Below are 56,667 nucleotides of genomic sequence, written 5' to 3'. Positions count from 1 at the left end.
TAGAGTGCCAATAACTATAAAAATTTCGAAAACAAAACATGGCGTAGATGGAATTTCATTTTGTGCTGAAGATCAAAGTCCTGGACGTAAAATGCGTATTCACAAACATCTGAATAATGATGAACTTATTTTTATTCAAAAAGGTGAAGGTACACTTACTTTGGATGAGCAGACTATTCAAGTAAAGACTGGTNATGTTGCATTCGTTCCAAGAGGGACATGGCACGGTCTTGACAATACCGGGAAAGAAAATCTGCTGATGATTTTTCAGTATTCACCGGCGGGATTTGAAGAATATTTTATAGAGAATGGCACGTTAGTAGGAATGCCTGTAAAAGAAAAAACTGAGGAAGAATATGCAATTACTGAAAAAAAATATGGAATGGTTTATAAAGAACCGAATACCAGCAAATAGCACGAACGCACAACAGGGAGTTATTTGCTATGCTGGTTGAAGAATATATACTCATCGACTTATCGATAATCAGTTACAGTTCGGGCTGAATTAAAAAAGTCTAGGCATTCAGACGCAAAGCCTGCTATCAATAATGATTTAAGCGAGTCGAGGCAACACTTAAACAAAGTCAGAGTAAAATTTTTTACCTAGTTAAACCAAACCGCATAACCTTGCCTTCGCAAATCCCAGGCAAGCTTTTCCTCCATTGCCAAAGCTTCCTCGCGGTTCATGGGTTTTACATTCAGATGTTCATACAAACTTGGACGAAGATATATTCCGTACTTCTGAACTACGTAAGCCGATAGCTTGTGTCCTTTCTGGTTTATGTATCCGGTTTTGTGTTGTTGCAATCGTTCCGCAGGTTTCTTACTGGTCATGCCTACATAAAGACATTCCAGTGTGCCATTAAATTGTGGGTTAGCCGCTCTAAACTTCCAGTTTTCGGTAAATACTCTTTTTGATAGTTCTACCACATATACTCTGTATGTAACTCTCGGCATTTATTGTAGCTTTACTTCTTCAAAGTAAGCATTATCAATCCTTCTAAACAAGGTTTCCCGATTCAAATATATTCCTGCAACCGTACATGTTGCCGTTTACTCCAGTCCGATTGCCTCATGTTCCTACATCAATGTCCAGCCTAACGTGGAGTTGAACATCGAGGACGCGAAGGATACCAGCATGTCTTGGGTAGCATAGCAGCTACTAAAAAACTATCACGCTAAAACGAAAGCGACATTAGAATTATAACCTGCCCTATTCTATTGCGTGACGCAATCGTGCTATCATCATTAATTTAAATCGTCCCCCTGAACAATACTATTAAGGCGCATGTTGTAAGTGAATAACATGATGGAAATGAAAACAAGAAACGTAGTTGGTCTGCCAATGCTCGGCCTGGTTACCCTGGTACTTTTAAACTCGTGCAAGACCATACCTAAAAATGCAGTGGCGGTAAAGCCGTTCGACATAAAAAAATATTTAGGAAAATGGTATGAGATCGCACGGTTCGATTTTCGCTTTGAAAGGAATTTGAATAACACTACCGCTGATTACTCGCTGAACAAAGATGGAAGCATTAAAGTAGTGAACCGTGGCTATAATTATAAAACGGGAAAATGGAAAGAGGCTACAGGCAAAGCCAAATTTGTTTCCTCGCCCAACGAAGCCAAATTAAAAGTATCTTTCTTCGGACCTTTTTATTCCGGCTACAATGTAATCGAGCTGGATGACAACTATACTTACGCATTGATTGCGGGGAAGAACCTCGATTATCTCTGGTTGCTCTCAAGAGAGAAAACGATGCCGGAAAACATTAAACAACGCTTTTTGCAGAAGGCAACAGCCCTTGGGTACGATGTGAAGAAATTAATATGGGTGAAGCAGGAGTAAGGGATTTTTTATGCAAAGTTGTAATGACTATAACTACTTCGGTAACTTTTTGTTTTGATATGCCTGGCAATATCGACGGAATTAATTGTAGTTGTGGACTGAATATTCCTCTGTTCATATATTTGGTTACGTTTATTAATTAAATAACCACTAATAATTATGGCAAATGACTATCAATTGAAATTGATTAAAAAAGGAGTAGAAGTTTGGAATAATTGGAGAATAAGTAATTCAGAAATTATTGATCTCACTAGTGCTGATCTTAGTCAGATTAATCTTAGTGGAGCTGATTTTAAAGGTGCCAATTTAAGTCGATGTTTTTTCAATGATGCCGATCTTGTTAACGCTTCTTTAGACCGTGCAAATCTCTTTGAAACTGATTTTACAAATGCAAATTTGACGGGTGCAACACTTACAGGAGTTAGATTAACAGGATCAGATTGAAGTAAAGCAAATTTTAGCAAAACTAATTTATCTAACGCAAATTTTTTCGGGTCAGATTTTTTTAGAACAGACCTATCTTATGCTAATCTTACTGAAGCAAATCTTCAACGGGCAAGTTTTGTAGAAACAAATATTGAAAATGCAATATTAAATGGTTGCAAAATTTATGGACTTTCTGCGTGGAATACGAAAGGAAACCCAAGAGAGCAAGCGAACCTTATTATCACGCCAGACGAAGAAGCAGGTATAACTGTAGACGATTTTCAAGTCGGCCAATTCATATATCTGCTTTTAAATAATGAAAATATTAGAAATGCTATTGACACAATTTCTTCAAAGGTGGTATTAATTTTAGGCCGATTTACTGAAGAACGAAAGCTAATCTTGGATATTTTGCGGGACGAATTAAGAAAGAGAAATTATTTGGCTGTACTTTTTGATTTTAGCAAGCCCTCTAATCGTGACATTACAGAAACAGTTTCAACACTTGCACACCTTGCTAAATTTATCATAGCTGACGTCACAGATGCAAAAAGTATCCCACAAGAGCTTCTTGCGATTGTACCGGCCTTGCCCTCCGTTCCTGTTCAACCTTTACTATTGAATAGCCAAAGGGAGTATGGAATGTTTGAGCATTTTAGAAGATTTCCATGGGTTTTGCAAACTTATTTATATGAAGATATCAATGACGTCGTTTCTGCACTTTCTTCAGAGATATTACCGGCATTAGAAAAGATAGCTGCAGGTAAGTAAAACGGGCAGTTACAGCTATACCAGTATACACGAGCGACACCATACAATCTTTTTGCCTTTGCATCTTTTTCAAGTTTTCTCACTTTTTCACCGGTCCTTTCCCTGCAAATAAACTCGTACAAAGCGGTTGGTGAAGAATACAATAGCAACGGAAATTATCGTTCGTTCCGGATGACGCCTATTTTCTTTGCGACTTTTTTGTAGTATATTTGATACACTTTACTCTTGTTTTTTAACTACACCGGTTTCTGATTCTTCATTTTTAAATTTACAACGATGAAATCCTTAACCCTTAGTTCAAGATTTTCGCTGGCTGTAGCTCTTTTTTGTATTGCCTCCTGTGGAGGGAAGAAAGGTACGGACACTACCGCAAATGACAGCACAGCTAAAAACGCTACAGCCGCTGCAAATTCCAAGCCTTCCACTATCATTAATACACCTCAAAACATGATGATTGTAACACATAAGGTTGCGAATTTCAACAAATGGCAAGCCTCTTATGATGCCCACGATTCCATGCGGGTGGCCAGTGGTACTCATAACTATGTCATTGGCCGTGGCCTAAAAGATTCGAACACTCTCCTGGTGGCAGTAAAAGTAGATGACCTAAACAAAGCAAAAGCGTTTGCTAAAGACCCGGGGTTAAAGCAGGCTATGCAAAAAGGAGGTGTTGTAGGTAAGCCCCTTATTGATTTTACAACTATGACATTCCAGGACACAGCTACTATTAGTTCTGACCTGCGCTCAAGAACAACTTTCACTGTAAAAGATTGGGATAAGTGGCAAAGATCGTTTGACAGTTCCCGCCAGATGAGGGCAGACAACGGCTTGATGGATCGCGCTTACGGACATAATGCAGATGATAACCATAAAGTAACAGTGGTGGTAGCGTTGCTGGACACAGCCAAAGCGTACGCTTTCTGGAAGTCGGACCAGCTGAAAAAATTGCAGCAAGCATCAGGAGTAACAAGCAAGCCCGAACGATTTATTTACAGGGTAGTAAAGAGGTACTAAAGGCTTTTGTTTGTCGGTTATTAAAGGATGAGGCTTGTGCTTCATCTTTTTCGTTTATAATTTTAAATATCGTTTTTGCAGTGTACTTCACCTGCAAATAAACTCTAGTTGAGATTTGGTGAAGCTCCTACATCAGTGGAGGAAATATCAGCAGTCGGGCCATTTGAATTATGAAAGGAAGGAATTATTTTTATCCGTGATTCAGAATTTAAAATAATACTATGACCACCAAAACTGCTAAACTGCTCTATTGGATATCTACTATTGTTTTTGCTGCCTCAATGATCTTCTCCGCTGTCGGGGGACTAAAGCCTTCTCAAAAATCTATTCAACTGATACATGATGCACTGGGCTATCCAGTCTACTTTATACGATATATCAGCATTGCAAAATTGATCGGCTCGATTGCAATCCTGGTTCCCGGCTTGAACCGCAGCGTAAAGGAATGGGCTTATGCTGGTTTGTTCTTCGATCTGGCCGGTGCTATTTATTCAGGCGTAGCATCATCAGGTCAGTTCGACCCTATGATGTTGTTTATGTTATTATGGATAATTCCCGGCATTATATCTTATTATTACTGGCATAAGAAAAATAAAGGAAGCCTGAGCACACAATAAGGACGCAATAAAAAATTTATTTTATGTAAAAGAAATTTGTATTTTGCCTTGAATTTTGAAAAAACTTGCTTCCATATTTTTAATTTCTTTATTCCTGATCAATCTCGTGGGATACAGAGTAATGATTTGCTATGAGCAACAGCAATCAGACAAACAATTGGAAGCTTCGCTTAATGAAGATTTGTACAATGAAGCTGACTTGCTTACTATAAAAGTTCCTTTATCACTTCCGTATTTACCTAATAACTCTTCCTTTGAACGCGTCGATGGGGAAATAAAAATCAATGGCAAGATTTATAAGTACGTGAAAAGAAGAATTCTAGAAGGTCAGCTTGTACTATTGTGCCTGCCTGATTACAATAAAATGCGTCTGCAATCAGAAGCAAATGATTCTTACAAAAATATAAGTGACGCAACTGCTAATTCAAATTCAAAAAAATCTTCAGATTCTAAATCTGTTTCTTTAAAAAATATTTTTAGTGAATTTGATAAAAGTGAGCTTAACTATACTTCCCGCATATTTAGCGTTCAATCATGTTACTCGTCTTTCAGCAAACCGTGGGAATTAGCTACATTTCCTCACGCCACTCCTGAACAACCTCCCGAAAAGCTTAAAGCACTTCTTTAAATTTATTGACACAAGCAATGCAGACCCTACAACTGCCTGTGTGCTTTTACATTAGCATTTAGTATGCTACTGGACTATTAGCTTTAATATTTACCCAACAACTAACTTAATTATTATGAAGAATAATTTACAAAGGCGCGTGCTTTTGTGTTTACTGATTATTTCCTTGGCTTTTTCTTATTCGAAACTTTTTGCTCAAACTGAGCATGATGCCATCATGCTTAATAAAGCACAATGGTGTAACGGCTTTTCTTATATGAATTCAAAATGGACAGACTACTGGGAAGGCTCTTATAAAAGAAATAACGACAACATAGGGAGCGTAAGTACCCAGTCAGTGATGTATATGACTAACTATGGCATTTCCGATAAACTTAATGTTTTAGCCGGGCTTCCTTACGTTTGGACAAGTGCTTCAAAAGGTACTTTGCACGGGATGAAAGGTTTACAGGATGCAAGCCTTTTCTTAAAATGGAAACCAATTACTATACGATCAGCTAAAGAAAAATTTTCTCTTTTTGCTGTCGCAGGAGTTAGTACACCCGTTAGTAATTATGTAATTGACTTCCTTCCTCTCTCGATAGGATTAGGTTCAACAAATGTTTCAGGAAGACTTTTAGCTGATTACCAAAAGGGAATTTTCTTTACAACAATTTCAGGAGCCTATGTGCGCAGAAGCAACGTAAAACTTGACAGAGACGCTTACTACACTACCGAGCTTCATAATACAACGGAGGTAAAAATGCCTGATATGGCTTTGTATAATTTTAGCGTAGGAATCAGAAAAAAATATCTTGTTGCAGAAGCGCTGTTAAATAACATGACGACGCTCGGAGGTTTTGATATCAGAAAAAATGATATGCCTTTTCCAAGCAACAGGATGAATAGCACTTCTGTTGGCGTTCACGCGAAGTATACGCTACCGCGTTTCACCCATATTGAGCTGACTGGCGAAGCTGATTATGTACTATCTGGCCGTAATGTAGGACGTGCCACTTCTTATGGCGCCGGCCTGTATTATATTTTCAGCCTACATCCCAACAAATCTTCCAAGTAACCTTATTTTGAAAAATTGATTGAAAATGAAAAAAATATCTATACTATCTCTGATTACAGGTCTTTTAATTATCATACAATTTGCCTGTTCTAAAAGTATTATTGAACATACTGAAAATCTTCCTGCGCTTAATCAAACTAATATTGACATGGAAGCAGGAAGCTGGAAAACCGTTCTGCTATCACGCCCTGATACTTTTGCAGTAGCAACACCTGCCGCAACAAATACTTCGGGGTATATAGGTGAGTTAAACGAAATAAAAGGATTACAACAGAACCTTACCGAAGGTCAAAAAGCAGTAGTTAAATATTGGAGCGCGGGTACAGTGCTTCGCTGGAATGAAATTATGAGAGGGTTAGTGGCAAAACACAATCTGCCACCTTACCAGGCAGAAGATGGTACTTATCCCATTCCGAATGCTGCGAATCCGTTTAACTATCCGCAATTTCCTTTTTCAAATCCACCTTATGCGGCAAGAGCTTATGCTTATATAAGCGCTGCGCAATACGATGCATTAGTTGCTGCATGGCATTATAAAAAAATCTATAATAGAGCGGCACCATATAAAGTAGATTCGACATTGAAAGCAAACCTTTTGGTACCTCAAAGCAATTTGCCATCTTACCCTTCAGAAGATGCGGTGGTGGCCGGCGTTACTGCAGAAATGATGAAATTATTATTTCCGACTGAAATAGCTTTTATAGAGCAAAAGGCCGCAGAAGCAGAACAGGCCAGACTAATGGCAGGCGCTAATGTGCGTAGTGATATTGCGGCCGGAGAAATTTTAGGAAGGTCTGTTGCACAGGTTTTTATTGCACGTGCCAAAACCGATGGTGCAGGCAAAGCAGGAGGCACCGCAGTCGATTGGTCGAAGTTTGAAACAGACTGTATAGCAAAAAATGAAACGCCGTGGTACACTTTTGAATCACCCAAACGACCTCCCATGCTTCCTTTGTACGGTAAAGTAAAAGCATTTCTTTTTGACTCGGCTACATGTGCTTCTTTGCGTCCCGGCCCTCCTCCATCTACGGGTAGCGAAGAAATGAAAAAAGAAACTGAAGAGATATATAATTACGTCAAAAATCCTTCGCGCGAACAAATAAGAATCGTTCATTTCTGGGCTGACGGCGCTGGTACATCTACTCCTGCCGGTCATTGGAATGCAATTGCGGCTGACGACTTCCTTAAAAAAGATTATAGCGAAATTAGATGGGCGCGCAATCTCGCCCTCCTTAATATGTCACTAATGGATGCGGCAATTGTTTGTTGGAATACCAAATATTATTATTTCAATCCCAGGCCTTCTCAAATGAACCCGGCTATTAAAACATTAACGGGCATTCCTAATTTTCCTTCATACATATCCGGTCATTCAACTTTTAGTGGTGCTGCAGCAGAAGTGCTATCGCATATTGTTCCTGAAAGGGCCTCTGACTACAACGCAATGGCACAGGAAGCATCTAACTCCAGAATGTATGGAGGAATACATCACAGAAGCGATTGCCAGGCTGGTTTGACTGTCGGAAAAAAAATTGGCGCTTACGCGGTAGCGAAAGCCATGGCGGACGGAGCAGAATAAACGCCTTTTTCCTTTATCGGTTTTTTTTATAACAAAAACTACAAATCATGCCTTACATACCTCTGGAAGAACATTTGCCCGGAATAACCGGCTTACTTGAGTATCGAAAAGATTCCGCGCAGCCTATTCGGGAATTAACCCAAATTTTATTACGAGGCCAATCAACATTTACAGAAGGAGAACGCGAGCTGATAGCCACCGTTGTATCAAGTGGTAACAATTGCACCTTTTGTACAACAGCACATACCGCTGCTGCCGACCTTTTAATCGGCAATACTGAAACAGCGAAAAAGGTAAAAGAAGACATTAACACCGCACCTGTAAGTGGTAAAATGAAAGCGCTACTAACCATTGCCTCAATGGTAAGAGAAAGTGGTAAAAGTGTAACGCCAGAAGCTATACAAAAAGCGAAAGATGAAGGAGCGACTGATGTAGAAATTCACGATACGGTATTAATTGCTGCATTGTTTTGTCTCTATAATCGTTATGTAGATGGACTGGCAACAGCACTGCCTGATGACTCTGGTTACTTTAATGTGCTGGCAAACCGATTAGTCCGCCACGGTTACACCCGTCTGCCGCAGGGATACGATCATTTGAAAAAAGAGAAAATCTAAATTGTTTTTATGTCTCACACAATTTTATCGGCTGCACTTCCCCTTAAAGAGGAAGGTGTAGTTACGAAAGTAAAAACAACAAAGCATCTATTACTGTTTGCGATTTGTTTCACCAGTACTATGTTTGGCGGTACGGTATCTACGCTAATGTCTGTTTATTTGCCGGTTGCAGTTAAGGATTTATTAGGAGATGTATCGGTAGAAAAATTTAATAATGTCAGCGCTTACATAAGCTCAGTCTTTATTTTTGGATGGATGTTTGGTGGCATCGCATGGGGATTAATATGCGATAAGATTGGGCGGTCTAAAACCGTTATTTTAGCTACAGCTTTTTATGCTTTATTCACCGTGTTGACAGGTTTTTCACCATCATGGTTTTTGGTAGCTGTCTGCCGTTTTTTATCAGGCTTTGGCATTGGTGGCGTGTTGGTCACTACAAATATTCTTGTTGCAGAAGCATGGTCTCCCAAGAAGCGGGCAGTAGCATTAGGTATCTTATCCATTTCAATTCCTGTCGGCATTTTTTCTGCAGGCTTTATAGAATTGTTTGTATCAACGTGGAGGCAGGCTTTTTTGATTGGATTGATCCCTATGTTGGTTGCAGTAACGGCGATGTTTACATTAGAAGAACCTGAAAGCAGGAAAGATGGTTCACCGGAAAAAGATGGCCAAATCGTTCTTTCCCAAAAACTTTTTAATATATCTTACAGAAAAGATCTGCTTCTCGGTTCTGTAATCTTTGGAACTATGTTAATCGGGTTATGGGCGATTTTCTCCTGGCTGCCGACATGGGTACAAAGTATCTCGCCATCCAATGAGCAACACAATCGGGGACTGAGTATGATGATACTTGGAGCCGGCGGTTTAACGGGAGGTTTTATTTCAGGATGGATCGCAAACGCAATAGGATTGAGAAGAACGATGCTCATGTGTTTTTTAGTCAGTTTCATTTTCTCATTACTGCTTTTTAAAATTAATACAGCATTTAACACAACAGCTTTTATAGAACTTTCGGTGCTGGCACTTTTCTTTGGTATCAGTCAAGGCGTTCTTTCAGTTTATATTCCTCTGTTATTTCCACGAATTGTTCGTGCTTCTGCAACCGGTTTTTGTTTTAGTGCAGGGAGGCTGTTTACAGCCACCGTAGTTTTCTTTGTTGGCGCTTTGGTTAGTTTTCTTGGCGGTTATGGCAATGCTATATTTATTTTTTCATTTGTATTTGTTATCGGTTTTATCACCACACTATTTGGAAAACAAAACTCTATCAATTATCAGGATTAAGCCCAGCCCCTAAAGGGGTTTAAAGGCTTAAAAGATGAACATAGCGCTTTTTGCGGTTTAAAACGCAACATAATAGGGGGCGGAATTGAATTTTTTCGACGCGGCTATTTATACAAGATGTTGATCTATGCAAGATCTTAATAGATGTTATTTTCTATAGTTTACAAAATGTTTTTAAAAATTATAAGGCTTATTTATGGCATACATTAATGTTCCAGAAGGAGTTCCCGGCATTAGGGCATTAGTAATGTTCAGGCCAGAAACGGGCAAACCATTGTATGATTTAGCTCAGGTTTTATTAAGAGGCGAATCGCCGTTAAGCGAAGCTGAAAGAGAACTGATAGCTACCTATGTTTCTTATCTAAATGACTGTACGTTTTGTATGAGCAGTCACGCTGCAGCCGCGCGATGTCTTTTTAGTGACAATAAAGATACAGTCGATGCTGTCCTAAAAGATATGCAACACGCCAACGTAAGCGAAAAGCTAAAAACATTGCTGCATATAGCAGGTAAAGTACAAATATTAGGGAAAGAAGTATTGCCCGAAGACATAGAAGCTGCAAGAAAACTTGGCGCTAACGACAGGGAAATACATGATACGGTTTTGATTGCTGCGACTTTTTGCATGTTTAACCGCTATGTAGATGGTCTTGCAAGCTTAACCCCAACAGACCCTGCCGAGTACGACGCAATGGGCAAAAGAATGACGGAAAAGGGATACCAGTTGCCAACGACAGGTTAGCAGTAACTGGCCAAATTAAAATTCAATTACAATTTTTCAAATAACAAATATGGCTTTCATCGATTTACAAAAAGACTTACCAGGCATTAGAGGTCCAATGGCTTTTAGGCCTGAAACGGCTAAACCTTTAAATGAATTGGCAGAAGTTCTATTACATGATGATAACAACACGTTGTCACGCGGCGAAAGGGAAATGATTGGTGCATATGTGTCATCTCAAAACGACTGTTTTTATTGTCAAAATGTACACGGTGCACTTGCACAACATTACTTTCAATGTGATATACCGTTTATTGACGCCATTAAAAAAGATTATCAATCAGCACCTATTTCAGATAAACTGAAAGCATTGCTAGCTATAGCTGGCAGTGTGCAAAAAGGTGGAAAGTATGTAACGCCTGAGCAAGTTGAGCATGCGAGAACTTTTGGTGCGACAGACAGAGAAATACATGATACTGTTCTGATCGCTGCTGCCTTTTGCATGTTCAACCGTTACGTTGACGGGTTAAATACCAGGGCTCCCCAAGACCGTCAATTATATGTAGACCGCGCAAAAATCAGAGCCGAAGAAGGCTACGCGGATTTGAATGTTTATAAATAAAATAAAGTAAAAAGGTAAAAACATCCGCTTTCACGTTTCTCATTTTCACTTCTAACATTTTCAATACAAAAATTAAAATTATGCCCCATATTGATGTAGATAGAAATCTTCCCGGCATTAGGGCTTTAATGGCTTTCCGGCCGGAAACAGCAGCACCAATGGGCGAGTTGGCAAATGTTTTACTGCGTGACGATGAAGGGTTAAGTATGGCAGAGCGAGAATTAATTGCTGCTCATGTATCCTACCTCAACGATTGCTTTTATTGCCACCAGTCTCATGGTGCAATTGCTTGCGAATATTTAGACGGCAACAAAGACCTTGTTGAACAGGTGAAGAAAGACTATAATTCAGCTCCGGTGTCTGATAAATTAAAAGCATTGCTGTCTATTGCAGGCAGTGTACAAAAAGGAGGAAAGTATGTAACTCCTGAACAAGTTGAAAGAGCAAAAACTCTTGGTGCAAGTGATAGAGACGTTCATGACACGGTTCTGATTGCTGCGGTTTTTTGTATGTTCAACAGGTACGTCGACGGACTCGCTGCTACCACACCGACTGACCTTTCAACCTATCCGCCGAGGGCGAAACAAGTAGCCACAAATGGATATGGTGCTCACATTTTTTCCGCTAAACAAACTGTTGTATAATTTTCTGTAATCAATTATAAAATACTGCTTGTAAAGATTGTTATTCTAAACGGACCATTTAAACCAAAACATGATGAAAAAAAGGTTATTAATTATAACAGGAATACTGTGTATGCTTTTTATTCCTGTTATAGTTCCGGCGCAAAATATTGCGGTAACGGGACAGGTCATTGATGCAAGTGGTGCACCCATTCCTTCAGCAACCGTTGCTGTGAAAAATTCAACTGTTTCCGTGGCAACTGATGCTAAAGGAAATTTTAGTCTTGCAATTCCTCCCGATGCTTCTATAATTGTTAGTGCAACAGGGTATAAAACGCAGACCATAAGGGCAAGGCCAGACCTGAAAATAAAGTTAGAAGAAGACGTAGCAAAACTCGATGAAGTGGTTGTAACAGGACTGGCGACAACTGTAAAAAGGAGAAACCTGGCAAATGCTGTAGCCACTATTTCTTCAAAACAATTAAGCGGAACTTCGCCGGCACAAACGTTCGATGCTGCACTTTCAGGAAAAATTCCCGGGGCATATATCAATGCAAATTCGGGAGCTCCTGGCGGAGGCATCTCGGTGAAGCTACGTGGTGTTACATCTGTCTATGGAAACACTCAGCCATTATATGTAGTAGATGGAGTTTTTGTTGATAACACCTCTACTTCCGCAGGAATGAACGCCGTTACCTCAGCACAAGGAAGCGGGGGAACTACATCTAACCAGGACAATCCTTCGAGCCGGATAGCAGACCTGCGTCCTGAAGACATTGAAAACATTGAAATACTAAAAGGCGCATCTGCCGCGGCGGTGTATGGTTCGAGAGCTGCCGCCGGAGTTATTATTATTACAACAAAAAGGGGAAGGCAGGGAAAAACAAGTGTTTCTGTTTCGCAGGATATCGGGTTTGTAACTGCAAGAAAATTATTAGGTGTTAGAGCCTTTACAGCAGACAGGGCGGCAAGTTTATCTCGTGATAGTGCTACGAGTGTGGCCTTAAGACAACAATTTTTAGATGCTCAATCAAAGGGCCAAATTTATGACTATGAAAAAGAGATATACGGAAATACAGGCTTTTTAAGAAATACTGTAGTAAGCATGAGCGGCGGAAATGAAAAAACAAGCTTCTATTTCTCTGCAGCTCAGAAAGATGAAGGTGGAATTGTAAAAAATACCGGTTACCAAAACACAAGTATGCGACTTAATATTGACCACCGCATTACGGACAATATAAAGTTTGGAGTTAGTACAAGCTATATTAATTCTTCTGCAGACAGGGGCTTGTTTGGTAATGATAATGCCGGAATAACAACAGGCATTGCTTTGGCTTCTACACCCAGCTTTGCTCAATTGCATCCTGATAAAGCAGGGAATTATCCCAACAATCCTTTTGCTGCAGCCAATCCTTTACAAACCATTGCACTCATGAAGAACAATGAGACAGTAAACAGATTTATCACAGGAGCAAACCTGGATGCCATTTTACAAAAAAGTAATTCCAGTACTACGAGATTTATTGCAAGAGGTGGCTTTGATTTCTACAACCTAAATACGAACGTTTTATTTCCAGGCATTCTCCAATTTCAGGCAGTTAATAAAGGCACTTCTATCCAGGGCTTTACTAAAAACTTAAGTACGAATTACATTCTCTCTTTGGTAAATACTTGGAATGCCTCTGATAAATTATCGCTGACGACTTCAGCAGGCTTTACCCAGGAAACCGGCGATTATAATAATTTATTGAATGTAGCTACTCAGATCATTTCCGGTCAATCAAATGTTGACCAGGCTGGTGCGTTGAATGCAACACAATTAAGGACCAAATTTCAAAATTCAGGCATTTTTGTTCAGGAGGAAGCAAATATTGCCGATGCTGTTTCACTGACTGCAGGAGTGCGTTTCGACAGGTCGAGCAATAACGGTGATGCGGGAAAATTTTATGTTTATCCCAAAGGCGGCATTTCATGGAACCTGACAAAGACAGGATTAATTAAAGATGGTTTTTTTGAAAACATAAAATTGCGCGCAGCATATGGGCAAGCAAACAACGTTCCCGCTTATGGCAGCAAGTTTACATCTTTAGTTGTGTCTAATATTACAGGATTTCCGGGAGTGATTGTAAATACACAACAAGGCCAGTCTACTATAAAACCTGAAAGACAGACCGAATTTGAAGCAGGACTAGACTTTAGTGTTTTGAATGGCCGACTAGGTTTTGAACTTACATATTACAATAAGGTTATTAAAGATTTTTTGATGCTGAGCAATTTGGCTTCATCTTCAGGATTTTCTACAAAATGGCTAAATGCAGGAAACCTGAGAAACCGGGGTGTAGAATTAGGTATGAATGCAAGACCAGTTCAAGCAAGAAACATCACATGGAATACTTCTGTTAATTTTTGGCTCAACCGCTCATTGGTTACCAAGCTTATCATACCAGCAGCTCCACAAGGTTCTTTTGGATATGTTTTGGGTTCCTACCAAATTGAGCAAGGAAAATCGGCTACACAAATCGTAGGGCTTAACGGGCAAGGCGTAGGTGTGCTGGGTGATGCAGAACCTAAGTTTCAAATGAATTCTTATAATGAACTTACTTTCTTTAAAAACCTCAGCCTTCGTTTTCTTATTCATTGGAAACAGGGCGGTCAGAATGTAAACTTAACAACTCTGCAAAACGACTTTGGAGGTACGAGCGCAGACTTTGATAACGTCACTAATAAGCAAGGCATTCCCGACGGAATCTATCGAATTTCGCTGGTTGGTTCTGATGCGCATCAATTCGTGGCTACATCCACTTATGCACGGCTTCGGGAAATAGGTTTGTATTATTCTTTTACGAGGGTTCCTATCTCTTATGTTAAAGGAATAAGATTTGGTGTATCGCTCAATAATTACATCACCATCACTAAGTACAAATCTTATGATCCTGAAGTTTCAAATTTTGGTACCGGCTTTTCCTCTGGTGTAGATGTTGACCCTTACCCTGCCTCAAAACGCGCAAACTTTCATTTATCTATTGATCTATAAACGGCCGTTTGATTGAGCCCGAATCAACATTAATCGAAAATTGAAAAATAAATGTTTAAAAATATTATGAAAAAGAATATCATCCTGGCGGCATTAATCCTGGTAAGTTTAAGCAGTTTTTTTGTCAGTTGCAAAAAGGATTACGGTAACCTCAATAATGCTACGGTTGAGGACTTTTTAAAAAATGCATCTAAAAGCGACTTGAACAATCTTGTAAGCGGTACCGAAGCGGGTATGAGAAACCAGCTCGCTCTGTACCTTGACGACGTAGGCGTTATTGGAAGAGAAGGTTATCGGTTTTCGAATGCTGAACCCAGGTATGTTACTGACTTACCAGGCGCTAATAATGCCACGTTGAGCAACAGTAATTTTTATATTACAAACCCCTGGTCAGCAAGATACAGAGTCGTGAAAAATTGTAATGTTTTGTTACAAGCGGCTGCCAATTCTTCTCTTATTTCTGAAGCAAAGAAAAAAGGTTATGCAGGTTTTGCAAGAACTATTAAAGCTTACCAGCTTTTAATAAATCTTAATCTAACCGATACAAATGGGATAAGAGTAGATGTTGCTGATCCTGACAATTTAGGTAAATTCGTAACTTATAATGATGGATTAGCAGCAATTGCATCTTTGCTTGATTCGGCTGTAAATGATTTGTCCGGTGCGACTGTTGTCTTTCCTTTAGCTGGATTTAATGGTTTTAATGATGCAGCTGGTCTGGCTAAATTCAACCGGGCTCTTGCGGCAAGAGTTGCCGTTTACCGCCAGGATTGGCAAGGAGCTTTAACAGCGTTATCTCAATCTTTTTTTGACTTAAATAAAGACTTTTATTTAGGTGTTTTTCATGTTTTTGGCACAGGCTCAGGCGACCAGCTAAACCCTGTTTTTATACCTCAAAACCAAACAGGCGAAGTAAGGGTGGCTCATCCAACCTACGCCAGAGATATCGAAGCAGGTGACGACAGGATAAACAAAGCCACGCTTCGGACAACTACCGCATCTTTAAGTGGGTTAGCAAGCAATCGTGATATCTGGGTGTATACATCAAGCACTGCGCCTGTTCCTATTGTAAGAAATGAAGAATTGATCCTGATTTATGCAGAAGCAAACATTCAATTGAATAACTTTAGCGAAGGCATTAAAGCAATCAACACTATAAGGAAAGGACATCAGCTTGCAAACTATACCGGAGCTCAAACTAAAGCTGCCTTGATTAATGAAATGCTCAAACAAAGACGATATTCCCTGTTTTACGAAGGTCATCGGTGGATTGACATGCGTCGTTACGACCGTTTAGGTGAATTGCCGGTTGACAGGCAAGGTGACGATGTATGGAAGGCATTTCCGCGTCCTTTTACCGAACAATATTAAGCCGATACGACGTGGCGCGATGGGTAATTCTTTGACTGTTGCATTATAAAAACGAATGTACTTGTCATTTCAAGGAGGAACGAAGCGATCTGCTGAATTATGAAGCATGTTACGATTAGCCAAGCAAATTGCTTCGTGCGTTGAAATGACGATTAAGTAGTTTTTCTGGCGCAAAACACTATAAGACATTGTCCTTTTATGTGTTGCTAACGCAACGGATAGACGAACTAAATATCTAACCTAAAAATAAAATTCTCAATTCTCAAAAAGGGTTGCTTGTTCCTGATCTCTCTAGGAAAAAACACTTTGAATTATGCAAAGACTGCTATTAATTATCGGGTTCTTGCTTTTGTTCACTGTCGAAATACTTAGGGTTTACTTCATTATGCCATTTCCCGGAAGCCAGCAAACGAACACGATTTCTTTCGCGTATTGGTTAAGCGGAAATATTGTGTGGTTGAGAATACTTGCATTTCTGCTTATATTGTTCCCGGTTATAAATATTTTTAAAAACGGTAAGAAGCAAGCCAGGATTATCTTGCCATCCGCTTTGCTTTTGTACGCAATAGTTTTCTTTTTTATAAACTTTCAGGCTGAGGCTGACAAGATGTTTTATCAACCTCATCAACTAGTTTTTGCACAACCAGGTACAAATAAAATCAAAGGAGATAAGTTGGTTATCGGTGTTGCAATTAACGGCGAAGCGAAAGCTTATCCAATTCAATTTATTGGTTATCATCACCAGGTAAGAGATTCTGTTGGCCACACTCCGGTGATAGTTACTTATTGCACGGTTTGCAGAACTGGTCGGGCATTTAGCCCGGAGGTTCGTGGTAAAGTGGAAACGTTTAGGCTTGTAGGAATGGACCACTTCAATGCCATGTTTGAAGACGCTACAACAAAAAGCTGGTGGCAACAAGCAACGGGAGTCGCCGTTGCCGGCCCCCTGAGAGGAACGGCATTGCAAGAAATTCCTTCGCGACAGTCAACTTTAGCGGCATGGTTGCAACAATATCCTAATTCCTTCATAATGCAGCCCGACACCCTGTTTGCAGATGAATATAAAGACATGGCAAACTACGATAAAGGCAACGGCAAAAGCAGTCTTACAAAAAGAGACTCTTTATCCTGGAGATCGAAGTCGTGGGTGGTTGGTGTAAAATATAATGGCGAATCAAAAGCTTTTGATTGGAATGAATTAGTAAAGAGTAGAATAATACAAGATTCCTTACGCAATATTCCTGTTTTGTTAACTCTTGAAAGTGATACTGCTACATTTCATGTGTTTGACAGAAGGGTTAAAGGAAAAGTTCTGTCATTTACAAAATATAACGATGAACAAATAATTGATAATACCCAATCGATTTGGAATATGGCTGGTGACTGTACAAATGGTATTTTGAAGGGCGAAAAATTACAAAGTTTGCAAGCTTACCAGGAATTCTGGCATTCGTGGCAAACGTTTCATCCGGAAACAAAGAAAAGATAATTTTTTTTAAAGAGGTTAGTATTCCTTTGCCAACAACCTGTCCATCTTTGAAACTTGCTTGTCTTTATACTTGTTCCATTTTAATAAATCTTGTTAGCCGTTATCGTAGCATTTAAAAAGATGTTCAACGATTAATAATTATCGATTTTTATAAAAGCACTATCCATCTTATAATATTGTTGCTCCATTATCTATTCAAATTCTAATTTCTGCCCGATGGAAGTTTAATGATATTTTTTGCCCTTGTTATCACTATCAATTTTGGACAATTTACGTGCGTACCGTCTATTTTACATTCATTTTTCACTACCTTTTGCCTTTACATCATGCTATAAAAAAAATAATTTCTACCGGATTGGTGATCCTTCTGCTGTTAGCTTTTAACGGAAAGGCGTATACTTCAACTTTACATTTGAACGGTACTTCTTTTGATTTACTTAATTTATAGCTTCATAAAATAAAACGGGTGAGCGAAATTTAGCTTCGTTTAAATTATAGTTTTGACAACTTTTAATCTTAATTTAAGTTTTTTTATTTTATTTCTTTTTGTAATTATTGGTCTTTCATAAACTTTTTATTTTTAAATTTTAGTTTCATTACTTTATCTTTATCGCAGATAACCATTTCCATTATGCCACGAAGGAAACCAGAGTGGTGGTAGAAATGTGGTCAATAACTCTGTCTCATTACTTGGGCCTGACTAGAAGGGAAAACACAGGAACTGAAACGTATGATAAGTAAATGAAAAACAGAACGGGGTTCGTTGCACAAAGGGAGCATTTCGCAGTATTCGGCAGCGCCGGAATATCTGTGGATAATGGCGGACAACAACAAAAAAAATAGCAGGGCAGAAGCGCTGCAGAAAGAACTGGCTGCTCCACTAATAGTATAATTGTAAACCGATTTAAGCTCTTGATGAAATCGTTGGAAGTGTGTAAATAAAGACTTGACAATTTAAAAATATAGAAATATTAATGCTATCCTACTTGAAACTGCAAAGCTCTAAAAGATACCAGGGCATGAACTTCCGTAACTCTCTCCTGGCAAACAATTTTACCATGTTTTTTTGTTTTTTATCTTTTTTCACTGCTAATGGGCAACAAAGCAGAACTTCCTCGGGAAGTTCTGCTATCAATTCAAAATATGTTGCTGGTTTGCTACCGGTACCTCAGAAAGTTGCCGTTTCTTCTAAAACCTTTTCTTTGGATGATAACTGGGGTGTAGAAGATAATCGAACTACAGAAACTAACGCTGCTTTTGAAAGTCTGTTTGATGGCTTAAAAGAAAAAAGAATAAATTTTAAAATTTATTCAAAAAACATTGTAAATACTAGTTCTTTACCTGCAATCAGGTTGATAGTTAAAAGCGGCTCCGTACAAATAGGTGCATCCACCGATACTAATCGTATTGAATTAGAAAAGCAAGCTTATAAACTAAATTTGACTGATAAACAAATCACAGTTACAGCAAATGCACCACAAGGTTTATACTATGGCGTTCAAACTTTTTTGCAACTTTTAAGGCCTCAAAAAGAGAACCTGTCGTTGCCCGAAGGAGAGATTGTTGACTGGCCGGATTTGAACGTTAGGATGATTTATTGGGACGATGCGCACCACCTGGAGAAAATGACGGCGCTAAAGCGAATAATAAAGCAAGCGGCTTATTTTAAAATCAATGCTTTTTCGATTAAACTTGAAGGTCATTTTCAATTTAAGAGCGCTCCTGCAATTGTTGAGCCTTATGCTTTGTCCGCAAAAGAATACCAGGAGCTAACAGATTATGCAAAGTTTCATTTCGTTGAGCTGGTGCCTTACCTCGATGCGCCCGCGCATGTCGCATTTATATTGAAGCATCGTGAGTACGCACATTTGAGGGCCTTCCCAAATTCTAACTATGAGTTTAGTGTTATGAACCCCCAGACGGACAGTTTATTGCTAAAGCTGTTTGGGGAACTAATAGAGGCTAATAAAGGTGGAAATTACCTTGTGTTTTCGACAGATGAAGCATATTATGTGGGCAAAGCCGACGATGACCGAAAACAAGCGGAAGCCATGGGAGGGAGAAGCAAACTGTTGGCCCATTTTACCCGGCGAATTGCTGATGAATTAAATAAAAAAGAAAGAAAAGTTTCGTTCTGGGGAGAATATCCATTAGAACCAGAAGACATACCACTCCTTCCTTCTCACCTTATTAACGGTGTGTATGATAGCAGCACGGCGTCGAAATATAAGGCAAACAAGATGAGGCAATATATTTATACCTATACAGAAGGTGAGGAGCCGCTTTTTCCAAGCTACTATCCCATGTCTTCTGGTGATACAGTTGCTGATGCTGGCAACGACCGCCGAACCGGTCGGGTGGAAGGAATGCTAAAAACCATATCTTCTGCAGTATCGCAACAAAAGTCTGACTTTATGGGCGTTTTTATTGCTGGTTGGGCAGACGCGGGGTTGCACCCGGAGACGTTTTGGCTAGGATATGCAACCGGTGCTGCTGCAGGATGGAATCATCGCGGCGTCACCTCAAAAGATTTAGAAGAAAGGTTTTATACTTCTTATTATGGATATAGTTCAATTAAAATGGATACTATATATCGATTGCTAAGTCGGCAGGCCCAATTTTATGACGATAGCTGGGAGTGGGTGCCTTCTACATTGCGCACACCAATTTTCGGTAATCATGCAGAAATTTATAAAACACCAAAACCTGCGCGTGACCAAACGCTGCCTATGCTTGCTCTTCCCTCTAATGATTTCGCTGTAAAATCTGATTGGAGTAAATTGAACAGACAACGGCTGCAATCCGTTCAAAAGTTTTTAGAAGAGAATTATGAACTTACCGATCTATTGCATAAAAACATAAGAAGTGCAGAATACCAGAATTACAGCCTTGAGGTAATGCTTTCCGTAGCGATGTTATGCCGTCAAAACCTCACCATGTTACTTCACCTGCAGCATATGGATTCTCTTATGAAACTTGCTGCAAAAGTTGCTCCCAGAGATGCAGGTGTTGCGACATCTTTAATGGATGAAGTGTTGAATGAGGCAGAGGTTATAAAGGTGCAACGTGATGAAATGCTAAAATCTGTTACAACTGTTTGGTACAAAGAATGGCAACCAAGGGTGGAGGAGGCAAACGGGCGCAAGTTTCTTCACAAAGTTGATGATGTGAAAGATCATCGTCCTGATCGTACTATAGACATGACTTATCTTATTTACAGGGAATTGCATTATCCGTTAGGGAAGTGGGCCAAAGACCTTCAAAAAGTAAGGAACAATTTTGCCTCTAAAAATAATCTCCCAATACGAAATAAGCAACTTCAATGGGAAGATGTAAATGAGTAATGAATTGTTATACTTATGCAATAATAACCTTGATACCTGCTGTCTCTAATCTTTTTTTATCTTCTTCGGGAATTCCAGAGTCGGTAACGACAATATCTACGGCAGTTATGGGAGCTATAAAAGCAAAACTTCTCTTATGAAATTTACTTGAATCAGTAACTACAATGACTTGTCTTGCAATAGAGATCATTACCCGGTTGAGATGGGCTTCTTCTACATTAGGCGTAGATAAGCCATAGGTTGTATTGAAGCCATCGACAGCTAGAAACAATTTGTCACAAAAATAATTTTTAAAGCTTTCTTCGGCAGTAGTGCCCACGAGTGATAAAGAATTCTTTCTTAAGAAACCACCAGGAACAATGACGTTCACATGTTCGTGCTCAACCAGCTTGTTGGCAATATTTAGCGCGTTCGTTATTACCGTCAATGATTCTATGCCCGAAAGATTATTATTTATTTCCATTGTTGTAGTGCCAGAGTCGAGTATGATGGTATCACCACTTTCTATCAACGCTGCCGCTGCTTTGCCTATTTTTAGTTTCTCGTGGTAATGAAGTTTGTTCTTTTCCGACAAACTCACTTCTGCTCCAACACGTTCTGCTTTCATTGCTCCGCCACGCGCTCTTATCAGCATATTTTTTTGTTCCAGCCAATTAAGATCGTTGCGAATCGTCACTTCACTTACACCAAGTTGCTTACTTAAGGATGTCACATCAAGCTGCCCTTCCGCTTCTAACTTTTCAACAATCTGCGTACGACGTTCAACCGTCGAAATATTTTTTTTCACCTCCATATATTATGATTACTCAGTTTTTTTAAATTTAGTGACAAGCTTTGCGCCTAATATAGTACTGCAGATTTACGAAAAAGATTGATGCACAGAAGCTTTTTCATTATCAAAAGTAAATTAAAAATAAGAAAGTGAAAAGGTGTCCCACTATTTAAGCTTTCTTCTCCTTTTTTTGAAAATTTAATTTTTATACTCACAGTTGGTCTTTTCCTCTTCTATACAAGTTTCTTCCTATCAAGTAAATGCAGGGATTGAAAATTTAATCCCTGAAACTAATCTTCGTCGGAATTCTGCGACCTTATACTTTTAAAACCTTTCTATTTGCTTTAAATAATGTTTCAAAATCTTTCGAAAATATTTTTTTATTTTATGATTCTGTATATATTTGTAAGAGTTCCTTTTCAATACAAAAAATTCTCTCTGCACCAAACTTTACTATTTTATGAGAAAAAAGTTAATCCTTAACAGGTTTTTGGTGTGCCGCGCATGCCTGACGAGCCTGAAATGTTTCCCACAGTTTCTTCTTGTTCTTTTGCTATTTTCGATCACCTTTTTTGCAAATGCACAAAATTCGAGGAGGACACCTGTATCGGTAAGCGGCGTTGTTACAGAAAGAACTTCCGGACAGGCACTGGCAGGTGTGTCTATAAAAGTAAAAGGTGGAAAAGGCGGGACGGCAACAGACACCAGCGGTGCTTTTAGGCTGCAAGTTCCTCCAGGTGGTAGTCTTGTTTTTTCATATGTCGGATTTAACGACCGGGAAGTGTCAATCAATAACCAACGAACACTGAATATAGAATTGGAAAGAGGCGCTTCATCGTTAAATGAAGTGGTTGTAGTAGGCTATGGTACGCAAACTAAGAGAGATGTCACCGGGTCTGTCGCTTCTGTTGGAGCAAAACAATTGCAGGATAGGGCAGTAGTATCGTTTAGTGAGGCGCTTGCTGGGCAGGTGGCAGGTGTGCAGGTACAGCAAACTTCAGGCGCACCGGGAGGAGGAATATCGCTAAAAATAAGAGGAACAGGCTCCATTACCGCTGGCAACTCACCATTATATGTTGTTGACGGAGTGCCATTAGATAATGCAACAAATACTGCTGCTGCGCAGGGTGGTGATATTGGTGACCAGTCGCCTGTAAACCCACTGGCTGCCATTAATCCCGGAGACATACAGTCAATAGACATTTTAAAAGATGCTTCGGCAACATCTATTTACGGATCAAGGGGTTCAAACGGTGTAGTTTTGATTACTACCAAACAAGGTGCAGCAGGCAGATCTCAAATAAGCGTAAACGTCAGCACCGGTTTTCAGGATATCGCGAAAAAGGTTGCGGTAATGACTAACCAGGAATATGCGCAACGCCAGATTGATGCCAGAAATGTGAATTGGGTACACGCAGGCGGCAATGCCAATGACCCAAATGCTGTACGAAGCAGCCCTTCTTATAAAATCCCGGATGAATTTAAAAATGCAGCATCATTACCAACAACAGATTGGCAGGATTTGCTTTACAAAAGAGCCCCGATGACCAATTACCAGTTGTCATCGTCTGGTGGTACAGAAAATGTACGTTATTACCTCTCGGGCAATTACCAGGATCAGCAGGGAATAGTTATCAACTCGGGCTATAAAAAATATTCTTTTAGGGGTAATGTAGATGCAAAGGTGTCGGATAAAATTCGCATTGGTTTTCGGTTGTCACCTTCCTATACCAATAACAAGATTGCTACAACGGGTGGTATATCAGACTACGGCGCTATAGGCACGACTGTTTTATCAACTCCTCCGTTGTATGCTGCACGCAATGCTGATGGTAGCTATGCAACATCCTATACACTTCATTTTGATGATGGAACTTCACAAAACATCATTTACAATAATGCGCTTGCTTTTGGTGAAGGCATTCAAAACACAATGAATCAATTTAGTACTGTGGGCAGCATTTTTACTACGATTGATATTGTTAAAAATCTCCAGTTTAAAACCAGCTTCAATACCGATATAAACATTTTCAACAATAATAAATTTTCTCCTTCTTTTATAAGCGTAAATCCATCTGCAGGGCGTTCGTACTCATCAACCAATGTTAGTTGGATAAACGAGAACACGTTAACGTATAACAATACGTTCAATGAGAAGCATAATTTAAATGTATTAGTAGGGGTTACAGAACAAAAATCTTCTTTCAATTCAACAGCAGTTAATGCCAATTCTTTTCCGAATGATTTAGTGCCCACATTAAATGCGGGTATTGTTACCGGAGGTAATTCTTTACGCTCACAATGGTCTCTATTATCTGTTTTGGGAAGGGTGACCTATAACTATAACCAAAAGTATTTTTTAACAGGTACTTTCAGAAGAGACGGTTCATCACGTTTTGGTTCTGACAATAAATGGGGAACGTTTCCTTCAGCGTCTGTAGGTTGGCGGGTAGGACAGGAAGATTTTATGAAAGATGTGAAAAGTGTGAGCGAGCTTAAGCTGAGAGCGAGTTACGGACTTATTGGTAACAATCAAATTCCTGATTATGCTTCTGTTGGTTTGATATATGGTTCAAATTACATTCTAGGCTCAGGCGATGGTAATGTTGTTAGCGGACTTGCACAAGGTAACCTGGGTAACCCGCTGCTGGGTTGGGAGCAGGCAAAAGAAGTTGACCTTGGACTGGACCTGGGATTGTTTCAAAACAGGGTGTACCTAACTCTTGACTATTACAATAAACTTACTTCTAACTTATTGCTAAATGTTCCGGTGCCGCTTTCTACAGGCTATGAAACCTCTCTTAGAAACCTCGGAAAATTGAGAAACAAAGGCCTTGAAATAGCGCTGGAAACAAGAAACATTCAAAATCGTAATTTTACTTGGACTTCTAACTTCAACATTTCTTTTAATACTAACACTGTTGAGGCCCTCGGTCTGGGCGGCACACCCATAATTGTTGCTAATAGGGCGCAGGAAAACTCTCTAACTCATATCACCCAAATAGGAAGTCCATTAGGCAGCTATTACGGATTTATTTTCGATGGAATTTACAGAACCCAGGAAGAGGTGGATAAATCAGCACATCTTCCCGGCACTTATGCAGGTGATGCCAAATTTCGTGATATAAACGGTGACGGCGCTATTAATGATTTGGATAAAACTATCATTGGTAACAACCTGCCTAAATTTACCTATGGCTTAAATAATAGTATAACATTTCAAAATTTTGACTTTGGTGTTTTGCTGCAGGGAGTTCAGGATATGGAGGTTATTAACCTTGTTAAAAGAAGCAATTATCGCAATGTGGGAGCTGATTTTAAAAACTATTGGAGGTCTCCTGACCAGCCAGGCGACGGCAAAACTTTTCAGCCTGGCAATTCAGCAAACAATCGGACTATTTCTTCATGGCTGGTGGAAGACGGGTCATTTTTAAGAATAAAAAATGTATCTCTTGGTTACAGGTTGGGTAAAATTTTAAATGGCTCCTTTATAAAGAGTGCAAGGGTATATGTAAACATTCAAAACCTGTACACTTTCACTAAATACAGTCTCTACAATCCTGAAGTAAATACGACAGAAGGAGATCCGTGGATTTCATCAGCACTTACACCAGGCATTGATTATGGTACTTATCCTCTTGCACGTACAATTATTTTTGGCTTAAATGTAGGTTTCTAGTAATTATTAAATCTAATAGTTCATCTCCTAAAATATAAATTATGAATTGCAGAAAATTCCTTGCAATACTTGTTACCATATTTGTTGTATCATCTCTTTCATCGTGTAAAAAGTTTCTTGACTCTTCTCCGATTTCACAAATTGGCGTAGATAATTTTTATAAAACAGAAGCAGATTTCAACCAGGCTTTGGTCGGTGCTTATTCAGCTTTTGCCCAGGTTTACCAGGGCAATGGATACTACTCTTTATTAGTCGACTTACGATCAGACAATACTACAGAACTAACCCCTGGGGGCGATGGCAACGATGCTAAAATGAATCTCGATGAGTTTAAAGAAACAACAGATAATGAACACCTTACTGCTTTCTGGCAAAACAGTTATACGCTTATTGCCCGGGCAAATAGTATTATCAGCAATATTAATAATGCACAAATAGCTGATGACCTAAAAAAGCAGTTTGCAGGTGAGGCTAAAGTGCTGAGAGCTTTGTCTTATTATAATCTTGTTCGCTTGTACGGAGGAGTGCCACTGGTAACAGAACCTGTCTCTGATATTGACGCGAGTTATAAAGTAGGAAGAGCTTCGGTTGATGAAGTATACGCACAGATTGTAAGCGATTTAACTGAAGCTGAAACCCTTCTTCCTGTCTCATATGATGATGCTAATGTAGGTCGGGCTACGATTGGAGTCGCAGAAAGCTTGTTGGGAGATGTTTATTTAACGCAAAAAAAATATACAGAAGCTGCCGCAGAATTTAAAAAAGTTGTTGACCTGAAAGTCTATGAACTGTTGCCAGTGTATGCAGATTTATTTAAAGCAGGTATGCAGGGAAATAAAGAAGCTATCTGGCAGGCTCAATATAAAAATGGATCAGCCTATTTAGGTTCAAACCTTCCCAATCATTTCGCCCCAACAGGCTCTGAAGGTATTACCATTCCAAGTGGCGGTGCCTATGGTTTTAATCAACCGACGGAAGACATAGCAAATGCATATACGGCAAATGACGTTCGCAGAAATAATATTGCCGATGGATATACCAATGGAGGTGTGTTTGTGGCTGCTAAATATATTCGGGGTTATGTAGAACGCGAAACAGGCGGCGGTTATTTGGATTCTGGTGCTGACTGGTATGTATTGCGATTTGCCGACATTTTATTAAAGTACGCGGAAGCCCTTAATGAAGTTCACCATGGTCCAACCGGCGATGCTTACACTTATGTAAATATGGTAAGACAAAGGGCAGGACTTGCTGTCGTGGAAGGGCTGAACTACGATACTTTTAAAGCTGCTGTTTACAATGAAGAAAGACTTGAATCTCCATTTGAAGGACATCGGTGGTTTGATTTGCTAAGAACAGGCAGAGCTTTGCAAGTGATGAATTCAAAGGTGTCACAAGGCGCAGGAACACCAACTGTGGGTATTTCTACTCCAATTAAAGAATACCAATTGTTGTATCCCATTCCTGCAATTGTAGTTACAACCAGCAGTCCTGCCATCACTCAAAACGAGGGCTATTAGTTGTTAAGCCGGAAGACTTTTTTTAGAAAAAGCTTAATAAAACCTTAGTAATGGGTTACATTCATGTTGGTATCTATAAATCTAAAAATTCAAAGTGCTCGTAATGCAGTTGAACTATTTTAAAATCTTTTTGTCCTTTGTCGGCTGCTGTTTCTTTGCTTTTCAAAAAGGAATTGGTCAGCAAAGTATAACCAAGGCGAATATTGCTTTTATTGACTATACCGGCTTTCCTGAAGGTCAATCTACATGGGACGATATTGGTTTTAGCAGCAAGTATAATAAAGTAGTTGTAGGCGTAACAAATCATCGGGATAAAGTCGCGTTATTTGACTATGATGTAGCATCAGGTAAAATGACAAACAATGGCCTAATCGGTGACCTGGCACATTTGCGTGACTTTCAATGGCAGGCAAAAATCCATTCTAAAATTATTGAAGGTAATGATGGGTACATGTATTTTTCTACTGACGGTGGAGAGTCGAGAGAAGAATATTTTATGAACCACCCTTCAGGGTATGCAGGAGGCTTTTTCATGAAATGGCATCCGAAAACTAAAGACTTCATCAACCTGGGCATGGGAATGCAGTACGAAAGCATTAAGGACATCGACCTGGATCCACAAACAGGAAAGTTATACGGCGTATCTTATCCCCAGGTTCATTTCCTGGTGTATGATCCGGCAAAGAATAGTATGAAGGATTTCGGACGGCTAGGCAGCTCACATGTGCCTAGGGTATTGTTCACCGATTGGTGGGGAAACTGTTATTATGTAGATTGGCGCCAACGCCTTGTAAAGTATGAAAAAAATTCTGATTCTTTAATATTTGCCGCTACTAGTTTGCCTGCATTTGAAGGAACTCCCGGGGGCAAAATTGTTACAGGTATTACCGCGTACGCAAAAGACAAAAAGAACAATGTCATTTATCTTATTACCTACGGAGCAAAGATTGTTGCCTTGTATCCTGATAAAATCGGTATCGGAAAAGTTGTTGACTTAGGTGGAGTAGCAGACAGTAGCAGCAAAATAAATCCGTGGGGACCTTATGTGCCTAATCTAAATATCGGAAACAATGGGAAACTCTATTACATAGTAGGTGGACATGGAAATTATGTAATAGAGAATAAAACTGTCTTAATAGAATTCGATCCGAAAACACGAAAACACACTATTATTTATGAATATCCTGTAGATGAACTTAGTGAAGCTACTGGTTCTGATACCAAAGATAAAGAAGGCAATCTATATTTTGCCGGTCGAAGAGATTTGGATAAAAATGACCATTCTGCTCCTTTTTTAATTAAGTTCAATCCCGGTAAAAAAGTTCAAAAATGATTTTTTCCCCTATAAAGGTTTTAACTGTTGCGACACTTGTTTTTTTGGCTGATTCTTCATTTTCTCAGTACACGTATTATAAACCTACTGAAGGGTTTGGTATTGAAGTATCGCTTTCTAATACTAACCTCAAAAGAATGCCGATGTACAGAAACTCGATTGCATCTCTTGCAGTAATAGGCGATAATATAATTGGTGGAACTGCAGCAGACGAAAAATTAGCACCTTATCTATTTGTTGCGTCTTTAAACAAAAAAGAGTTGATAGAACTTAAAGATTTAAACGAAGTTGTGAAAGGCCAACGAAGTATACAATCGGGTTTCTTCAAAGGCAAGAACAATACATTATTTGCGGGTACAATTGCTAATAAGTTAGAAAACGGTACAACTGGAAGTGGTCACATTTTACAGGTTAATATTGGTACAAACGCCAACATTAGCATCACCGACCTTGGTACACCTGTCCGAGGTGAGGGAGTCAATGCTATAACTGGTGATGAGAAGGCAAATATGCTTTACGGCATTACTTATCCTTCCGGTATTTTCTTTTCGTACAATATAGCTAGTAAGACTTTCAAGACTTATAAAGAAGTTGCTCCAACTAAAGCCCAATTTGACACTTTAGTCAACGAATACCACGAAAAGCCAGAGGAGTTTTTAAGCAGTTCTCTTGCAGTGGATAACAAGGGCCTGGTATATGGCAGCCGGGCTATTAATAAAGTTTTTTACTTCAATCCTTCTGATGAAAGCTTCCATACGGTATCAGACTTACCAGAGGTATGGGGAAGACGAACACTAGGTCGGGTGGATGCATGGACCAAGAGCAGTGACGGTTCACTATATGGAGGAAACGGGGGAGATGGGCAATTGTTCCAGTTAGATGCCTCAACAAATAACGTAAAGAATTTAGGTAAACCGATAATGATGAACAGGTTAAGAAGTATGTGCTTTGGGGCCAACGGCAAGTTATATGGAATAGCAGGAGCATTGCCAGGATACGCACACCTGTTTAGCTATGAACCAAAAAATGAAGGATTTAAAGATTTGGGTAATCCCCAGTTTATCCTGAAAGCACCGGGAATAGAGCAAGGAATTGAATGGCGCGGGTTTCAACTACGAACGATAACCGCATCCGAAGATGGAAAATACATTGTAATGGGAGAGGATGAGGCTTTAAGTCAATTACTTATTTTTCCGGTAGGTGATTAGAAAGCTGTTTACAACGATCGGCGTAGAAAGAACTTTTATTTAGTATAAATTGATTAGTTGAATTTATGATTAAATGTTTTACACTTATATTGTTTGGTTTTTTTACTGTTGTTACTGCCAATGCTAATGACAGTACCAAGTGGAGCATTAGCGTAATTCCTTCTTCGGTGCGCATTGATCCTTCTACAAACCGAATTATCGATCATCCTTATTCTACAGATACAATAACAAATAATGGTGCTCCTTCAATACTAGAAAATAATTGGGTATACGATGGAAAGGTCGCCCATTTGCAAGGAGCCAGGGGAGAATATGTTTCATTTCAACTGGTATTGACAAACAAAACAGAGACGCCACTAAAAGGCATCAACGTATCAATGAAGCCTTTCCAAAACAATAGTGCTCAGATAAATATTCTTCCTGAATTGTTTTTAGAATGGGCCGTGGAAGTAAAAACAGCAAGCACTGGATATCCAAGAGCCGCACTGGGTAAAGGCTGGTATCCTGACGCCGTGATACCTTTTAAGTATATTCAGCAAGGCACCCAATCCCATAAAGTCAATGCGTGGGTTTACCCACTTCAATTGCCCGATTTTAATAACCGGATAACAAATCAAAAGTCGCAAATCATTTGGGTTGACCAGTACATTCCTTTTGAAAAGATTGCTGCTAAAAGTGGGTTGTATAGCAGCACAATAACTATTACCATTGATAATGTTACCCGCTCTATACCTGTGCAATTAAATATTTGGGACTTTGCCTTACCCAACGAAAATTTATTAAAAGCCAGTTTGCAACACGAGGGTTTTGTAAGTAGCATGAATGAAAAACAAGAGTTGGAAATTTACCAGTTGATGAAGAGAAACCGGGTGGGTATAATGGATCCGACGTATAAGCCGGATATGAAAAAGACTGGAAAAAATGTTTCAATCAGTTGGACTGGATTTGACAAACGCCTGAAGAAATATTTGACCGGCGAGGCATTTACAAAAGCGTATGGTTACAATTACGGCCCTGGTTATGGAACGCCTATAGAAACTTTCCTGCTACCATTCGATGTTTATGGTAAACATAATACTCCCGGCTGGCCCGACATAGGAAAACCAGATGTTGAAAGAAAAGAAGAAAACAAAGCAATTTATGCAAATATCATTCGTAATGTCAGAGACCATGTCAGGTCTATGGTAAATCTCAAGACAACCGATGTGACTGTGTATTTAGACGGACTTGACGAATCTTATTTTCCCGAGGCGTGGGACAGGATGGCGTACTATGGGGCATTATTTAAAAAAGAGTATCCTGAAGCAGAATTTAGAGTCGATGGTGGTTATACCGATAGTGCAATGAGAGTAATTGAAAATGCAATTAGTTCATGGGCGGTACACACTATTGAGTTTGATGAAAAAAGGTTTGAAAAGTATGGCAGAATGGGCATTAAACAATGGTTATACGGACCAATGATTTATGAGAGTAAAATCAATAGTTGGGTGGGCAGCTCCACGTTTACCGACCTTCCTTTAGTAAATGACCGGGCTATTAGCTGGAGCGCGTGGAAGTATAAAGCCCACTCATGGATAAGCTGGGGCGCGGGCGCCGGGTGGAAGGCAGGGTGGTACGACTCCGAGACGTGGAAAAGTGCTAACGATGGAGGTAACGCTGAAGGTTACGACGAAAAGAAGCTGAATGGAAATGGGATGCTGCTGTACAGCCCTGGTATAATACCTAATGTTAATGCCGCCTGTCCCTCAATTAGATTAAAGACTATGCGCGATGGGGTACAGGAATATGAGTATATGCGATTATTGACAAATATTGATAAAAATGATAGCCGTGTCAGTGCGGTTGTAAATAGTATTATTAATAAACCCTTTGGCGATGCAGCCGTAGGTAATATTGATGTATGGAGCTATAATCCCGAGCAGTGGGATAAGAAGCGGATTGAATTGGGAGAACTTATCAATCAATCTATTAAAAAGGTAAAATAAATATTTATATTGATGCTATTTATTTTGAGGTTAAGGTTTTTACCTATGTTTTTGCTGCTTGCCTAATTGGTATTGGGGTTTTCAATGTAGGAGTAGCCCCTCTAAAAAAGATAGTGCCGAAAGTTTCGCCTTCTTGTGGATAAAGACCTGAGAAAGTGAACGTGCGGGCTGACTAGAATTAATACTTCTATAACGCAGATTGTACTTGAAGATTAATGTAAAAATTGATTTGCGTGGCGGAAGGTAAAAGTTATTAAACATCGTATTGTAAATGAGTTTGGAACAGAATATAGAAAGACGTCCCTTAAAGGTTGAAGACTTGCAGAGTATAACTATGCTTAGTTCTGTTGGTTTGTCTTGTGATGGTACATATATAGCCTATGTAAGTACAAAAACTATTATTGAAGAAAATGCACAAAAAGATTTTATATCTATTATAGACCTAAATACCGAACAGGAAGTAAAAGTTTGGGAAGGATCCTCGCCGCAATGGTCTCCGGTGTCAAAGCAAATCGCATATTTAGCAGAACATAAAGACACTACCTATATCTGGATTTATACTTTAGATACAGAAGAACAAAAGCCGTTAGTACCGGTATATGAGTCGCATTATTTCATGGGGCACTTAAGCATTAAAAATTTTGCATGGTCACCCGATGGCTCAATGATAGGCTATATAAGTACGAAGCCCTTTTCAAATATTGAAAAGGATGACGGTGTACAAGTAATTGACAGGTTATTATACAAAACAAAGGGTGGCAGAGGCAGGCCTTCAATTGCAGATGATGGGCTTTCACATGTGTGGGTAGTTGCAATCAATGCCGGACTTCCAGAACTAATTACCAATACTACCTACAATGAGCATTCTATATCCTGGTCTCCTGACAGCACTAAAATAGCGTTCATTAGTAAGAGATCGGCGAACCCCGATGATAACCAGTTACACGATTTATGGAGCGTTGACTTAAGTACAAAAAATATTACGAGGCATACCGAAAATTTTGGAACCACTTATCAACCAGCGTGGTCGCCAGACGGAGCGTCTATAGCTTTCCTGGGAACAACAAGTAAAGTAAGTACAAACGACAGCCCGGCAGAAGATACGCACCTTTATCTAGTTCGAACAGACAGTAACTCTTTTCATTGTTTAACTCAGGCATTCGACCGAAGAATTGAACAAATAAACTGGCATCCTAAGGCCGAAGGAATATATTTTACTGCCGGAGATAAAGGCACTACAGCTATTTATAGTGTTTGCATTATTGACAACGCTATAACATTAGTGGTAGGAGAAAAATGTCACATACTCGAATATACAGTTAGCAAATCAGGGGATACTGTCTGTTACACAAGTACAGATACGACTCATCTGACAGAAATTTTTCTTCATGCTATAGATAGAAATATTACCAGGCAGTTGACCAATAAAAGCAGTAGTCTTTTAGAGAAGTGCCTTCTGCAGCATGCAGAAAGTTTTTGGTTCAAAAGCTTTGACAACTTAGATGTACAAGGCTGGTTAATAAAACCTTCTCACTTTGATCCTGCTCGTAAGTATCCACTTATACTTGTCATTCATGGCGGCCCACATAACATGTTTGGATACGAGTTTGAAGATCGGATGCAAATATTATCAGCAAATGGATATAGCGTTTTATTTATTAATCCGCGCGGAAGCAGTGGTTATGGACAGGCTTTTTCAAGCGGGAGTGTCTTAAGTTGGGGTGGGGGAGATTATAAAGATTTAATGGCAGGCGTAGATGCTGCTATTGAAGTAAATAGCTGGATAGATGTCGAGCGACTAGGCGTAACAGGGCAGAGTTATGGCGGATATATGACCAACTGGATTATTACGCAGACCAATCGCTTTAAAGCTGCAGTTGTAGACGGCGGTATAAGTAATTTAATAAGCTTCGCGGGCACTTCTTTGTACCATTCATTAATCGAATCGGAATTTAACGGAAGAGCCTATGATAATTTCTCATTGCTCTGGCAATGGTCACCGTTGAGAAATGTAAAAAATATAACAACACCTACATTACTGTTGCACGGTGACCGCGATAATGAAGTGCCAGTATCACAAGCGGAAGAAATGTATATAGCATTGAAAAAGCTAAATGTTGAAAGTCGATTTGTTCAATATATCGGTGAAGGACATGGATGGCGACCTGACCTTAAACCAAAAAACAGGTACGATGTACTAAACCGTACAGTTGAGTGGTTTGCAAAATATTTAAAGAAATAACAAGATTATCAGTACGATCATAGACGTACGCGTTAAGAAATCAATATGCAAAAGACAAGAACCTGGATAGGGTTTGTTATTATACATGTCATCTTTATGGGAGTATGGGGAGCATTGATAGAACTGCCCGAAAAAAATGGCTTTCCCGCTACTTTGGGTTATGTAGTATGGGCGCTTACCATGATACCGGCCGCCATTATTGCTCTGTCAATCAACAAATGGAAGTTGGACCATGACAGAAACTCAATACTCTATGGATGCCTGTCTGGTTTTTTGGGTGCCGTAGGGCAGTTGGTGCTTTTTTTTACTTTAAAAATTGCGCCGGCATATATTGTTTTTCCTATTCTGTCTCTAACGCCTGTTGTTACGATATTGCTAGCAGTATTGTTCTTAAAAGAATCTACCGGGATTGTCGGATGGATAGGCATAGGGATAGCAGTTTTGGCAATACTCTTATTGTCATACGTTCCTGCAGGAAACGGCAATACTTTAGGTTATTTATGGATTGTGATGACGATCATACCTCTTGTTGCATGGGGAACCCAGGGTTTTGTTATGCGCTTTGCTAATGATAAAATGAAGGCAGAAAGTATTTTCTTTTATATGATGATTAGTTCAGTCGCCCTTATACCGATAGCTCTATGGATGACTGATTTTTCAAAGCCTATTAATTATGGATTAAATGGCCCTTACCTCGCAGCAGGAATCCAGATACTAAACGCCTTTGGTGCGTTGTGTCTTGTCTATGCTTTCCGCTATGGCAAGGCCATCATTGTTGCTCCCATGACAACTGCTTTGTCGCCGGTGCTTACAGTTGTTATATCCTTAATTATTTATGCAGTTATTCCCCACCCTTTAATTATAGCGGGGATAGTATTAGCTATAGTGTCTGCTTTGTTGATGGGAATTGCAGAGTCAAAAATGGAAAGGAAAAATAACATAAAAGTAGCAGAGCGCACTTTGCTAAATCAAGTAAAATAGAACGTAAGAAGTATGCCATATCTAGATTTTAAACAAGAAGAAATTGAGGAGAAAGGCGGCCTATATACAGCCGTGGAAATTGAGGGACAGCCCCTTCTCTGGCAGGAAGTATTTGATTTGATCTACTCGCAAAAGAATGCGATTTGCAAATTCCTGTTTCCCTTAATAGAAAACCCCGACCTGAGAATTGTTTTGACGGGAGCTGGCTCGTCCGCATTTATTGGAGAAGCAGCGCAGGGGATCATTCAATTAAATACAAAAAGAATAACTAACGCTATTGCTACCACAGATCTGATTACACATCCCCGACTTCATTTTATAAGAAAAATCCCAACATTGTTGATATCATTTGCCAGGTCTGGTAATAGTCCTGAAAGTCTTGCTGCGGTGGAGCTCGCGAATGAATATTGTGACACTGTTTTTCACTTTATCATTACGTGTAATAAAGATGGCAAGCTGGTTAAAAACCGTTTTACAAACGCCTACCATTTGGTATTGCCCGAAAGATCCAACGACAAAAGCCTGGCTATGACCGGAAGCTTTACAGCAATGCTGTTGTCCGCAATCTTGATCTCGAAAATAGACAGACTCGATAATTTACGACAACCTCTGCATGTTTTAATAAAAGATACTAAAGAATTGCTTGGAAGGCACTTGCCCATGATTAAAACCGTTGCTGAGCAGCCATATGAACGGGTTATTTTTTTAGGGTCTGGTCCGCTGTTAGGAGTAGCACGTGAATGTCATTTGAAATTGCAGGAATTAACAGATGGGAAGGTGGTTTGCAAGCATGATTCATTCCTTGGTTTCCGTCATGGACCACGAGCTGTTTCGAACGAGGATTCGTTAATAGTTTATTTATTTTCAACTGATGAGCACGTGTTTTTGTATGAGCGGGATTTGTGTTTATCAATAGATGCTGATGCCCGTAATATCCGTACAGTTAGTTGTAATCAACATATAGAAGCGCTAAAGAATTCCGTCCTGGCTATTACTTTTTCAGAAGGCACCGGTTCAATAAATGAGCTGGCGTTTATTAGTGCTACGCTTATTGGTCAGCTACTTGGTTTCTACCACTCTATTTATCTGGGACTTAGACCTGATAATCCATCAATTTCAGGGTCAATCAGTCGGGTTGTAGAAGGGGTCACGATTTATCCTGAACCTGTTGCAGTGTAGCTAATTGTAGTTGATAATTAATGTTGTCAATTGATTTTATGAAAAAGAAAGATGTATTGGTAATAGGTGAATTAAACGTTGATATCTTACTAAATAAGGTAGAAGGATTTCCTGTAATCGGACAGGAGATATTGGCGGATGAAATGACTTTTACTCTTGGTAGCTCTTCCGCCATCTTTGCTGCTAACCTCGCTTCACTCGGTATATCAACATCCTTTTGCGGTATTGTAGGAAAGGATTTTTTTGGAGAATTTATTCTTTCAGAATTAAATAAAAAACAGGTAGAGACACAATTAGTTGTGGTATCTGCACATTACCAAACCGGCCTTACTATGATATTAAATTATCAGCAAGACCGGGCTAATGTCACTCATTGCGGTGCCATGAACCACTTTCACCTTAAAGATATTCCTGCCGATTGCTTTTCCGACTATAAACACTTACACCTGTCTTCTTACTTTTTGCAAAAAGGAATGCAAAGAGATATAGTGCAATTGTTTAAAACAGCTCGGCATAAAGGCATGTCAACCTCACTCGATATTCAATGGGATCCTGCAAATAAATGGGATTTTCCCTATAAGGAGTGCTTGCCATATGTAGATTTTTTCTTGCCAAACGAAGCGGAGATCTTTGCCCTGACCGACACGAAACAATTATGTGATGCCTTTGATTTATTGGGTCCCTTCGCTAATACTATAATTGTCAAAAGAGGTATTAATGGTGCGTTGGGATATAACAAAGGCACCTATACGGAAGCCAATCCTTATCTGCACACTTATTTTGTTGATGCTATTGGAGCTGGTGATAGTTTCAATGCAGGTTTTATTAGCAGTTTTCTTAAGGGGAAATCCTTGCGTGAAAGCTTACTTTTTGGAAATCTTGCCGGTGCCATAAACACCACTGCTTCTGGTGGAACGGGCGCCTTTTCTGACCTTTCTTCTTTCGTTACAAAAGCAAAATCAATTTTTAATATAGAAATATAAATTCATGCTTTTAAAACAAAAGATGCGACTTCTAACGGAGCAAAAGAAAGGGTTACTCGCGACAAATTTTTATAATCTCGAAACTTTGCATGGAGTGCTGCGGGCAGCCCGGGAACTTGATCAGCCTTTAATTTTACAACTGACCAGCAATTCAATAGAGTATATGGGGTTGAATACTGCGGTTAACTCAGCTAAAACAGGATTGAAGGATTATGGAGTTGAAGGGTGGCTTCATTTAGACCATGGAGGTTCTGTTGAACTTGCGCAGGCATGCCTGGATGCAGGTTTTGATTCAGTTATGATCGATGGAAGCGAATTGCCATTCGACGAAAACATTAAAATAACAAAAGAAGTGGTTAAAAGGGCATCCGCATACAATGCCAATGTCGAAGCAGAACTTGGATATGTAGCCAAGCTCGGTCAAGCCCATACACAAATGGGGTTTACCCGGGTTGCAGAAGCCGAAACGTTTGTTGAAGAAACAGGCGTTGATGCCTTGGCTATAGCAATCGGTACTGCGCATGGCTTTTACAAGGAAGAGCCCAAATTGCAGTTTGACCTGCTGGCAGATATTCATTCACGCATCAAGTCAATATTAGTCCTTCATGGTAGCTCGGGTGTACCTGCAGCACAGCTTCAGCAAGCTATTTCTTTGGGAATATGTAAAATAAACCTGGCTACAGAAATAAAAAATATATTCATGAAAACGCTTCAGTCTATTCTTAAGCAAAGTGAGGAGATTGATTTAAGAAAGGTTTTTCCAAAAGCTACAAACAGCGTGACTCAACTTGTGAAAGAAAAATTGTTAATCGTTCAGAATAATTAATATTTGTCAGTGCGATGTCGAAACAAGAATTAACAGCAGTAATTTATACGGAAAATAGTATCGGCTTGCTTAATAAAGTGACGACTATGTTTTCACGGCGACGAATAAACATTGAAAGTCTAAACGTTGCACCTTCAGAAGTCGACGGAATTCATCGCCTTACAATAGTTGTTTTTGAAAGCGAAGAAGTAATAAAGAAGCTTATGCTGCAGATTGAAAAACAAATTGATGTTTTTAAGACATTCTACTACACAAATGAAGAAATTGTTTGGCAAGACCATATACTATTTAAGATTGCAATAGATGAATCATCGAATCTGAAAATTGAAAATTTATGTAAATATTATGGCGCAAGGCATGTAACTGCAGGCGAAAGCTATGTTATTTACGAAACAACAGGTCCAGCCGAGACCTCAGACGCGATAGTGAAATCGTTGGAAACTATAGGTATAACAGAAATGGTAAGAGGGGCGAGAATAGCAGTTGCAAAATATAGGCACAGTTTTCAACAGGAATTGACGCAGATGATTTGTTTACCCTGATATTTATTATCTTAGAAAAAATTAAGAGACACAAGACCACCCAGAATGAAAAGAAGGACCGCTGTTAGAAACTTGTTTTTTATTGCCGGAGGTATTACTATAATACCGTCCTGTTTGTCGAGTCCGGAAAAAGCATCGATCGCTTTAAACAATTTTACGATTACCCGGGATCAGGAAAATATTCTTGCAGAAATAGCTTCAATCATCATTCCTCAAACAAATACGCCAGGAGCTAAAGAAGTGGGAGCACATTTATTTGTTTTAAAAATGCTGGATGACTGTTATGAAAAAGACATACAACAGAAATTTGTCCAGGGGTTAGATCAACTGGAAAATTGTACAAAGGTTAATTTAGGACGTTCATTTCTTAAATGTACTAACGCACAGAAGCAACGCATTCTTGAGGGTGTGGAAAGTAAGCAGGGTTACAGTCAGGAGGTTGTTGACTTTTATCGAATAATGAAAGAAAGAACCATTCAGGGATATATGACTTCAAAGTTCGTAGTAATGAATATCCAGAAATATGAAATTATTCCTTCAGTAAAATATAACGGATATTATCCAATCAAAAGTAAATAGGAAATAGAATGGGAGATATTAATGGTTCTGCTAAAGATCGGACTTTTGATGCAATTGTAATCGGTTCGGGAATGAGTGGGGGATGGGCTGCTAAAGAGTTTACTGAAAAGGGCCTTAAAACGTTAGTATTGGAAAGAGGAAGAGATGTAAAGCATATTAAAGACTATCCCACTGCCAATAAGTTTCCGTATGAGTTTGAGCATAGGGGAGAAATGCCAATAAATATCCGAAAAGCAAATCCTATTATAAATCGCTGTTATGCATTTGGCGAGGATGCAGCTCATTTCTTTGTAAAAGATGCAGAGCACCCGTACATCCAGGAAAAGCCATTTGACTGGATACGCGGTTACCAGGTGGGTGGAAAATCACTAATGTGGGCCCGGGCAACACAAAGATGGAGTGATTTTGACTATGAAGGACCTGCGCGTGATGGCTTTGCAGTAGACTGGCCAATACGTTATAAAGACATTGCTCCTTGGTATAGCCATGTTGAAAAATTTGCAGGCATTTCAGGCAATAGGGACGGTCTGCCACAACTGCCAGACGGCGAATTCTTGCCTGCTTTTCCGCTGAACGTTGTTGAGGACTATTTTAAAAATCAGCTACGTAAAAAATATGAACACCGGCATCTCATCAGCGAAAGAATAGCTCATTTGTCAAAACCGAATCCAATCCACCTGGAACAAGGTAGGGGTCAATGTATGAGCCGCGATTTGTGTCAGCGTGGTTGTCCGCTTGGAGGTTACTTCAGTAGCAATTCTTCTACTATTCCCTGGGCCGCGAAGACCGGCAACATGACTCTACGGCCTTTTTCTGTGGTTCATTCTATAATTTATGACGAACAAAAGGGTAAAGCAACAGGCGTCAGGGTAATAGATGCTACCACTAAAGAAATGATTGAATATTATGCAAATGTCATTTTTGTAAATGCAGGAGCGTTGAATTCTAACCTGATTTTACTTAATTCAACGTCGCACCGATTCCCTAATGGATTAGGAAATGATAACGGGCTGATGGGTAAGTTTGTTGCTTTTCATAATTACAGCGCACGAATTACAGGCGAATGTGACGGATTTAAGGAATTTACCACTGTAGGCAGAAACCCCGCTGGAGGTGGATATATGCCGAGATTCAGAAATTTATTCAAACAGGAAACAGATTTTCTTCGTGGATATGCTTCCGGTTTTTCAGCGTATAGAAGCTCTGAAAGTGATGCGTCCGGAGTAGGTTCAGGATTGAAGGAGAGGCTTTTGTATCCTAAGGTTGGCCCGTGGAAAGTTGGGTCACATATGATGGGAGAAACTATTCCAAAGGAGACTAACATGGTAAGTCTCGATCATACGCAGAAAGACAATTGGGGAATACCGTTGCTAAAGATATCAGTCGTTTATGATGACAATGACGAAAAGATGAAACAGGATTATTTTGGGCAGTATACAGAAATGCTGACGGACGCTGGATTTACTAATATTAAAACTCATAGCTCTTCACAAAATCCCGGCCTTGATATACATGAAATGGGCGGGATAAGAATGGGAAAAGATCCAAAAACATCATTGCTAAATAAATGGAATCAACTACATGCATGCAAAAATGTATATGTAACAGACGGAGCCTGCATGACGTCAACTTCCACACAAAATCCTTCTCTTACTTATATGGCTTTGACGGCAAGAGCTGTTGATCATGCGGTAACACAATTAAAGCGAGGTGGCTAAAAAACTCCTTCAAAATTGGGATTGTCTGAATAAAACGACACTGGGTGCCTGCCAATGTTAAGGCTGGTACTACGCCAAAAGCAGATAATGATTTTCCGCCTGACATAAAATAATCTCAACTCGATTATATGCGAAAATAATGGTGAAAACTAACAGATTACGGTGGTTATATTGCCTTATGTAACAATAAAACGCGGATGGACAACTGCATTCTATCCCTAAAGATATAAACACCTCCTGTCGCGTTTCAGAGCGACAAACGAAATAAGTGAGCTGCTTCATGTTTGCTATAAAAAAGCACGTAACCTGTTAGCATTGTGAAGTGCGTTGCCTCCTCCATCGTTGTTGAAATAAACATAAATTTCTTTTCCCTGCCTTTCCCACTCTTTAATGCGCGTCGCCCACCAATTAAGATCTGCTTCTGAATACGATCCTGCATACAAATGCTGGTGATCAGGGCCATGCATCCGCACATAAACAAATGACGCCGTAGAACGTAACACGCATGGAAGGTGTGCTCCACTCATTATGCAATAGGCAACCCCGTACTGTTCCAACAATCTAAAAACAAAATCCTGGTGCCAGCTTTCGTGTCGAAACTCGATCGACATCTGAATCCACGCAGGGATCTGTTGCAAAAAATACAGGAGTCTTTCTAAGTCAAGCGTAAATTTGGGGGAAAGCTGTACCAGCAACACTCCTCTCTTATCACCCAGTTCGTGCCAGCAAGCCTTTATTCGTTCTACCCAACGTTCAGGTGCATAAAGGGTCTTGGTGTGGGTAAGGAGGCGTGGAGCTTTTACACTAATTAAAAATCCCGCCGGCAACCTTCTCTTCCAGCTCTTAAAAGCAGCCGTTGTTGGCCACCTGTAAAAACTGCTGTTTAATTCTACGGTTTGATATTGTTGCACGTAATAATTCAGCCGGTCCCAACGCGCACTTCCATGGGGATATAATATGCCGTGCCAATGATCATAACTCCAACCTGACGTACCGATGTGTACACTCATACTGCAAAAGTCTAGAGGCGTTGCTTGTTATCTTCAATAATCTCCTGTACCCGTCCAATCTGACCGTCTTCTAAACGGACTTTTATACCGCGGTGATGTTTAGGAGCACTTGTGAGAATATCCTTTACGATCCCCTGGGTAAGCACACCGCTTCGCTGGTCTTTTTTCAAAATAATATTTACCGCTATTCCAGGTTTAATATCAGACCTGATTGTTCCGTCCATTTTTAGATTTTAGAAGGCAATTTACGCTTGTTTCAATTTATAAGGTTAATGTCCTTCACTCCGATACTTCTACACGCAATCAAAGAACTTTGATTTAAACAGAAAATTAACCGGCGACAACTAATAAGTCCGGTTCTATTACAAAGCAGATTCTATATTAATAGTTTTGTTTATTCAATAGAAAATGCTTTGGTATTATTTAATAATATGGACACACAGCCATTATTAACGGAATAAATATTACTAACTTTTAGCCTATAAGAAATCAGCAAATTGAGGAGTAATAAGGGGAATATGTGTTTGTTTTAAATGAAAGTTTCAGAATGTATCCCACTATTTTTTAAAAAGCGGGGATACAAAAGTATCCTCGCTTTTTAAATGCAGCATCGTCAGCGATTTTCGAGATCATCAATTACAATTTCACAAAATGCTTGTACAACATTTTCTGTCCGTTTACAACTTTAATAGTATAAACGCCGCTTGCCAGGGACGTCACATCAAGTTGTACTGTTTTTGATGCAACATTTGACTGAGTAGTTTTCAGTACAATCCCTGAAGCAGATATGATTGATATAAACATTGGCTTACTTTCTTGTAACCCATTTGCAATTAGCTGCAAGGTATTTACTGCCGGGTTAGGACTTACCTTTAAACTTATATCGTTACTTATAACAGTTTTTAGATTTTCAAATAGTTGCCTGCTACTTTCTATTGGTTCATTTATTATTGTAATCTTAAAAGGTGCTGATATAGCCGACAGACCCCTTTCGTCGGTAGCTTTAGCGGTAATGGTGTATGTGCCTTGCTGTACGTCGGTGTAGGTGTATGTATATGGATATACATATTCTGTTTTCAAAAGTTTTGTTCCATTGTAAAACTCAACTTTACTTATTTTACTATTTACATTCTCTACTTTTGCTACTATATCGACGTTTGAATGGACCGTATACATTGTATTATTTGCAGGGGTTACAATAGTTATTAGAGGGGCTGTATTAGCCACTTCTACTTTAATTTTAATAGTGTTAGATGAAGACACCAGGCCAGCATTATCTGTAGCTTTTGCCGTAATGGTGTAATAGCCTGCAGAGACATTCTTCCAGGTGAAATTATAAGGAGCAAATTTTTCTGTATGCAGTAATGTAGTGCCGTTGTAAAATTCTACTTTACTTATTTTGCCATCTTTATCGGTTGCGGTTGCAGTTATCTTAATTGTTGCCGGATATGTGTAGTTTACAATATTATCTTCCGTAGCAATAGTAACTACCGGAGCTTCGTTTTCTTCCAGTATGTATCTCGCTACCACTCCAAAATCTCCGGGATATCTGCCAATACCTGCAGCATAAAGTTTATTATTTGCGATAGCGATACTATTTATAAAATTATCACCATCGCTTGCTTCTGTTATTTGAATTCCATCTTCTGAAAAGGTTGGATCTAAGCTTCCAGTAGCATTGTAGCGGGCAACGCCGAAATCTAAACCGTCATCTTTCCAAACATACCCTGCCAATAGTATTTTTCCATTGTTTTCTATAGCAATTGATTTTGCTATGCTATAGTCTACTCCAAAATCAGTTGTTTGCATTCCATCTCCTGAAAATGTTTTGTCAAGGCTGCCATTTATATTATACCTGGCAAGGGCAAAAAGAGAAGGGTCACTGGTATAACCTGCTGCTACTATTTTACCATCAGTTTGCATTGCAATTGAGTAGGCGTAATTATAGGTATAACCAAAGCTGGTCGTTTGCTTTCCATCCCAGTCAAAAGTCCTATCCAGGCTTCCGTCAGTATTAAGCCGCGCCAGTGCAAAATTGGCATTGCTATAACCGGCAGTATAAAATACGGTAGTACCTGCAATTACTATTTTACCATCTTTTTGAACAACGAGTGAATAGGCACAATCGTCACCAGAGTTAAAGTCCGTTTTTTGCTTACCGTCAGTAGAAAACGTATTGTCCAGGCTTCCATTGGTATTATAGCGGGCAAGGGCAAAATCTGAATTACTTGTTCCTGCCACCACTATCTTTCCATTACTTTGTATTGCTACTGATGTTGCTTCATCCCGTGAAGAGGCAAAGTCGGTTTTTTGTTTTCCATTTCTATTAAATGTCATATCCAGGCTTCCGTCGGTATTATATCTTGCAACTACAAAGTCAGCGTTGCTTACTCCTGCGACCACTATCTTTCCATCACTTTGAATTGCTATTGCCGTGGCTTTATCGTCAGACGATGCAAAGTCAGTTAGTTGTTTTCCATTATTTGAAAAAGTATTATCAAGGCTTCCATCAGTAGTGTACCGAACAAGAGCGAAATCGAAATTTTTTCCATTCCAACTATATCCTGCAGCCACTACTTTTCCATCTTTTTGAATGGCAGTACAACTATAATCAGTAAAGCCCTGGTCTGAAAGCGCGATTTGTTTTCCCTGGCAATTAAAAGAATTGTCCTGTATTCCATTGGTATTATAGCGCACAAGGGCAAAATCAGAGTGACTTTCTGCGGAAGTGTAACCGCCTATTACTATTTTTCCATCATTTTGCACTGCTATTGACTTAGCATAATCATCTGAAGAGCTGAAGTCTTTTGTTTGCTTACCGGTTCTGTTAAAAGTATTATCAAGGCTGCCGTTTATATTGTAACGGGCAATCGCAAAATCGTTATTGGAGCCATGTACTGTATAGCCTGACACCAATATTTTTCCATCATTGCTTATAGCTACCGAATAACCAATGTCATTCGCTGAGCCAAAGTCTGTTGTTATTTTTCCATCACGATCAAAAGTCTTATCGAGGCTTCCATTTGTAGTATAGCGTGCAAGGGCAAAGTTAGAACCGCTTGATCCTGCCACTACTATTTTACCATCATTTTGAACGGAGACAGCATTTATATAATCATTGTGAGAGCCGAATGCAGTTGTAGTGATTCCGTCATGATCAAAAGTTTTATCGAGGCTTCCGTTGGTATTGAATTGTGCGAGAGCAAAATCGTATGTTGCGGTAGAATGATTATAAGCATAACCGGCTTCTATTATTTTGCCGTTTTTCTGAATAGTCAGCGAGGTCGCATAATCAAATTCGGGATAAGTGCCGTTGGAGTCTGCCGGTAATTTTAAACCTAAGCCTGTTATTTGTTTTCCGTCTGTACCGAAAGAACGATCAAGACTTCCATCAGCATTATAGCGTGCGAGAGCAAAATCGGTATCTTCATTTCCATTTGCAGCAGAACCTGCTACTATTATTTTACCATCGTTTTGGATCACTATTGATAAATTAGTTCCAAAATCTATTATTTCATTTTTATATTTTTTTAAGGTGCTGTCAATAGTTCCATCCGTATTAAAACGGGCTAGTGTTAGAGCGGAAACAAAGTTCTTGTATGTCCATCCTACAACTACTATTTTGCCATCCGGCTGAAGCGCAGCATGCGGATCATTAACATGTACCGGGGCCGAAAAACCTTTTTTGCCATAGCTCAAATCAGCAGCGCCACTTGAAAGCCGTTTAGCAATAACGGTTCCGTTTAAAATAGGTCCATTTACAACAACAAAAAGACTTCCGTTATGCAGTAATACTTGTCTTCCCGTAGAAGAGTTATCAAAGTTATATTTGTAATCAGCACCTATGTCAGACGTAACAATGCCATTGTTGCCAAACGTACGATCAAGAGTCCCGGGTTGTGAATAAATGTTTTCATGGCAATACAATATGGCGATAATCATTAGTATTTTTTTCATGGGAAATTAGTTTACGGTTTAGAATTTATTGGATAGTAATATTTAATTCCTTCGCAATTTCTTTTGATAGTTTCTGGTTTGTCTGGAAAGTTTTTTTCTGATTTTCAGGCTGAAGATTGTGGATGTCTTGAGGCGTTGAGATGTTGGCTGCGAAGGAAGATTTGTTTTGAAGGTTAAAGTGAACAATTTGCCATTTGGCAATCTTGTACGCGTCATTTTTATTTCGCATGCCCTCAGGAGCCATGTTAAAAGGATTAAACGACTGATGTAAAATCAAGCTTTTCCCTTTTAAAATGTTGTAGCCATAGGTACCGCCAATAGCGGGAAGCAGTGTAACAGTATAACCCTGAAAATCTATTTTGTCTTTTAAAGGGTTAGCAGGTTGGTTACTTTGGGCTTTTAAACAGAGGGTACACACAAATGATAACCAGGCCATCATGGCGATTTTTTTCATACTTGTCGGATTTTATGAATTGGTGATTAAATAATTAGGATAGCATAATAAAACCTGGGGGGAAAGCTCTTAGCTTGAAGGAAATATGAATGCTGAACTTGATACTAGATTAGGGTTTTCGTTAAATAAAATTTCAAACTTTAATTTTTTTAAACAATACTTGTAAGAACTAAATGAGGTTCAAATTATAAAAAAATATTATAAAAAGAATAAAAATATTTTGCTTTTTTTATTTGATATCAAATTTATATTCGAGGTCAACAAAGCATATTTGGCTCTGATTTATAAAATCATTTCTGACAAACGGTTTTCATTATCAATTTTAATAAAACCTATCTTTTTTTATAGCCGTTTTTGCTGATTTATCATTTGCTGATATTTCAAAAATATATTTCGTACAAGACCCATTCTATGAGAAGTATCAGATAATGACATGACCTTACTCAGCAATTTGTGCTATGACGCCAGAGATGGCAGTAAGTTTAAAATCAATATGAATAGGGGAGAAGAGATAATCGTTGCAATAGGTAACAGTACCCGTGCTGCCAGTTTTAATAATTATCACGTATAAAAAAAGTGTTGAATTCATTTAAGAGCACCTTAAGTATGCTTATGAAGATTATGTAAACAACAATAGTTTCTTATCGCGGCGTAAAAGTGCTATACCGTAAAAGACTCAAGACTCATAAAAAGAAACATGTAGTAGTGGCAGGATAGTTATGGCCTGGATTGACGCAATTTTAATTGAAAGTACTGGTAGCAGTACGAAGGGTAAGAATAGCTGCTTAAGGTAAGCGCAACTAAGAATTAATTATAGAAAACCACATAATAAATGTTGGTTTAAAAAATTCAGGAGCAAGCTAAGTTATAATATTTCACTTGCTCCTGAATAAAGGTTAATTAAATATACCTGTTGATCAGATTTTCTAGAAACTCTTGTCTTCCGCTTCTTCTTTGTGGCTCACCGTTTTCTATTGCATAAGATCTTAAATCTTCCAACGATAATTTGCCCTGCTCATATTCTGCCCCCTTTCCACTGTCAAAAGATGCATATCTGTCGTGTCGTATCTTTCTATATTCTGATGAGTTCAAAATCGTATCCGCAGTTATCAATGCTCTTGCAAATACGTCCATTCCGCCAATATGACCATAGAATAGATCTTCAGGATCGGTTGAATTTCTGCGCACTTTTGCGTCGAAGTTTACACCACCGCCTTGTAGTCCACCTGCTTCCAATACAATTAGCATAGCTTCGGTTAATTCTTCAACACTATTAGGGAATTGGTCAGTATCCCAGCCGTTCTGGTAATCACCGCGGTTAGCGTCCATAGAACCCAACATGCCTGCATCTGCAGCTACCTGTACTTCATGGGCAAAAGTATGGCCGGCCAATGTAGCGTGGTTAACTTCAAGGTTTATTTTAAAGTCTTTATCAAGGCCAAAATGCCGAAGGAAGCCAACAACCGTTGCAGCGTCATAATCGTATTGATGCTTCGTGGGCTCCATTGGTTTAGGCTCTATAAAGAAAGTACCCTTAAAGCCTTGCTTTCTTGCATAATCTTTTGCAGTATGTAAAAACTTTGCAAGGTGCTCCTGCTCACGTTTCATATTTGTATTAAGCAACGTCATATAACCTTCTCTGCCGCCCCAGAATACATAATTTTCACCACCCAGAGCCATTGTCGCATCCAGTGCAGCCTTTACCTGGGCACCGGCATGAGCTAAAACATGAAAGTCAGGATTGGTAGACGCTCCATTCATATAACGTGGATTTGAAAATACGTTTGCTGTTCCCCACAATAATTTAATTCCGGTTTTAGACTGCTTTTCTTTTGCATATTCGACCATTGTTTGCAGCCTTCTCTCATTGTCGGCAACATCGTTAGTATAATCGACTACGTCAACATCGTGAAAACAGTAATATTCCAATCCCAGTTTTGTCATAAACTCAAATGCTGCATCCATCTTATCTTTCGCTCTCGCAATCGGATCCTGTTTTTCGTTCCAGGGAAAAATCTGTGTACCAGGTCCAAAAGGATCTGAACCTTCATTGTTGAAAGAATGCCAATACGCGCAAGAAAACTTCAGGTAGTCTTTCATGGTTTTACCTGCAATTACTTTATTTTCATCGTACCAGCGAAATGCGAATGGATTATCGCTTTTAGGCCCTTCATATTTTATTTGTTGAATACCTTTAAAAAATTCCTTTTCACCAATTAAGACTGACATAGCAATTTGTTTTATTTATGTTTGAGAATGTTTATGAACCCAACTTTATTTACACATCAAGCTTCTGTTGCGTCGCACACTTGTACTGTTCTTCTCTATTTAACCACCGCTGTAAAACGCTTCAATCCCGCCTTTTTAAAATAAAAAAATACCTTTTTGTCTTGCCGAAACGTTGATACGTTTTGATTACCAAACGAACAATATAATAGTTCAACAACTGCTCCTGATAACTTTAATGATCCTTTTTAAAGACAAATGGATTAGGTAAAAGGGTGTAGGTTTTAAAGCTCAAGTATAAAGTTTCTCTTTAGGTAAACCCCCTTACCTTTGTTTTTGCTAAATGCACAAGCCATATACCTGCCACCCTGTACCTTCCAAATGCCTCTAATAATATTTTTCCTTAATCTTTAAATTGTTCAAACTATAGTTTTCAAATGCATCTCTAATACTTCTTTCCATTCCAGGTAAAGGGTATTATATACCTCCGTGTTATTTGGTTCCACAACCTCTAGGCGCTTCATTTTACTAAATGCTTCCTGCTCGTTAGAAAAAGCCTTTGCGCCGATACCGGCACCTATAGCTGCGCCGACACTTCCATCGCTGTTGTATAACTCTACCGGTACACCTGTGGCATTTACAAAAGCTTCTGTAAATACGGGGCTGTAAAACATGTTAGCCTTTCCTGCCCTTATAACTGTTGGACTCATTTTGTTTTCACGCATGATATCCAGGCCGTATCTGAATGCAAACGCAATGCCTTCCTGGCTTGCCCGAAATATGTGTGAACGTGTATGAATATTTAAATCAATTCCATGAAAGTGTGCACCTACTATTTTATTGTTCAGCATTCTTTCTGCTCCATTTCCAAAAGGCAGCACTTTTAATCCATAACTTCCTGCAGATATTTTCTCGGCTTCAGCATTCATTTGAGAATAGGAGATACCTGGAGCCATAGTATCGCGGACCCAACGGTTTAAAATTCCTGTTCCATTTATACAAAGTAATATTCCTAACCGTTTTTCACTGTCGCTGTAGTTAACGTGGGCAAAGGTGTTGACACGTGATTGCTTATCGTAAGTTAGCTGATCACTCACCCCATATATAACGCCTGAAGTGCCGGCAGTAGCTGCCACTTCGCCTGGTTTTAAAACGTTTAAAGACAAAGCATTATTCGGCTGATCTCCTGCTTTATAGGTAACCGGTATTCCTTCCTTCAATCCCAGCAGTTGTGCAATTGATCGTTGCACCCTGCCATGTTCTGCAAAAACAGGATTGATTTGTGGAATGAAAGATGTATTAAAATCAAAGTAATTGATCACGTCTGTAGAAACGGAATCTTCCAGGAAATCCCAAAATACACCTTCTGAGAGGGCAGAAGGGCTGGTGGTCACCTCACCTGTAAGCTTCATGGCAATGAAATCTCCCGGAAGCATTATTTTATAAATAGAGTTATATACCTGGGGCTCATACTGTTTTACCCATGCAAGTTTAGATGCAGTGAAGTTACCCGGAGAGTTTAGCAGGTGAGACAAAGATTTTTCTTCGCCAATGGTCTCAAAAGCTTTTTCACCGAATGGAATAGCCCGGCTATCGCACCATATTATAGAATCTCTAAGTGAGGTTTGCTCTTTATTTACTACGACAAGCCCATGCATCTGGTATGCAATTCCGATTGCGCCGACATCTTGCAGATCTACGTTTTTCGAGTCTCCAATTCGTTTAATTGCCTGTTGTACATGTTGCCACCACATTTCCGGATCTTGCTCTGCCCATCCTGGCTGCAGGGATGTTATTTGGCTTTCGGTATCGGGAAATTGAGCCGAACACAAACACTGCTGTGTCTGAGAGTCTACAACAGACACTTTAATTGAAGAAGTTCCTACATCTATACCAAGTAATAGCATTGTTATTTTTTAATTATTAAAAATAGCTCCATTTACTGTAAAAACTTATAAGTGCAGATATGAAAGCAGATGTAAGAAAAACGCAAAAGGCAAGCTTTTCAAAATCGTAACTTATGATGCAAATTATCCTGATTTTAAACTATTTACTACTACTTTTTTATTTTTTACCTAAACTATTTTAATAAAAAAGGTACATTTATGATAAAAGGTTACTTAAAATTGTTTTATGAAGCCATTCATTGAAAAACTTCCCCTTTCAAATGACACATCATTTGTTGCCCGCACACACCGTACGCCCAACTTTGAAGTGCCCTGGCACCAGCATATCGAATACGAACTGATCCTCTTTACGGAAGGTGCTGGCCTTAGTTTTATAGGAAATTATGTAGGCGAATTTGAAGTGGGAGATATTTTCTTTTTAGGCGCTAACCTTCCACACACCTTTAAAAAAAGCGGTGACCTTATAACGAGCGGGGTAGTTGTACACTTTCGTGACGATTTCTGGGGAAAGGAATTTTTAAATTTACCAGAAAGTAAAGAAATACAATTGTTGTTAAATACTTCCCTGCAGGGTTTAAAAATTTCAGGTAAAAGCAAAGAATTATTAAATCCCAAAATAAAATCACTTGAAAGTGAAACGGGCTTTACAAGAATAATTACTTTGTGTGAATGCCTTAATATTCTTACCGCTCAGCAAGAATATGTAAAGCTTTCAACGCAGGACGTAAAGCAAGTGAATAATAAAAACAGGGAGCGTATCGACCGTGTTTTTCATTATACGATGGAAAACTTTACAGAGCCTGTACAGTTATCTAAAATTGCTGCCATAGCAGATATGAGCATTCCGGCTTTTTGTAATTACTTTAAAAAAAGCACGCGTAAGAAATATATTGATTTTTTAAATGAGGTAAGAATTGGCTATGCCTGCAAGTTGCTTACAGATACCAACACAACAGTCGAAGGTGCTTGTTACGATAGCGGTTTTAATACTTTGGCAAATTTTAATAAGCAATTTCTGAAAGCTAAGGGGATGACACCCTCCAAATACCGAAAGATGTTTTCGTATAGAGAAACTGCACAAGATAGTGCAATGAATAAAGGAAGGCACGATTATTCCAGTTAAAATGGCGTTTAGGATACATGTTGGTTCATAATTTTCAAATAATGTAAATGTTGTAACATTTTTAAATGTTGAATCACTCGTACCTTTGCGTGCTTTATTAAAATTTCAACTACCGGAGATAATTAAGTTGTAAGCCAACAGAGTATATAATGGTCAATGAATGACCCGGTAAGTAACAAGTATTAACAACAATTCTTTAATTAAAACGTATGAAACTTTCTAAGTTTGTTTTTGATTTGCCTCTTAATTTGATTGCTCAAAATCCTGCAAAGAAAAGAGAAGATAGCCGGATGATGGTTGTGCATAGAAAGACAGGACAATTAGAAGACAAGCATTTTCACAATATCCTGGATTATTTTGATGATAAAGATGTATTTATTGTAAATAATACCAAAGTTTTTCCTGCAAGAATGTATGGACGGAAAGAAAAAACAGGTGCTTTGGTTGAGGTTTTTTTGCTTCGCGAACTAAATCATGCTAACCGTTTGTGGGATGTAGTAGTTGACCCTGCAAGAAAAATACGTGTAGGTAACAAACTTTTCTTTGGCGACTCCGAAGAGCTTGTAGCTGAAGTTATAGATAACACCACAAGCCGCGGACGTACCATCCGGTTTTTATGGGAAGGATCTGAAGAGGATTTTAAAAAACAGTTAGAAGCCCTGGGTGAAACGCCTTTACCAAAATATATTAAACGTAAGCCCGACGAAGAAGACCGTGAAAGGTACCAGACAGTTTACGCAAAACATGAGGGTGCAGTGGCAGCGCCAACAGCAGGTTTTCACTTTAGTCCGGAATTAATTAAGCGATGCGAAATAAAAGGCATTCGTTTTGCGGAAATTACCTTGCATACAGGATTAGGTACATTCAGAACGATAGAGGTTGAAGACTTGCACAAACATAAGATGGATGCAGAGTATTACCAGATAGATGAATTTGCATGTAAAATCGTTAATAAGGCTAAAGAAGAAAATAGGCGCATTTGCTCAATAGGTACCACCACCATGCGCGCTCTTGAAAGTAGTTATACTTCTCAACATTTTCTTAAGCCTGGTGAAGGATGGACAAATAATTTTATTTATCCTCCTTATGATTTTAACGTAGCGAATTCCATGGTTACCAACTTCCATTTGCCAAAGAGCAGCCTGCTTATTTTAGCTTGCGCTTTTGGTGGTTACGATCTGATTATGGAAGCTTATAAAAAAGCGATTAAAGATAAATATACATTTTCAAGTTATGGAGACGCTATGTTGATTTTGTAATCTTTCTTCTTTCGCGATAAAGTCTTATAGAATCTTACTGTAGATATAAAAAAGTAAAAGCTGTCTTAGTCATAGACAGCTTTTCTTTTTACAAGTATTAGTAACCAGGTTACCATATTTCTGCTCTTAGGCTGTCGGTTCTGTACATCTTGCTATTTGGTTTAATATTAAATGCTTCGTAGAATTCCGGAACATTTACCATTGGTCCATTTACACGTTCTTTAGCAGGTGAGTGAACATCGGTCATTACCTGGTTTGCCAATCTTTCTTTTCTTTCTTTATACATCCAGCCATATGCATACCCGAGGAAATAGCGTTGCAAAGGCGTGAGATTTCCTATTTTTTTACCATTTTTATAGGCGTCAGTTTTCTTAAATGCATCTAGTCCTAATAAAATACCTCCGAGGTCAGCAATGTTTTCTCCCTGTGTTGCATCCCCATTTATGTGAAGCGTATCAACCGGGTTAAACTCATTGTATTGCTGAATTATTTTTTTTGCCCTGTTACTAAATTGTACACCGTCAGTAGCAGTCCACCAGTTGTGCAGGTTGCCTTGTTCATCATATTGACGACCCTGGTCATCAAAACCATGAGTAATCTCATGACCAATAGTTGACGCTCCTGCGTAGCCATATACAAATGCGTCATCAAGTTCTTCATCTTTCATGCCCGGAACAGCAAAAATACCGGCAGGTAAAACAATCTCATTATTGCTGGGATTGTAATAAGCATTGTACGTTTGCGGCGACATGGTCCACTCATCGCGGTCCACTGGTTTGCCCAGTTTATTCATCATGTAATTATGCCACCATATATCGCCTCTTTCTACATTTAAAACAAAAGGACCACGATCAATTTTTAGAGCACTGAAGTCTTTCCACTTATCAGGATATCCAACTTTTTTCCTGATTTTTCCTAATTTTTCTATCGCTTTTTCTTTTGTACTGTCGCTCATCCATGTCAGCTTTTTAATTCTGTCTTTATAAGCATCTCTTATGTTTTCTACAAGATCAGTATATCGTTTTTTTGCATTCTCATTAAAATATTCTTTTACAAATATTTGCCCCAATGCCTCACCCATTGCATCTTCTTCAGCATCTATAACTCGTTTCCATCGTGGTCGCGGAACAGATGTTCCTGTCAGACTTTTTCTAAAATCAAAATAATTGCCGTAGGTCTTTTTATCAAGATAAGGAGCGCTGTTATTTACAAGGTGAAAACGCAGGTAATTTTTGAGATCTTCTATAGGGGTCAATTGAACTTCTTCGCTTAGTGTTTCATAAAACTCCGGCTGTCCCACAATTACCGAATCTATTTTCTTTGCATTAATCTTTGCTAAGTAAAATCGCCAGGGAATGTTGTAAGATAAATCGGTCAAACCTTTTACATCAATCTTATTATAGTTCTTATAGGGGTCTCTTAATGCTGCCAGTTTGCGGCTGGAATTCGCAAGTCTTTTTTCGAGGTTATATACATTTTCAGCAATTTTACCTGAAGACGTTTTGGTATTTCCCAGTTGTATAAAAGTTTTTATAAGATAGCTTCGGTAAGCTTTTCGAACGCCTTCTGTTCTCGCATCCGTGTTGAAGTAATAATCGCGGTTCGGCATCCCTAATCCGCCCTGCATCATTTGATAAGCATACATGTCACTATTCTTATCATCCTGGGCTACATAATCATTAAAGAAAACGTTTATCCCTTTATTATGAAAGTCTGCCGTAACGTCTACAATATCCTTTATTGACTTTATTTTATTTATTTTATCAAAATCGGCTTTCAATGGGGTTAGCCCTTGTTTTTCTATAGACAATGTATCCATGCCACTGTACCAGAAATCTCCTATTTTTTGTTCGACTCCCTTAGTCGCTTTTTCATCCGCAGCTTTTTCATTTATTTTTCTTAACCGGCTATATATTTCTTCCTGAACCATATTTCCAATTCCCCATGCACCTTCTTCTGAAGGTATTGGAGTGTTTTTTGCCCAGTTTCCAACTGCATAATCAAAAAAATCATCAGCCGGATTAACAGATGTATCAATGTTTTTTGATAAGAAATCGGGTTGAGTATTTTCTTTTACGGCATGATTACAAGCGAAAAAAACAGGAAATAAAACAAAAACACAAAAACGTGTAATTCTCATTAATAATACTTTTAAAAATGAAAGTAGAAATTAATTTCTAAAATATTTTTTAAGATAAACATACATAACAAATACTTCTATTAAAATTGGTGCAATTTTTTATATATCAAGCTGTTTGAAACTGTTTTTTCTACAGTCGTTATAATCTTACCTACTTTTACTCGTACAAATAATCGCCTTTTTTTACATGAAAACACTTCTACATTGTTTCAGGACTAAATTATAATTAAGAATGAGAACCATTAAAGCAAAACATAAAGCGGTATACGAACCAATAGCAGATTTGGTTACTTACCGGGCCATGCCTACCCATGCCGTTTCTATGAACTTACTTGATCCGTTTATCTTTCTAAACCATCATGGATGGCAGGAGTATCATCCTCATAACAATGGTTTGCCATTTGGTCCACATCCACATCGCGGATTTGAAACCGTTACTTTTATTTTAGAAGGTGACCTTACACATAAAGACAGCACCGGTATGGTAAGCGTTATAAAAGAAGGTGGTGTACAATGGATGACTGCCGGAAGCGGGCTGATACATGCGGAAGTCTCTTCACCCGAGTTTAAAGCCAAAGGCGGCCCGCTCGAAATTCTGCAATTATGGTTGAATCTGCCGGCAAAGTATAAAATGACTCCACCCAAATATGTTGGGCTGCAAGCGTCAGCTATTCCTACAGTTGACGTTGATAATGGAAAAGTTTCAATACACGTTCTTTCGGGCAACTGGAATGGGACAAAAGGTCCTTTTGAGCCGTTGACAGATATTCATCTTTCATTTATGTATTTTATGGAAGGAGGGAGGTACAATATCAATGTTCCGCAGGATCAGAACATTTTTTTGTATATAGTAAAAGGCGAGTTAAAAGTAAATGGAGAATTTGCACGCATACATCATCTTGTAGAATTTAATCATGATGGAGAAGAACTGCAAATGGAAGCTACTTCAGATGCCATTATTCTGTTTGGATATGCAACACCCTTCAATGAGGCTTTAGTAGCTTACGGGCCATTTGTAATGAATACTCGTGAAGAAATTCAACAGGCTTATGAAGATATGAAAAATGGAAAGTTTGGTAATGAAGAAGAATTGATGGATTGAAAGAGGACCAAAGATTATGTGTTAAATAAGAGATTTGTAAGCCTGGAGTTCGAAAAATTGCCTTTACAAAGCTTCCAAATTGTTTCTGCTTCTTAATTCAGTTCTTTGATGAAAAGCTTAAGCCAATGCAAAAAGTTTTGTTTGTATTATCAAAAGTTTGCCTAAACCATAAAAGCGCAGACACTATATCTTCAATTTCCTGGGTTGTAATGATAAGTTTTTCTAAAGTTTTTGAATAAGTAATATCGTTTCTTCTCTTAGACAAATTTCCTTATCGGTTTTTTCCTGTGATACGAAAAATAACATGTTTATAAATTAAGTCTCCTTTTGGTTAAACCGGCAACCGTTAATGTATAATTTTTTGCCTTGTCAGGTGTTCTTCACCTGCCAATCTTAATACAAAAGCAAGTATAAAAGAAATTTTGGTAACACAGCTTTATAAAGAAATAGCAGTCGAAAAAAAGATAAAAAATATTTAGTGTCGCGACTTTAAATGAAAAACATTAAAGTATATTGCGGTACGCTTTACGCAGCAGCTATTTAAAAAGCCAAAAGTAGGGTATTGATTATCAGCAGCTTTTAAAATGAAATTTCGTCAATAAAAGTGTTGAACCAACATCGCCTATTCAGGCGATGAGAAATCGATGATGATCTTTTTGTACCTTTTTATTTAAAACTAAAAGATCATGGAAAAAAAACTTTAAGTCCGCGGGCACTTGCGGCACTGGAAAAGACCGATCAGTATTTATCTCTTGGTCATTACAGTATTCACACAGTTCGTAATTATTTATCAGAGCTTCGTTATTTGCTGGTCTACTATGCAGAGGTAAGTCCGTCAGATTTTACAGAAGATATGCTGATGGAGTATCTTCTCTACCTGGCTAAGACTTTAGGATGCA

At 38.9% G+C, this 56,667-nt stretch carries 46 protein-coding genes and 1 pseudogene; 37 read left to right on the top strand and 10 right to left on the bottom strand.

What is annotated here, in order from left to right:
- The first annotated feature begins 91 nt into the window (after positions 1-91).
- Complete coding sequence (locus B154_RS0115780; RefSeq protein WP_425423115.1) at positions 92-415, top strand: cupin domain-containing protein; 324 nt, start codon at positions 92-94, stop codon at positions 413-415.
- Positions 416-603: 188 nt separating this feature from the next.
- On the opposite strand, the gene B154_RS0115775 is transcribed toward B154_RS0115780, so the two are convergent.
- A complete protein-coding gene (locus B154_RS0115775) occupies positions 604-957 on the bottom strand; it encodes a hypothetical protein (RefSeq protein WP_018615226.1) in 354 nt (117 codons plus the stop codon).
- A 358-nt stretch (positions 958-1,315) separates the two neighbouring features.
- Here B154_RS0115775 and B154_RS0115770 point away from each other — a divergent pair, with 358 nt between their 5' ends.
- The 19 genes and pseudogenes from B154_RS0115770 (at position 1,316) to B154_RS0115685 (ending at position 21,043) form a co-directional block, all read left to right on the top strand.
- Positions 1,316-1,849 (top strand): lipocalin family protein, encoded by a 534-nt coding sequence (locus tag B154_RS0115770; RefSeq protein WP_026260232.1) that lies wholly within the window; start codon positions 1,316-1,318, stop codon positions 1,847-1,849.
- A gap of 159 nt (positions 1,850-2,008) precedes the next feature.
- A complete protein-coding gene (locus tag B154_RS33105) occupies positions 2,009-2,293 on the top strand; it encodes a pentapeptide repeat-containing protein (protein ID WP_018615224.1) in 285 nt (94 codons plus the stop codon).
- Positions 2,294-2,356: 63 nt separating this feature from the next.
- Positions 2,357-2,443: pseudogene (locus B154_RS34080) on the top strand (pentapeptide repeat-containing protein); the annotation flags it as partial.
- 273 nt (positions 2,444-2,716) lie between these two features.
- Positions 2,717-3,046 (top strand): hypothetical protein, encoded by a 330-nt coding sequence (locus tag B154_RS33415; RefSeq protein ID WP_245542609.1) that lies wholly within the window; start codon positions 2,717-2,719, stop codon positions 3,044-3,046.
- Between the two features lie 276 nt (positions 3,047-3,322).
- Positions 3,323-4,060 (top strand): hypothetical protein, encoded by a 738-nt coding sequence (locus B154_RS0115755; RefSeq protein WP_018615222.1) that lies wholly within the window; start codon positions 3,323-3,325, stop codon positions 4,058-4,060.
- 221 nt (positions 4,061-4,281) lie between these two features.
- The gene (locus B154_RS0115750) at positions 4,282-4,677 is read left to right on the top strand and encodes a DoxX family protein (RefSeq protein WP_018615221.1); all 396 of its coding nucleotides are present in this window, start codon (positions 4,282-4,284) and stop codon (positions 4,675-4,677) included.
- A gap of 106 nt (positions 4,678-4,783) precedes the next feature.
- The gene (locus B154_RS0115745; RefSeq protein ID WP_169337675.1) at positions 4,784-5,305 is read left to right on the top strand and encodes a hypothetical protein; all 522 of its coding nucleotides are present in this window, start codon (positions 4,784-4,786) and stop codon (positions 5,303-5,305) included.
- Between the two features lie 115 nt (positions 5,306-5,420).
- Positions 5,421-6,362, top strand: coding sequence for a hypothetical protein (locus B154_RS0115740; RefSeq protein ID WP_018615219.1), 942 nt, complete (start codon positions 5,421-5,423; stop codon positions 6,360-6,362).
- Positions 6,363-6,387: 25 nt separating this feature from the next.
- Entirely contained in the window at positions 6,388-7,941 is a 1,554-nt protein-coding gene (locus B154_RS0115735; RefSeq protein ID WP_018615218.1) for a vanadium-dependent haloperoxidase, read from the top strand.
- A gap of 47 nt (positions 7,942-7,988) precedes the next feature.
- Positions 7,989-8,558 (top strand): carboxymuconolactone decarboxylase family protein, encoded by a 570-nt coding sequence (locus B154_RS0115730; protein WP_018615217.1) that lies wholly within the window; start codon positions 7,989-7,991, stop codon positions 8,556-8,558.
- A gap of 9 nt (positions 8,559-8,567) precedes the next feature.
- Entirely contained in the window at positions 8,568-9,839 is a 1,272-nt protein-coding gene (locus tag B154_RS28740) for an MFS transporter (protein ID WP_018615216.1), read from the top strand.
- 196 nt (positions 9,840-10,035) lie between these two features.
- Positions 10,036-10,581: a carboxymuconolactone decarboxylase family protein gene (locus B154_RS0115720; RefSeq protein ID WP_018615215.1), complete on the top strand. Its 546-nt coding sequence runs from the start codon at positions 10,036-10,038 to the stop codon at positions 10,579-10,581.
- Between the two features lie 49 nt (positions 10,582-10,630).
- On the top strand, positions 10,631-11,182 hold the full coding sequence (locus tag B154_RS0115715; RefSeq protein ID WP_018615214.1) for a carboxymuconolactone decarboxylase family protein: 552 nt from the start codon (positions 10,631-10,633) through the stop codon (positions 11,180-11,182).
- A gap of 80 nt (positions 11,183-11,262) precedes the next feature.
- A complete protein-coding gene (locus B154_RS0115710; RefSeq protein WP_018615213.1) occupies positions 11,263-11,826 on the top strand; it encodes a carboxymuconolactone decarboxylase family protein in 564 nt (187 codons plus the stop codon).
- A 70-nt stretch (positions 11,827-11,896) separates the two neighbouring features.
- The gene (locus B154_RS0115705) at positions 11,897-14,839 is read left to right on the top strand and encodes a SusC/RagA family TonB-linked outer membrane protein (RefSeq protein ID WP_033411827.1); all 2,943 of its coding nucleotides are present in this window, start codon (positions 11,897-11,899) and stop codon (positions 14,837-14,839) included.
- Positions 14,840-14,905: 66 nt separating this feature from the next.
- A complete protein-coding gene (locus tag B154_RS0115700; RefSeq protein ID WP_033411834.1) occupies positions 14,906-16,210 on the top strand; it encodes a RagB/SusD family nutrient uptake outer membrane protein in 1,305 nt (434 codons plus the stop codon).
- A 313-nt stretch (positions 16,211-16,523) separates the two neighbouring features.
- A complete protein-coding gene (locus tag B154_RS0115695) occupies positions 16,524-17,699 on the top strand; it encodes a DUF3179 domain-containing (seleno)protein (protein WP_026260231.1) in 1,176 nt (391 codons plus the stop codon).
- Between the two features lie 763 nt (positions 17,700-18,462).
- The gene (locus B154_RS33630) at positions 18,463-18,591 is read left to right on the top strand and encodes a hypothetical protein (RefSeq protein ID WP_281166876.1); all 129 of its coding nucleotides are present in this window, start codon (positions 18,463-18,465) and stop codon (positions 18,589-18,591) included.
- Between the two features lie 82 nt (positions 18,592-18,673).
- Positions 18,674-21,043 (top strand): glycoside hydrolase family 20 zincin-like fold domain-containing protein, encoded by a 2,370-nt coding sequence (locus B154_RS0115685; protein WP_157580807.1) that lies wholly within the window; start codon positions 18,674-18,676, stop codon positions 21,041-21,043.
- A gap of 13 nt (positions 21,044-21,056) precedes the next feature.
- Here B154_RS0115685 and agaR read toward each other — a convergent pair whose 3' ends face one another.
- Positions 21,057-21,836, bottom strand: a complete 780-nt coding sequence (agaR, locus tag B154_RS0115680) for a transcriptional repressor AgaR (RefSeq protein ID WP_018615207.1) — start codon at positions 21,834-21,836, stop codon at positions 21,057-21,059.
- Between the two features lie 439 nt (positions 21,837-22,275).
- Between agaR and B154_RS0115675 the strand changes: the two genes are divergently transcribed.
- From B154_RS0115675 to B154_RS0115615, 13 genes are all read left to right on the top strand, one after another.
- On the top strand, positions 22,276-25,494 hold the full coding sequence (locus tag B154_RS0115675) for a SusC/RagA family TonB-linked outer membrane protein (RefSeq protein ID WP_018615206.1): 3,219 nt from the start codon (positions 22,276-22,278) through the stop codon (positions 25,492-25,494).
- A gap of 41 nt (positions 25,495-25,535) precedes the next feature.
- Complete coding sequence (locus tag B154_RS0115670) at positions 25,536-27,014, top strand: RagB/SusD family nutrient uptake outer membrane protein (protein WP_018615205.1); 1,479 nt, start codon at positions 25,536-25,538, stop codon at positions 27,012-27,014.
- 103 nt (positions 27,015-27,117) lie between these two features.
- Positions 27,118-28,347 (top strand): hypothetical protein, encoded by a 1,230-nt coding sequence (locus tag B154_RS0115665; RefSeq protein WP_018615204.1) that lies wholly within the window; start codon positions 27,118-27,120, stop codon positions 28,345-28,347.
- Positions 28,344-29,555, top strand: coding sequence for an NHL repeat-containing protein (locus B154_RS0115660; protein WP_018615203.1), 1,212 nt, complete (start codon positions 28,344-28,346; stop codon positions 29,553-29,555). The genes B154_RS0115665 and B154_RS0115660 overlap by 4 nt, the downstream gene beginning before the upstream one ends.
- 65 nt (positions 29,556-29,620) lie before the next feature.
- Positions 29,621-31,540, top strand: a complete 1,920-nt coding sequence (locus B154_RS0115655; RefSeq protein ID WP_018615202.1) for a glycoside hydrolase domain-containing protein — start codon at positions 29,621-29,623, stop codon at positions 31,538-31,540.
- Positions 31,541-31,811: 271 nt separating this feature from the next.
- On the top strand, positions 31,812-33,782 hold the full coding sequence (locus B154_RS0115650; RefSeq protein ID WP_018615201.1) for a S9 family peptidase: 1,971 nt from the start codon (positions 31,812-31,814) through the stop codon (positions 33,780-33,782).
- 45 nt (positions 33,783-33,827) lie between these two features.
- A complete protein-coding gene (locus B154_RS0115645; protein ID WP_018615200.1) occupies positions 33,828-34,763 on the top strand; it encodes a DMT family transporter in 936 nt (311 codons plus the stop codon).
- A gap of 12 nt (positions 34,764-34,775) precedes the next feature.
- Positions 34,776-35,942 carry an SIS domain-containing protein gene (locus B154_RS0115640; protein WP_018615199.1) on the top strand — a complete coding sequence of 389 codons (1,167 nt, stop codon included), beginning with the start codon at positions 34,776-34,778 and terminating at the stop codon, positions 35,940-35,942.
- 38 nt (positions 35,943-35,980) lie between these two features.
- Positions 35,981-36,925, top strand: coding sequence for a carbohydrate kinase family protein (locus B154_RS0115635; RefSeq protein ID WP_018615198.1), 945 nt, complete (start codon positions 35,981-35,983; stop codon positions 36,923-36,925).
- Positions 36,926-36,947: 22 nt separating this feature from the next.
- Positions 36,948-37,751, top strand: coding sequence for a class II fructose-bisphosphate aldolase (locus B154_RS0115630; protein ID WP_211217505.1), 804 nt, complete (start codon positions 36,948-36,950; stop codon positions 37,749-37,751).
- A 14-nt stretch (positions 37,752-37,765) separates the two neighbouring features.
- Positions 37,766-38,293, top strand: a complete 528-nt coding sequence (gene ilvN / locus B154_RS0115625) for an acetolactate synthase small subunit (protein ID WP_018615196.1) — start codon at positions 37,766-37,768, stop codon at positions 38,291-38,293.
- Between the two features lie 45 nt (positions 38,294-38,338).
- Positions 38,339-38,872, top strand: a complete 534-nt coding sequence (locus tag B154_RS0115620; protein WP_018615195.1) for a gluconate 2-dehydrogenase subunit 3 family protein — start codon at positions 38,339-38,341, stop codon at positions 38,870-38,872.
- Positions 38,873-38,880: 8 nt separating this feature from the next.
- Positions 38,881-40,590 carry a GMC oxidoreductase gene (locus B154_RS0115615; protein WP_018615194.1) on the top strand — a complete coding sequence of 570 codons (1,710 nt, stop codon included), beginning with the start codon at positions 38,881-38,883 and terminating at the stop codon, positions 40,588-40,590.
- 287 nt (positions 40,591-40,877) lie between these two features.
- Here B154_RS0115615 and B154_RS0115610 read toward each other — a convergent pair whose 3' ends face one another.
- The 7 genes from B154_RS0115610 to B154_RS0115585 all read right to left on the bottom strand — a co-directional run bounded on the left by B154_RS0115610 (position 40,878) and on the right by B154_RS0115585 (position 50,144).
- Positions 40,878-41,600 carry a DUF72 domain-containing protein gene (locus tag B154_RS0115610; protein WP_018615193.1) on the bottom strand — a complete coding sequence of 241 codons (723 nt, stop codon included), beginning with the start codon at positions 41,598-41,600 and terminating at the stop codon, positions 40,878-40,880.
- Positions 41,601-41,611: 11 nt separating this feature from the next.
- Positions 41,612-41,824: a YwbE family protein gene (locus B154_RS0115605; RefSeq protein WP_018615192.1), complete on the bottom strand. Its 213-nt coding sequence runs from the start codon at positions 41,822-41,824 to the stop codon at positions 41,612-41,614.
- Positions 41,825-42,236: 412 nt separating this feature from the next.
- Positions 42,237-45,557 (bottom strand): Ig-like domain-containing protein, encoded by a 3,321-nt coding sequence (locus B154_RS0115600; RefSeq protein ID WP_083934971.1) that lies wholly within the window; start codon positions 45,555-45,557, stop codon positions 42,237-42,239.
- 25 nt (positions 45,558-45,582) lie between these two features.
- Positions 45,583-46,011, bottom strand: coding sequence for a DUF4907 domain-containing protein (locus tag B154_RS0115595; RefSeq protein WP_018615190.1), 429 nt, complete (start codon positions 46,009-46,011; stop codon positions 45,583-45,585).
- A gap of 439 nt (positions 46,012-46,450) precedes the next feature.
- Positions 46,451-46,600 (bottom strand): hypothetical protein, encoded by a 150-nt coding sequence (locus B154_RS32455; protein ID WP_157580805.1) that lies wholly within the window; start codon positions 46,598-46,600, stop codon positions 46,451-46,453.
- 311 nt (positions 46,601-46,911) lie between these two features.
- A complete protein-coding gene (gene xylA, locus B154_RS0115590; RefSeq protein WP_018615189.1) occupies positions 46,912-48,240 on the bottom strand; it encodes a xylose isomerase in 1,329 nt (442 codons plus the stop codon).
- A gap of 416 nt (positions 48,241-48,656) precedes the next feature.
- Entirely contained in the window at positions 48,657-50,144 is a 1,488-nt protein-coding gene (locus B154_RS0115585; protein WP_018615188.1) for a xylulokinase, read from the bottom strand.
- 226 nt (positions 50,145-50,370) lie between these two features.
- Between B154_RS0115585 and B154_RS0115580 the strand changes: the two genes are divergently transcribed.
- Entirely contained in the window at positions 50,371-51,267 is an 897-nt protein-coding gene (locus B154_RS0115580; RefSeq protein WP_018615187.1) for an AraC family transcriptional regulator, read from the top strand.
- A gap of 209 nt (positions 51,268-51,476) precedes the next feature.
- Entirely contained in the window at positions 51,477-52,526 is a 1,050-nt protein-coding gene (gene queA / locus B154_RS0115575; protein ID WP_018615186.1) for a tRNA preQ1(34) S-adenosylmethionine ribosyltransferase-isomerase QueA, read from the top strand.
- Positions 52,527-52,635: 109 nt separating this feature from the next.
- On the opposite strand, the gene B154_RS0115570 is transcribed toward queA, so the two are convergent.
- Positions 52,636-54,666, bottom strand: coding sequence for a M13 family metallopeptidase (locus B154_RS0115570; protein WP_018615185.1), 2,031 nt, complete (start codon positions 54,664-54,666; stop codon positions 52,636-52,638).
- Between the two features lie 232 nt (positions 54,667-54,898).
- On the opposite strand from B154_RS0115570, the gene B154_RS0115565 reads away from it, so the two are divergent.
- Positions 54,899-55,768, top strand: coding sequence for a pirin family protein (locus B154_RS0115565; RefSeq protein WP_018615184.1), 870 nt, complete (start codon positions 54,899-54,901; stop codon positions 55,766-55,768).
- 640 nt (positions 55,769-56,408) lie between these two features.
- A partial coding sequence (locus B154_RS33920) for a phage integrase N-terminal SAM-like domain-containing protein (RefSeq protein ID WP_157580595.1) occupies positions 56,409-56,667 on the top strand: 259 nt, incomplete at its 3' end.

Origin of the sequence: Segetibacter koreensis DSM 18137 (assembly GCF_000374045.1) — a bacterium.
Taxonomy (GTDB): Bacteria; Bacteroidota; Bacteroidia; order Chitinophagales; family Chitinophagaceae; genus Segetibacter; species Segetibacter koreensis.
This window is presented reverse-complemented; position numbering and strand designations above follow the sequence as displayed.

What these genes read in the sequence shown, in the direction of transcription:
- B154_RS0115655 (WP_018615202.1), top strand. Translation starts at nt 29,621, where the DNA reads ATGATTAAATGTTTTACACTTATATTGTTTGGTTTTTTTACTGTTGTT.
- B154_RS0115775 (WP_018615226.1), bottom strand. Translation starts at nt 957, where the DNA reads ATGCCGAGAGTTACATACAGAGTATATGTGGTAGAACTATCAAAAAGA.
- B154_RS0115585 (WP_018615188.1), bottom strand. Translation starts at nt 50,144, where the DNA reads ATGCTATTACTTGGTATAGATGTAGGAACTTCTTCAATTAAAGTGTCT.
- B154_RS0115675 (WP_018615206.1), top strand. Translation starts at nt 22,276, where the DNA reads ATGAGAAAAAAGTTAATCCTTAACAGGTTTTTGGTGTGCCGCGCATGC.
- B154_RS0115615 (WP_018615194.1), top strand. Translation starts at nt 38,881, where the DNA reads ATGGGAGATATTAATGGTTCTGCTAAAGATCGGACTTTTGATGCAATT.
- B154_RS0115685 (WP_157580807.1), top strand. Translation starts at nt 18,674, where the DNA reads ATGCTATCCTACTTGAAACTGCAAAGCTCTAAAAGATACCAGGGCATG.
- B154_RS0115630 (WP_211217505.1), top strand. Translation starts at nt 36,948, where the DNA reads ATGCGACTTCTAACGGAGCAAAAGAAAGGGTTACTCGCGACAAATTTT.
- B154_RS0115600 (WP_083934971.1), bottom strand. Translation starts at nt 45,557, where the DNA reads ATGAAAAAAATACTAATGATTATCGCCATATTGTATTGCCATGAAAAC.
- B154_RS0115740 (WP_018615219.1), top strand. Translation starts at nt 5,421, where the DNA reads ATGAAGAATAATTTACAAAGGCGCGTGCTTTTGTGTTTACTGATTATT.
- B154_RS0115605 (WP_018615192.1), bottom strand. Translation starts at nt 41,824, where the DNA reads ATGGACGGAACAATCAGGTCTGATATTAAACCTGGAATAGCGGTAAAT.
- ilvN (WP_018615196.1), top strand. Translation starts at nt 37,766, where the DNA reads ATGTCGAAACAAGAATTAACAGCAGTAATTTATACGGAAAATAGTATC.
- B154_RS0115580 (WP_018615187.1), top strand. Translation starts at nt 50,371, where the DNA reads ATGAAGCCATTCATTGAAAAACTTCCCCTTTCAAATGACACATCATTT.
- B154_RS0115610 (WP_018615193.1), bottom strand. Translation starts at nt 41,600, where the DNA reads ATGAGTGTACACATCGGTACGTCAGGTTGGAGTTATGATCATTGGCAC.
- B154_RS0115750 (WP_018615221.1), top strand. Translation starts at nt 4,282, where the DNA reads ATGACCACCAAAACTGCTAAACTGCTCTATTGGATATCTACTATTGTT.
- B154_RS0115565 (WP_018615184.1), top strand. Translation starts at nt 54,899, where the DNA reads ATGAGAACCATTAAAGCAAAACATAAAGCGGTATACGAACCAATAGCA.
- B154_RS0115650 (WP_018615201.1), top strand. Translation starts at nt 31,812, where the DNA reads ATGAGTTTGGAACAGAATATAGAAAGACGTCCCTTAAAGGTTGAAGAC.
- B154_RS0115735 (WP_018615218.1), top strand. Translation starts at nt 6,388, where the DNA reads ATGAAAAAAATATCTATACTATCTCTGATTACAGGTCTTTTAATTATC.
- B154_RS32455 (WP_157580805.1), bottom strand. Translation starts at nt 46,600, where the DNA reads ATGAATTCAACACTTTTTTTATACGTGATAATTATTAAAACTGGCAGC.
- B154_RS0115710 (WP_018615213.1), top strand. Translation starts at nt 11,263, where the DNA reads ATGCCCCATATTGATGTAGATAGAAATCTTCCCGGCATTAGGGCTTTA.
- B154_RS0115595 (WP_018615190.1), bottom strand. Translation starts at nt 46,011, where the DNA reads ATGAAAAAAATCGCCATGATGGCCTGGTTATCATTTGTGTGTACCCTC.
- B154_RS0115645 (WP_018615200.1), top strand. Translation starts at nt 33,828, where the DNA reads ATGCAAAAGACAAGAACCTGGATAGGGTTTGTTATTATACATGTCATC.
- B154_RS0115720 (WP_018615215.1), top strand. Translation starts at nt 10,036, where the DNA reads ATGGCATACATTAATGTTCCAGAAGGAGTTCCCGGCATTAGGGCATTA.
- B154_RS0115640 (WP_018615199.1), top strand. Translation starts at nt 34,776, where the DNA reads ATGCCATATCTAGATTTTAAACAAGAAGAAATTGAGGAGAAAGGCGGC.
- queA (WP_018615186.1), top strand. Translation starts at nt 51,477, where the DNA reads ATGAAACTTTCTAAGTTTGTTTTTGATTTGCCTCTTAATTTGATTGCT.
- B154_RS33105 (WP_018615224.1), top strand. Translation starts at nt 2,009, where the DNA reads ATGGCAAATGACTATCAATTGAAATTGATTAAAAAAGGAGTAGAAGTT.
- B154_RS0115635 (WP_018615198.1), top strand. Translation starts at nt 35,981, where the DNA reads ATGAAAAAGAAAGATGTATTGGTAATAGGTGAATTAAACGTTGATATC.
- B154_RS0115620 (WP_018615195.1), top strand. Translation starts at nt 38,339, where the DNA reads ATGAAAAGAAGGACCGCTGTTAGAAACTTGTTTTTTATTGCCGGAGGT.
- xylA (WP_018615189.1), bottom strand. Translation starts at nt 48,240, where the DNA reads ATGTCAGTCTTAATTGGTGAAAAGGAATTTTTTAAAGGTATTCAACAA.
- B154_RS0115660 (WP_018615203.1), top strand. Translation starts at nt 28,344, where the DNA reads ATGATTTTTTCCCCTATAAAGGTTTTAACTGTTGCGACACTTGTTTTT.
- B154_RS0115670 (WP_018615205.1), top strand. Translation starts at nt 25,536, where the DNA reads ATGAATTGCAGAAAATTCCTTGCAATACTTGTTACCATATTTGTTGTA.
- B154_RS0115695 (WP_026260231.1), top strand. Translation starts at nt 16,524, where the DNA reads ATGCAAAGACTGCTATTAATTATCGGGTTCTTGCTTTTGTTCACTGTC.
- B154_RS0115770 (WP_026260232.1), top strand. Translation starts at nt 1,316, where the DNA reads ATGAAAACAAGAAACGTAGTTGGTCTGCCAATGCTCGGCCTGGTTACC.
- B154_RS0115705 (WP_033411827.1), top strand. Translation starts at nt 11,897, where the DNA reads ATGATGAAAAAAAGGTTATTAATTATAACAGGAATACTGTGTATGCTT.
- B154_RS0115715 (WP_018615214.1), top strand. Translation starts at nt 10,631, where the DNA reads ATGGCTTTCATCGATTTACAAAAAGACTTACCAGGCATTAGAGGTCCA.
- B154_RS0115665 (WP_018615204.1), top strand. Translation starts at nt 27,118, where the DNA reads ATGCAGTTGAACTATTTTAAAATCTTTTTGTCCTTTGTCGGCTGCTGT.
- B154_RS0115730 (WP_018615217.1), top strand. Translation starts at nt 7,989, where the DNA reads ATGCCTTACATACCTCTGGAAGAACATTTGCCCGGAATAACCGGCTTA.
- B154_RS0115570 (WP_018615185.1), bottom strand. Translation starts at nt 54,666, where the DNA reads ATGAGAATTACACGTTTTTGTGTTTTTGTTTTATTTCCTGTTTTTTTC.
- B154_RS0115755 (WP_018615222.1), top strand. Translation starts at nt 3,323, where the DNA reads ATGAAATCCTTAACCCTTAGTTCAAGATTTTCGCTGGCTGTAGCTCTT.
- B154_RS28740 (WP_018615216.1), top strand. Translation starts at nt 8,568, where the DNA reads ATGTCTCACACAATTTTATCGGCTGCACTTCCCCTTAAAGAGGAAGGT.
- B154_RS0115700 (WP_033411834.1), top strand. Translation starts at nt 14,906, where the DNA reads ATGAAAAAGAATATCATCCTGGCGGCATTAATCCTGGTAAGTTTAAGC.
- agaR (WP_018615207.1), bottom strand. Translation starts at nt 21,836, where the DNA reads ATGGAGGTGAAAAAAAATATTTCGACGGTTGAACGTCGTACGCAGATT.